At 33.3% G+C, this 49171-nt stretch carries 49 protein-coding genes and 2 tRNA genes (1 of these 51 running past the window's edge); 12 read left to right on the top strand and 39 right to left on the bottom strand.

Annotated features, from left to right (window positions below; all coding sequences use genetic code 11):
* Nucleotides 1–79 precede the first annotated feature (79 nt).
* A tRNA-Ala gene (locus tag AAYQ05_RS03425) sits at nucleotides 80–153 on the top strand.
* Nucleotides 154–220: 67 nt separating this feature from the next.
* On the top strand, nucleotides 221–469 hold the full coding sequence (locus AAYQ05_RS03420; protein ID WP_343541144.1) for a GIY-YIG nuclease family protein: 249 nt from the start codon (nucleotides 221–223) through the stop codon (nucleotides 467–469).
* 222 nt (nucleotides 470–691) lie between these two features.
* Here the strand turns inward: AAYQ05_RS03420 and AAYQ05_RS03415 are convergent, their stop codons facing one another.
* The 5 genes from AAYQ05_RS03415 to AAYQ05_RS03395 all read right to left on the bottom strand — a co-directional run bounded on the left by AAYQ05_RS03415 (nucleotide 692) and on the right by AAYQ05_RS03395 (nucleotide 5590).
* On the bottom strand, nucleotides 692–853 hold the full coding sequence (locus tag AAYQ05_RS03415; RefSeq protein WP_343541142.1) for a hypothetical protein: 162 nt from the start codon (nucleotides 851–853) through the stop codon (nucleotides 692–694).
* 48 nt (nucleotides 854–901) lie between these two features.
* Nucleotides 902–1918 (bottom strand): type I restriction enzyme HsdR N-terminal domain-containing protein, encoded by a 1017-nt coding sequence (locus tag AAYQ05_RS03410; RefSeq protein ID WP_343541140.1) that lies wholly within the window; start codon nucleotides 1916–1918, stop codon nucleotides 902–904.
* 822 nt (nucleotides 1919–2740) lie between these two features.
* On the bottom strand, nucleotides 2741–3712 hold the full coding sequence (locus AAYQ05_RS03405) for a lipid A deacylase LpxR family protein (RefSeq protein WP_343541139.1): 972 nt from the start codon (nucleotides 3710–3712) through the stop codon (nucleotides 2741–2743).
* Entirely contained in the window at nucleotides 3687–4478 is a 792-nt protein-coding gene (gene mtgA / locus AAYQ05_RS03400) for a monofunctional biosynthetic peptidoglycan transglycosylase (protein WP_343541137.1), read from the bottom strand. Before mtgA ends, AAYQ05_RS03405 begins: the two co-directional genes overlap by 26 nt.
* Nucleotides 4478–5590, bottom strand: a complete 1113-nt coding sequence (locus AAYQ05_RS03395; RefSeq protein ID WP_343541136.1) for an NAD(P)/FAD-dependent oxidoreductase — start codon at nucleotides 5588–5590, stop codon at nucleotides 4478–4480. Before AAYQ05_RS03395 ends, mtgA begins: the two co-directional genes overlap by 1 nt.
* A gap of 195 nt (nucleotides 5591–5785) precedes the next feature.
* Between AAYQ05_RS03395 and AAYQ05_RS03390 the strand changes: the two genes are divergently transcribed.
* Nucleotides 5786–7687 (top strand): S9 family peptidase, encoded by a 1902-nt coding sequence (locus AAYQ05_RS03390; RefSeq protein ID WP_343541135.1) that lies wholly within the window; start codon nucleotides 5786–5788, stop codon nucleotides 7685–7687.
* Between the two features lie 174 nt (nucleotides 7688–7861).
* Nucleotides 7862–10303 carry a hybrid sensor histidine kinase/response regulator gene (locus AAYQ05_RS03385; protein WP_343541134.1) on the top strand — a complete coding sequence of 814 codons (2442 nt, stop codon included), beginning with the start codon at nucleotides 7862–7864 and terminating at the stop codon, nucleotides 10301–10303.
* 27 nt (nucleotides 10304–10330) lie between these two features.
* Here the strand turns inward: AAYQ05_RS03385 and AAYQ05_RS03380 are convergent, their stop codons facing one another.
* The 12 genes from AAYQ05_RS03380 to pdxA all read right to left on the bottom strand — a co-directional run bounded on the left by AAYQ05_RS03380 (nucleotide 10331) and on the right by pdxA (nucleotide 18808).
* Entirely contained in the window at nucleotides 10331–11689 is a 1359-nt protein-coding gene (locus AAYQ05_RS03380) for a sigma-54-dependent transcriptional regulator (protein WP_343541132.1), read from the bottom strand.
* A 137-nt stretch (nucleotides 11690–11826) separates the two neighbouring features.
* A complete protein-coding gene (locus AAYQ05_RS03375) occupies nucleotides 11827–12123 on the bottom strand; it encodes a PepSY-like domain-containing protein (protein ID WP_343541131.1) in 297 nt (98 codons plus the stop codon).
* A gap of 14 nt (nucleotides 12124–12137) precedes the next feature.
* Nucleotides 12138–12431, bottom strand: a complete 294-nt coding sequence (locus tag AAYQ05_RS03370) for a PepSY-like domain-containing protein (protein ID WP_343541130.1) — start codon at nucleotides 12429–12431, stop codon at nucleotides 12138–12140.
* A 17-nt stretch (nucleotides 12432–12448) separates the two neighbouring features.
* The gene (locus AAYQ05_RS03365; RefSeq protein ID WP_129746601.1) at nucleotides 12449–12739 is read right to left on the bottom strand and encodes a hypothetical protein; all 291 of its coding nucleotides are present in this window, start codon (nucleotides 12737–12739) and stop codon (nucleotides 12449–12451) included.
* Nucleotides 12740–12765: 26 nt separating this feature from the next.
* Nucleotides 12766–13062, bottom strand: coding sequence for a hypothetical protein (locus AAYQ05_RS03360; protein WP_111365738.1), 297 nt, complete (start codon nucleotides 13060–13062; stop codon nucleotides 12766–12768).
* A gap of 75 nt (nucleotides 13063–13137) precedes the next feature.
* A complete protein-coding gene (locus AAYQ05_RS03355) occupies nucleotides 13138–13434 on the bottom strand; it encodes a hypothetical protein (RefSeq protein WP_281634093.1) in 297 nt (98 codons plus the stop codon).
* Between the two features lie 357 nt (nucleotides 13435–13791).
* Nucleotides 13792–15138, bottom strand: a complete 1347-nt coding sequence (gene accC, locus AAYQ05_RS03350) for an acetyl-CoA carboxylase biotin carboxylase subunit (RefSeq protein ID WP_343541126.1) — start codon at nucleotides 15136–15138, stop codon at nucleotides 13792–13794.
* Nucleotides 15139–15223: 85 nt separating this feature from the next.
* Nucleotides 15224–15709 (bottom strand): acetyl-CoA carboxylase biotin carboxyl carrier protein, encoded by a 486-nt coding sequence (gene accB / locus AAYQ05_RS03345; RefSeq protein WP_095928350.1) that lies wholly within the window; start codon nucleotides 15707–15709, stop codon nucleotides 15224–15226.
* Nucleotides 15710–15732: 23 nt separating this feature from the next.
* On the bottom strand, nucleotides 15733–16731 hold the full coding sequence (locus AAYQ05_RS03340; protein WP_177211833.1) for a beta-ketoacyl-ACP synthase III: 999 nt from the start codon (nucleotides 16729–16731) through the stop codon (nucleotides 15733–15735).
* 175 nt (nucleotides 16732–16906) lie between these two features.
* Nucleotides 16907–17101 (bottom strand): 50S ribosomal protein L32, encoded by a 195-nt coding sequence (rpmF, locus tag AAYQ05_RS03335; RefSeq protein WP_008465217.1) that lies wholly within the window; start codon nucleotides 17099–17101, stop codon nucleotides 16907–16909.
* A gap of 9 nt (nucleotides 17102–17110) precedes the next feature.
* A complete protein-coding gene (locus AAYQ05_RS03330) occupies nucleotides 17111–17653 on the bottom strand; it encodes a YceD family protein (RefSeq protein WP_177211832.1) in 543 nt (180 codons plus the stop codon).
* Between the two features lie 105 nt (nucleotides 17654–17758).
* Nucleotides 17759–18808 carry a 4-hydroxythreonine-4-phosphate dehydrogenase PdxA gene (gene pdxA, locus AAYQ05_RS03325; protein ID WP_343541122.1) on the bottom strand — a complete coding sequence of 350 codons (1050 nt, stop codon included), beginning with the start codon at nucleotides 18806–18808 and terminating at the stop codon, nucleotides 17759–17761.
* 57 nt (nucleotides 18809–18865) lie between these two features.
* Between pdxA and AAYQ05_RS03320 the strand changes: the two genes are divergently transcribed.
* Nucleotides 18866–19456, top strand: coding sequence for a riboflavin synthase (locus AAYQ05_RS03320; protein ID WP_343541120.1), 591 nt, complete (start codon nucleotides 18866–18868; stop codon nucleotides 19454–19456).
* A 33-nt stretch (nucleotides 19457–19489) separates the two neighbouring features.
* Here the strand turns inward: AAYQ05_RS03320 and AAYQ05_RS03315 are convergent, their stop codons facing one another.
* Complete coding sequence (locus tag AAYQ05_RS03315) at nucleotides 19490–19741, bottom strand: Fjoh_0651 family PID-CTERM protein (RefSeq protein WP_343541118.1); 252 nt, start codon at nucleotides 19739–19741, stop codon at nucleotides 19490–19492.
* A 470-nt stretch (nucleotides 19742–20211) separates the two neighbouring features.
* Between AAYQ05_RS03315 and dcm the strand changes: the two genes are divergently transcribed.
* Nucleotides 20212–21198 (top strand): DNA (cytosine-5-)-methyltransferase, encoded by a 987-nt coding sequence (gene dcm, locus AAYQ05_RS03310; RefSeq protein WP_281634098.1) that lies wholly within the window; start codon nucleotides 20212–20214, stop codon nucleotides 21196–21198.
* On the opposite strand, the gene AAYQ05_RS03305 is transcribed toward dcm, so the two are convergent.
* The 5 genes from AAYQ05_RS03305 to AAYQ05_RS03285 all read right to left on the bottom strand — a co-directional run bounded on the left by AAYQ05_RS03305 (nucleotide 21195) and on the right by AAYQ05_RS03285 (nucleotide 25693).
* Nucleotides 21195–21614, bottom strand: a complete 420-nt coding sequence (locus tag AAYQ05_RS03305) for a very short patch repair endonuclease (protein WP_343541116.1) — start codon at nucleotides 21612–21614, stop codon at nucleotides 21195–21197. The genes dcm and AAYQ05_RS03305 overlap by 4 nt on opposite strands.
* Nucleotides 21615–21772: 158 nt before the next feature.
* Nucleotides 21773–21846: transfer RNA gene (locus AAYQ05_RS03300), tRNA-Ile, on the bottom strand.
* A 146-nt stretch (nucleotides 21847–21992) separates the two neighbouring features.
* The gene (gene mce, locus AAYQ05_RS03295; protein ID WP_343541115.1) at nucleotides 21993–22397 is read right to left on the bottom strand and encodes a methylmalonyl-CoA epimerase; all 405 of its coding nucleotides are present in this window, start codon (nucleotides 22395–22397) and stop codon (nucleotides 21993–21995) included.
* Nucleotides 22398–22407: 10 nt separating this feature from the next.
* On the bottom strand, nucleotides 22408–24768 hold the full coding sequence (locus AAYQ05_RS03290; protein ID WP_343541114.1) for a hypothetical protein: 2361 nt from the start codon (nucleotides 24766–24768) through the stop codon (nucleotides 22408–22410).
* Complete coding sequence (locus tag AAYQ05_RS03285) at nucleotides 24728–25693, bottom strand: hypothetical protein (protein WP_343541113.1); 966 nt, start codon at nucleotides 25691–25693, stop codon at nucleotides 24728–24730. Before AAYQ05_RS03285 ends, AAYQ05_RS03290 begins: the two co-directional genes overlap by 41 nt.
* Nucleotides 25694–25905: 212 nt before the next feature.
* Here AAYQ05_RS03285 and AAYQ05_RS03280 point away from each other — a divergent pair, with 212 nt between their 5' ends.
* Entirely contained in the window at nucleotides 25906–27594 is a 1689-nt protein-coding gene (locus tag AAYQ05_RS03280; RefSeq protein WP_343541112.1) for an Ig-like domain-containing domain, read from the top strand.
* Here the strand turns inward: AAYQ05_RS03280 and AAYQ05_RS03275 are convergent.
* The 5 genes from AAYQ05_RS03275 to AAYQ05_RS03255 all read right to left on the bottom strand — a co-directional run bounded on the left by AAYQ05_RS03275 (nucleotide 27591) and on the right by AAYQ05_RS03255 (nucleotide 32965).
* A complete protein-coding gene (locus AAYQ05_RS03275; RefSeq protein ID WP_343541110.1) occupies nucleotides 27591–28358 on the bottom strand; it encodes a nitrilase family protein in 768 nt (255 codons plus the stop codon). The two genes, AAYQ05_RS03280 and AAYQ05_RS03275, sit on opposite strands and share 4 nt — an antisense overlap.
* Nucleotides 28359–28396: 38 nt before the next feature.
* A complete protein-coding gene (locus tag AAYQ05_RS03270) occupies nucleotides 28397–29173 on the bottom strand; it encodes a DeoR/GlpR family DNA-binding transcription regulator (RefSeq protein WP_281634105.1) in 777 nt (258 codons plus the stop codon).
* A 272-nt stretch (nucleotides 29174–29445) separates the two neighbouring features.
* Entirely contained in the window at nucleotides 29446–30192 is a 747-nt protein-coding gene (locus tag AAYQ05_RS03265) for a succinate dehydrogenase/fumarate reductase iron-sulfur subunit (protein WP_177211807.1), read from the bottom strand.
* A gap of 95 nt (nucleotides 30193–30287) precedes the next feature.
* Nucleotides 30288–32288, bottom strand: coding sequence for a fumarate reductase/succinate dehydrogenase flavoprotein subunit (locus tag AAYQ05_RS03260; protein WP_177211806.1), 2001 nt, complete (start codon nucleotides 32286–32288; stop codon nucleotides 30288–30290).
* Between the two features lie 11 nt (nucleotides 32289–32299).
* Nucleotides 32300–32965, bottom strand: a complete 666-nt coding sequence (locus AAYQ05_RS03255; protein WP_111425173.1) for a succinate dehydrogenase cytochrome b subunit — start codon at nucleotides 32963–32965, stop codon at nucleotides 32300–32302.
* Nucleotides 32966–33320: 355 nt separating this feature from the next.
* Here AAYQ05_RS03255 and AAYQ05_RS03250 point away from each other — a divergent pair, with 355 nt between their 5' ends.
* On the top strand, nucleotides 33321–34682 hold the full coding sequence (locus AAYQ05_RS03250; protein WP_343541107.1) for a hydroxymethylglutaryl-CoA synthase family protein: 1362 nt from the start codon (nucleotides 33321–33323) through the stop codon (nucleotides 34680–34682).
* Between the two features lie 252 nt (nucleotides 34683–34934).
* On the opposite strand, the gene AAYQ05_RS03245 is transcribed toward AAYQ05_RS03250, so the two are convergent.
* From AAYQ05_RS03245 to AAYQ05_RS03220, 6 genes are read right to left on the bottom strand one after another with little or no spacing between them, the layout of a single operon-like run.
* On the bottom strand, nucleotides 34935–35120 hold the full coding sequence (locus AAYQ05_RS03245; protein WP_343541105.1) for a hypothetical protein: 186 nt from the start codon (nucleotides 35118–35120) through the stop codon (nucleotides 34935–34937).
* Nucleotides 35121–35179: 59 nt separating this feature from the next.
* The gene (locus tag AAYQ05_RS03240; protein ID WP_343541104.1) at nucleotides 35180–35551 is read right to left on the bottom strand and encodes a hypothetical protein; all 372 of its coding nucleotides are present in this window, start codon (nucleotides 35549–35551) and stop codon (nucleotides 35180–35182) included.
* Between the two features lie 38 nt (nucleotides 35552–35589).
* Nucleotides 35590–36150, bottom strand: a complete 561-nt coding sequence (locus AAYQ05_RS03235; protein ID WP_343541103.1) for a hypothetical protein — start codon at nucleotides 36148–36150, stop codon at nucleotides 35590–35592.
* A gap of 14 nt (nucleotides 36151–36164) precedes the next feature.
* Nucleotides 36165–36617, bottom strand: coding sequence for a GNAT family N-acetyltransferase (locus AAYQ05_RS03230; protein ID WP_343541101.1), 453 nt, complete (start codon nucleotides 36615–36617; stop codon nucleotides 36165–36167).
* 15 nt (nucleotides 36618–36632) lie between these two features.
* A complete protein-coding gene (locus AAYQ05_RS03225) occupies nucleotides 36633–37208 on the bottom strand; it encodes a hypothetical protein (RefSeq protein ID WP_343541100.1) in 576 nt (191 codons plus the stop codon).
* Entirely contained in the window at nucleotides 37205–38536 is a 1332-nt protein-coding gene (locus AAYQ05_RS03220) for a polymer-forming cytoskeletal protein (RefSeq protein ID WP_343541098.1), read from the bottom strand. Before AAYQ05_RS03220 ends, AAYQ05_RS03225 begins: the two co-directional genes overlap by 4 nt.
* A gap of 175 nt (nucleotides 38537–38711) precedes the next feature.
* On the opposite strand from AAYQ05_RS03220, the gene AAYQ05_RS03215 reads away from it, so the two are divergent.
* Nucleotides 38712–39119, top strand: coding sequence for a helix-turn-helix domain-containing protein (locus AAYQ05_RS03215; protein WP_343541097.1), 408 nt, complete (start codon nucleotides 38712–38714; stop codon nucleotides 39117–39119).
* Nucleotides 39120–39232: 113 nt separating this feature from the next.
* Here AAYQ05_RS03215 and AAYQ05_RS03210 read toward each other — a convergent pair whose 3' ends face one another.
* Nucleotides 39233–39784, bottom strand: a complete 552-nt coding sequence (locus AAYQ05_RS03210) for a hypothetical protein (protein ID WP_343541096.1) — start codon at nucleotides 39782–39784, stop codon at nucleotides 39233–39235.
* A 422-nt stretch (nucleotides 39785–40206) separates the two neighbouring features.
* On the opposite strand from AAYQ05_RS03210, the gene AAYQ05_RS03205 reads away from it, so the two are divergent.
* A complete protein-coding gene (locus AAYQ05_RS03205; RefSeq protein ID WP_343541094.1) occupies nucleotides 40207–41499 on the top strand; it encodes an aminopeptidase P family protein in 1293 nt (430 codons plus the stop codon).
* Complete coding sequence (locus AAYQ05_RS03200; RefSeq protein ID WP_343541093.1) at nucleotides 41492–42406, top strand: alpha/beta fold hydrolase; 915 nt, start codon at nucleotides 41492–41494, stop codon at nucleotides 42404–42406. Before AAYQ05_RS03205 ends, AAYQ05_RS03200 begins: the two co-directional genes overlap by 8 nt.
* A 297-nt stretch (nucleotides 42407–42703) precedes the next feature.
* Here the strand turns inward: AAYQ05_RS03200 and AAYQ05_RS03195 are convergent, their stop codons facing one another.
* Together AAYQ05_RS03195 and AAYQ05_RS03190 are read right to left on the bottom strand one after the other, a co-directional pair.
* Nucleotides 42704–43222, bottom strand: coding sequence for a ferritin (locus AAYQ05_RS03195; RefSeq protein ID WP_281634116.1), 519 nt, complete (start codon nucleotides 43220–43222; stop codon nucleotides 42704–42706).
* Between the two features lie 89 nt (nucleotides 43223–43311).
* The gene (locus AAYQ05_RS03190) at nucleotides 43312–43668 is read right to left on the bottom strand and encodes a hypothetical protein (protein ID WP_343541090.1); all 357 of its coding nucleotides are present in this window, start codon (nucleotides 43666–43668) and stop codon (nucleotides 43312–43314) included.
* A gap of 179 nt (nucleotides 43669–43847) precedes the next feature.
* Between AAYQ05_RS03190 and AAYQ05_RS03185 the strand changes: the two genes are divergently transcribed.
* A complete protein-coding gene (locus AAYQ05_RS03185; RefSeq protein ID WP_026728296.1) occupies nucleotides 43848–44651 on the top strand; it encodes a TIGR00266 family protein in 804 nt (267 codons plus the stop codon).
* Nucleotides 44652–44744: 93 nt separating this feature from the next.
* Here the strand turns inward: AAYQ05_RS03185 and AAYQ05_RS03180 are convergent, their stop codons facing one another.
* Nucleotides 44745–46601, bottom strand: a complete 1857-nt coding sequence (locus tag AAYQ05_RS03180) for a RagB/SusD family nutrient uptake outer membrane protein (protein WP_343541089.1) — start codon at nucleotides 46599–46601, stop codon at nucleotides 44745–44747.
* A 4-nt stretch (nucleotides 46602–46605) separates the two neighbouring features.
* Nucleotides 46606–49171 carry the 3' portion of a TonB-dependent receptor gene (locus tag AAYQ05_RS03175; RefSeq protein ID WP_343541088.1) on the bottom strand. Its footprint extends 761 nt past the window's final position, so the window shows 2566 of its 3327 coding nt (coding positions 762–3327); its start codon lies beyond the right edge, outside the window — the gene reads right to left on this strand; its stop codon occupies nucleotides 46606–46608.

The following is a 49171-nucleotide window of genomic DNA, read 5'->3' as shown; positions in this document are numbered from 1 at the left end:
GGGGGATTAGCTCATTTGGCTAGAGCGTCCCGATGAAAAATCGGGAAGATGATAGTTCGAATTCTATTTCTCAACAAACGGGGGATTAGCTCATTTGGCTAGAGCGCTACGCTGGCAGCGTAGAGGCGATCGGTTCGAATCCGATATTCTCCACTAATAATTTAAAAATACCCAAGCAGATACTGATTCTGCTTGGGTATTTTTTTTTTAAACACATTTTATGTTTTATATCTACATTATATATTCAAAAACCTTAGACAAATACTATGTTGGTTCTTGCCAAAATATTGAACAGCGTTTACAAGATCATTTAAATAGCAGAAGTAAATTCACAAAAGTTGCGAAAGATTGGGAATTAAAATACTCTGAGACATTCTTTACAAGAAGCGAAGCATATAAAAGAGAATTGCAAATAAAAAAAATGAAAAGTAGAAAATATATAGAAAGCCTAATAGAAACAAAAGGCTAGAGTATCCCGATGCATTGGGAAGGTGACCGGTTCGAATCCGGTATTCTCCACAGAAAAACAAAAACCCTTGTAAATCTAGTTTTACAAGGGCTTTGTTTTTTTATAATTTCATTAATCTTTGTCGAGTTACTAGTGTGATTTCTCGTTCGAAATGACAAAAAAACTATTTCTCATTAGCCGCATCATGCGTCAACATCTGCTTTCTCAGCTTTTTTAAAATCGTTATTTAACAATTTTTCCAATTTCTTTTTTTCTCGCTGATTTTTTCTGATTGTTAGCACAACAAGAATAATTACCAATATTGCTACAATCGCTATTATGTTCCAATTGATATCCATAATTTGAAATTTTACTTAAAGGTAAATAATCAAAAATATCTTTCATGTTATCAAACAGTTAAGTGTCTGTTTTTTAAATAAAACTCGATGTTTTTTATTCTAATAATAAAAGTGTTCTATTTATCAATTCGTTTTTATACTTCAAAACATCATCAACATTACTCAATACATACTCATTATTTTCAATTATGATCTTCAATTTTGCATCAGTAAAAACTAATTTACAAATTACCTTTTTAAGATTATCATCAACACTAATATTAAAAAAGCTTTTAAAATCTTTAAAGAAAATTCTCTGACTTGGAATCTTTTTATTCTGTATTAATAAAGTTCTAATAGTATGATAAGCTTGAATTTCTGTTTCAGTTGTTATGATTCCACCTGTATTTGAATTAGATTCAGAAAGCACTTTTTTATCATATAAAGATTTTAATAATGCCGAATTAATCATATTAATCATTTTACCTTGTGTCTCATCATTAAATTTAACTTTGAAATTCATATTTCGATGAATAATTTTCAATAAATCTTTTGACGGTGCAACAAATTCTTTTAATAATGCCACTTCAAAATCTTCTGCAAAAACACAATCTTGCGCCGTTTTAATAATCTCATTAATAACTACATATCTTTTATCAAACTTAATCAAGGTTTCTAAATCTCTGTCTGAATAATTAATCAGATTGAATACAAAAAAAGGTTTTGTATCAATAACATTTGGCAATAATATATCTGAATAAAATCTATACTCTATTCCGTTAGTTAATATCGCAATCCTAGAACTTTTAGTATTATTAAAATATCCATTAAGCTGTCCAGCTTCTTTATCGCTAAGTTTGCTATTATACTTTTTTGCTTCAATTAAAATAGTCTCTTTCTTATTGAGTAAAATAGCATAATCAATTTTTTGACTTACCCTTTCTCCAAAATCAGCATTAAATTCTGGTATTAAATCATTCGAAATATAATTTAGAAGATGAAAGAAAGGTTCAATTAAAAATTTACGTGTTTGTGCTTCATTAGTACACAATTCAATTGCTTCATTAATTTTAAAATTCTCTAAGCTTTTTTTTAATTGATTAATGGATTGTTTAGGAATATTTGTAGTCATATTTAGATTGGTTTGTTAGTTAGAAAATTTTTATGATCAGAACTAAATATTAAAATAAATCAATTATCAAGTTTTTTAAAATCATCAATTTACAACAAAAATTAGCGAAGACAAGATCGTAATTTAATTAATCCAATACTTACGGGAAACCGTAATAAAAAACCACCAAATCACAATATGCAAAAATAGCATTTTGAAAATACGAGATTGTAGGTGTTTATACCTGTTTTCATAATAATCCTATTATCAAAAAAATTTACATTACTGAAAGAAGTTGATTTTCAAGAAGATAATTTAGAACATTCTAAATTACCGAAATAGAGAAACCATTTTGACAATTAGAGAGTTATAAAACTTCTTCTCTGATATATTTTATATAATACTTCAAAAAATACAAAGGAAAAAACGCTCCCGAAATTGGTATATAAATACCCAAAAAAGCATCGTCAAAATTCGCAGTCTGTTTTTGTACAATCATTAATAAAACAGAGGCAAGAATAGGAAATATATAGTAATTTCTTTTTTCGTTTTCTTTATCAAAATAAATAAATATCGACGAAAAGAATAGAAGGACATAAAAAAACAGATTAGCCATAAAAATCAGAATTAGTCCCCTATCCATATGTCTGTAATAAAAATAGGTCAAGAATAGCAGTAAAATAAATCCCACAACAAAGTTTGAAATCAAAAACGATCCCCATTTACAACTCATAAAAGCATAAAAGACAAAAAAGACGAACAAGAAAAAGTAATTCCACATAATTTTTAAATTTTATTCTAAAAAGAAATCTTTGCGTCTTTGCGCCTTTGTGGCAAAAAAGCTTATTTAAGCAAAAAACCCATTCTTATCGATCCATAAAAATATCCTGAATTAGTATCAATTCCTGGATCATTCAATTCTCTTCCGCGGTAAAGGAAAGAATAAGATATGTTGAAGTTGTTATGTCGGTATTTTAAACCTGCTTCGGCATTGAAACGAAGCGGTTCTAAATCGAAAGTAATCGGACTTGTATCGTTAAACATGCTTCCTTCAATTGTGGCATCGTAAAACTGATAGTTGACACTTGGAGCCGCGTAGAAATAAAATTCTCTAATGTCTGGTTGAGCTTGTACACTTACAGAAGCATTATACATATTAGAATCGTAAATTGGAAGGAGTTTTTTAAATCCAAATCTTGCCATAAATCCTGTTGAAACTCCAGAAAAAATAGTTCCAAGATTTCCTTCTGACTGCCAATAAAGATCTACAAAATCATTATGTTTTGAAGGAAACATTTTTTTAGAGTAAATAGCATGCGCCTGAACACCGAAAGCATTATGCAACTGGTTTTCCCAACCGTAAACTTTCTTATAGCCTATAATTTCATGAAAACCAACCTGAGTTTCTTCTCCCAAAGCATTTGGCCCCATAAAACCCAATTGAAAATCAGTTTTTAAAACCGATTCGCTTTGATAAAAAAAACTTTTTCCCGCCTCTGCAAAAAGATAAGCTGTAAAAGGACGGTCATTTACTGTAACTGCTTCTTTGTTTAAAAATCGAGGATTGTAAATATATTGCCCAATACGAAACTCTGTAATTTTTTTATTGATTTTTGGATTATCGTTTTTTGATAAAAACCTGTAAAAAAGTTCCAGACCATTGGTGTAATACATATCATATTTAGACGATGTGTACAAATCATTATCTGATATAAAACCAATTTCTGTTGTTTTTCCTTGTCCAAAAGTTAACGTTACAGTCAAAATCAGAAAAGCAAAAAGCAGTTTTTTACTTTTTCTTTTCTTCTTTTCCATCATAATTGATTTTCCCAACGTAACGCATCTCACGTACAATTCGTTCTTTTCTTCTGTTAATATAACTTGAAGAGCCTGTCGCTTTAAATTTTCTCGGATTTGGTAATATTGCCGCAATTCCCGCCGCTTGCATTGGAGTTAAACTTGAAGCATCTCGACGATACCAATGTTCGGTTGCGGCATAAGCACCGTAAACTCCATCTCCCATTTCGATACTGTTCAAATACACTTCCATAATGCGTTCTTTGCCCCAGATAATTTCAATTAAAACGGTAAAATACGCTTCAAGCCCTTTACGGAAATAACTTTTTCCCTGCCATAAAAAGACATTTTTGGCTGTTTGCTGTGAGATTGTACTTCCGCCTCGAATTCTACGTCCGCGTTCGTTACTTTTATAAGCTTTTTGAAGTGCTTTAAAATCGAAACCATTATGCGTCAGGAAAGTTCCGTCTTCACTCGCAATAACGGCTTTTTGTAGATTCATTGAAATTTTATCAATCGGTTCCCAATCGTGGTCAAAATAAACTTCTTTTCCAGCCATTTTATTTTCGATGGCACGAATAAGCATTAATGGCGTAAACGGTACAGGAACATATTTAAAAAATATAACCGAACCAATAGAAATTCCAAAAAACCATAGAGCGGCTTTGATAAAAAACCATTTTATTTTTTCTCCAAAAGAACGATTCGATTTTTTTGAAGACGAAGTCTTCGGTTTTGGTTTGTTTGTAGTTGATTTTGGTGCCGGTTTTTTGGTTGTTGCCATTATATTAAATCTGCTAATTCTGTTCCTATTAAACTGCCTATCGCCACTCCCATTCCGCCTAAACGCACTCCGCAGAACACATTTTCAGAAAGTTGAGTTACGACAGGATTCTTACTATTTCCGATTCCCATAATGCCGCTCCATCGGTGCGCAATTTGAAAATCCTGATTTGGTAAAATTACATTTTTCAGTAAATCTTCCAATCTATTTTGAATAATTTTCGTCTGTCCAAATTCGGTTGTTGTTTCTCCTTCAAAATCAAGATTTCTTCCGCCACCTAATAAAATTCGATCGCCAATATTTCTGAAATAATAGTAACCGCGGTCTAAATGAAACGTTCCTTTAATATCTAAATTGTGAATTGGTTCTGTAATTAAAACCTGAGCTCTAGCAGGTTTCACTGCCCCATTTGTCAAAGAACCCGCAAAGCCATTGGTCGCGAAAAGGAGTTTTTGGGTTTTAAAACTAAAATCGCTTAAAACTACTTCAATATGATTTCCAGCATCTAGATATGACGTTACAGTTTGCTGATTTAAGATTAAAATATCTGCCGAAATTGCTTGTTTCAACAATTCCTGCATCATATTTCCAGTATCAATCTGTGCTTCAAACGGATTAAAAATTAAATAATCCTGAATATTTTGAAATCCAAATCGGTCTACTTCTTTAGAAAAAACATCAGCTTTAAAAAGCGGTTTCAAAACTTCATTGATAAACGGGAGTTTAGAAATACATTCGTTAAATCCAGATTCGTCTTGTTTAAGAAACAATTCATATCCGCCATGCGGTTTAAAATCAATTGCCGTATCTCCTAATCTTTTTCGAAGCAATTGCAATCCTTTCCAACGTTTTTCGATAAGTGACACAACATCTTCTTCTGAATGTGTTTTTAGGTCGTCCATAATTTCAGACAGACTCCCGAAACAGGCAAAACCAGCATTTTTTGTACTGGCTCCTTGCGGAAGCATTCCACGCTCGAGAACCAGAATTTTTGCATCAGGAAATCTTTCGCGTAAGCTTAATGCAGTATGCAGGCCAACAATTCCGCTGCCCACAATCGTATAATCTACATTCGTAAACCAGTTTTTAAGTTCCCAATAGCTTAGTTCCATCTTTTAGAGTTTTTATAAAAATAATGATTTTTTTGAACCCTATAAGTAATTAAAGTTCATTTAAAATCTTTGTCAGGTTGAGCTGAGTCGAAGCCTTTTTAACCTAAACTTTAACAAAATTTGGGATTTGAATTTTAACTAATTGGTGTTTAAATGTTGTATTTTTAGCACCACAAAAAATAGAATAATTTGATTATGAAAAAACTAGTATTAACAACCTTAATAATGATGAGTTTAAATGCTATCGGACAGAATGTTATGTCTCCAGAATTGTTATGGAAATTAGGAAGAGTGACACCTCTTGGCATTTCTAAAGATGCGAAAAATGTCGTTTTTAAAGTTTCAACGCCTTCTGTAGCCGACAATAAGTCGACTTCTAAAATCTACACGATTCCTGTAACTGGAGGAACTGCAACCGAAATTAAAGATACAAAAGACATTTTGGCTGATAAAAACATTTCGCCTGACGGAAAATTTGTAGTTTATAATGACGAAGTAAAATTGGAAAGTGTTTTAGGAAAAGATTTTTACCCAAGTCTAACAAAATCTGATGCTCAAATTTATGATGGATTAGATTACCGTCATTGGGATACTTGGAACGAAGGAAAATTTAATCACGTTTTTTATAAAGAAAACAAAGACGGAGCAAAAGGAATTGACATTTTAAAAGGGGAAACTTTCGATTCTCCACAAAAACCTTTTGGAGGTGACGAAGATTATATCTGGTCGCCAGATAGCAAAAGCATTTTTTACGTTTGCAAGAAAAAAGCGGGAACTGCTTATGCTATTTCTACCAACACAGATATTTACGAGTACAATTTAGAAACTCAAAAAACAACTAATAAAACCGAAGGTAATTTAGGTTACGATACAGCGCCACAATTTTCTCCAACAGGGAATTTAACTTGGCTGCAAATGAAACGTGACGGTTACGAGTCGGACAAAAATGATATTATTGTTGAGTTTAAAGGAATGAAACAAAACTTAACAGCAAACTGGGACGGAACTGTAGATAATTTTATCTGGAGTAAAGACGGAAGAACTGTATTTTTTGTGGCTCCAATTGACGGAACAAAACAACTTTTCTCTGTTAATTTTCCAGGTTTAACTAAAATCGCAATCAATGTTCGTCAATTGACAAATGGAGATTTTGATGTCAATGATTTAATTGGTTTCTCTGGAGATGATATTATCGTTACAAGAACAGACATGAATCATGCTGGTGAAATCTATTCTTTCAATTTGAAGAAAAATACTTGGAAACAATTGTCAAACATCAATACAGAAACGTACAAAACTTTAGCTTTAAGCAAAACAGAAAAACGTTACGTTACTACAACTGACGGCAAAAAAATGTTGGTTTGGGTAATTCTTCCTCCAAATTTTGATGCTTCTAAAAAGTATCCAACTTTATTATTCTGCCAAGGCGGACCTCAAAGTGCATTGACGCAATCATACTCTTTCCGTTGGAATTTCTCTTTAATGGCTGCAAAAGGGTATGTAGTTGTAGCTCCAAACCGTCGTGGAATGCCAGGACATGGTGTTGAGTGGAATGAACAAATCAGTAAAGATTGGGGCGGACAAGTTATGGACGATTACCTTTCTGCAATTGATGATGTGGCAAAAGAAAGTTATGTTGATAAAAGCCGTTTAGGTTGCGTTGGCGCTAGTTACGGAGGATATTCTGTATTTTACTTAGCTGGAATTCACAAAAACCGTTTCAAAACTTTTATCGCTCATGATGGTGTTTTCAATACCGTTTCTATGTTAGGAACTACTGAAGAGGTTTTCTTTAACAACTGGGATTTTGGCGGACCTTACTGGGAAAAAGATAATGCGGTAGCTCAAAAAGCGTATACTACTTTCAACCCTGCAACTTTGGTTCAGAACTGGAATAAGCCAATTTTGATTTTCCAAGGAGGAAAAGATTTCCGTGTTCCAATCGGACAAGGACAAGAAGCTTTCCAAGCAGCTCAATTAAGAGGAATCAAAAGTAGATTTGTGTATTTCCCAGACGAAAATCACTGGGTTTTAAAACCACAAAATGCTCAGGTTTGGCAAGGTGAATTTTTCAAATGGTTAGATGAAACTTTGTAACCTATAAAAACAATATTTTACAGCCGTAGATTTACATAATCTACGGCTGTTTTTGTTTACACACCTTACAATTATGTAACATATTGAGTAGATTTACTTTTCTTAAAACAGATTTTTTTAGATAAATTGCAATGTTTTAATAATTCCGAATTCCCCAAATCTTTCAGTAAACATATGGAGACCAAAAAAAGTTACACCGCAATCAAAGTATTATTCAGCTATGTTGCATTATTGGCTTTGGTTGTAACGGTGGGATGGTTTCTGTATTCTGAAAATGTTGTTTACAACAAACTGGAAGATAAGATTGCTTTAGAAAAAACCAAAATTCTTAGAGTTAGTAAATTATATTCGAATGTTTATAAAACTGAAAGTTTAGCCAGACAAACGATTCAGAATAATTCGGAGAAAGATTTCAAGAACTATTTAATCGAAACCGATTCACTTCGCAAACGAATTGATACTTTAAAACAAATTGTTACCACAGAGTATCAAAAAACACTTTTGGATAGTGTTACTTATTTCTTGGCCGAAAAGACCGAAAACATTAAGCAATTAAGAGAAATAAAGAACAAAGCAGATGACGAAACTTCTGTAAATAGTGCGATCGATGAAATCACAAAAATGGAGTTTAACCTCAGAAAATTGGAACTTCAGGATTTTACCAAGAACCCAAATCAATTAGGAAGTTATCAGCGAAGTGTTTTACAGCGTTATGTCGATTATTTAAATTCGAACATTCCAGATGATAGCACCAATACGCTAAGCAAAAAAGCTTCAGATTCTATTTTAGCCAATTCTAAAAAGCTTTTGAGTTCTGTAAAACTAAAAGCCGAAAAGAAAAAAGAATCTTTGAATTTTGAAGAAAACAAACTCCTTCAAAATGAAATCGCAATTTCTGATCAGCTTAGAAAAATACTTCGAATTATTGAGCGAGAGATCATTATCAATTCGATAAAAAACAATTCATTAAAAGAAAAATCATTAAAAAGAGTCAACGAAATTGTAACGGCTTCGGCTGTTATCGGTTTATTATTGACCGTATTTTTCTCTATTCTAATTGTCAGCGATTATTCAAAATCTCAATTATATAAGAAACAGCTGGAAATCGCGAACTTCAAAACCAAAAATCTGCTCAAAAGCCGTGAACAATTAATTTCAACAGTAAGTCATGATTTGAAAACACCTTTGAGCACTATTGTGGGTTATTCTGAACTTTTAGGCAATTCAGATGTTAATACCAAACAATCTTATTTCGTTAAAAACATTAAAAATTCGTCTGAGTATATTACGCAACTTGTTCAAGATTTATTAGATTTCTCTCAGATCGAAGCGGGTAAAATCTCTATAGAAAAAGTTCCGTTTTCATTACCCGAAATTATTGAAGATGTTGCCCGAAACATTCAGACCGTTTACAAACAAAAAGACATTGATCTTATTATAAATGTAGACGATCAGTTTCAGAAACGAATTGTTGGAGATCCTTTTCGCTTAAAGCAAATCCTGACTAACATTATTGGAAACGCTTATAAATTTACCGAAGAAGGTCATATTCGAATTGCCGCTTACGCGAATGACGACCAATTTTTTACAATTTCGATTCAAGATACTGGAATTGGGATTGAAAAAGCCAATCAGAAATTGGTTTTTGAAGAGTTTGCGCAGGCAAATGAAGGCATCGAAAAGAAATACGGCGGAACCGGCTTGGGATTATCAATTTGCCAAAAAATTATTTCTATTTTGGGTGGAAGTTTAAGTTTGGAAAGTATTTTTGGAAAAGGAAGCACCTTTATTATTCAGCTGCCGCTATTATTTGATAGCAGCCAAGAGAATATTGCTTTAAATGAAATCAGAAATAAACCGTCAAAAAACACCAAAAAACAAACTTTTATTGTTGTTGATGACGACATCAATCTGTTGAATTTAACGAGCGGCGTTTTAAAACAAGAACAGCATCAGGTATTTTCGTTTACTAATCCTGCGAAAGCTTTAGAAACCATAAAAAGCACACCTTTCGATTTTATTATTACCGATATTCAGATGCCGGAAATTGATGGGTTTCAATTTTTAGAGAAACTTCGTGAATTTCCAGAAACTGTCTTTAAAAATCAGCCTGTAATTGCACTTACTGGAAGAACAGACCTTGATCTTTCTGTATATAAAAATGCTGGTTTTACTACGGTTATAAAGAAACCTTATTCTCCTAAAATTTTACTGGAAACTATTCAGCATATTTTAGATCATGAAGAAGTTCCTGTGGCTGAAAATTCGGAAAACACAAATAAAAACACTTCTCAAATCTATTCTTTAGAAACTTTGAAAGACTTTTTGGGACAAGATGAGTCGGCCTTAAAAGAAGTTTTAAAATCTTTTATAGATACTACTATAGAAAATATCGAGCTTTTAAAAACTGCGGTTCAAGAGCAAAATCATGATGAAATAAAATCTATTGCGCACCGAATTGCTCCAATGTTCAAACAAATCCAATCGAACGAAATTGGCGAACTTTTAAAGGATCTGGAAAAAGAAGATTTAAACACAATTGATCTAAAAGCTACATTTTCGGATTTAGAAGGAAAAATAAAAATTCTTTTTACAGAATTGAAACAAGAAATTTAAAATGCTGCTTTTTAGAAAAGTACTTTTTTATTCAATATTATATTGCTTCAATTTATTGTAAAGTGTTTTTCTGGTAATTTTAAGCAGTTTTGCCGCTTCAGATTTATTATTCTGTGTTTTTGATAACGCATGAATAATGGTTTCTCTTTCATTTTCAGACAATGAAAAAACTTCGTTTGAAGCAGGCTGTTTTTGAATCTGGAAAAATTCTGCCGGCAGTACATCACTTTCTATAAAATCACCACGAGTTAAAAGAGTAGCACGTTTTACGCAATTTTGCAATTCTCGTAAATTTCCTGGCCAGTTGTAATTTTGAAAAATGGAAACTACTTCTGGAGAAAATCCTATGACATCTTTATCTAACTGCTGATTCGCTTTTTCTAGGAAATAATCGGCAAAAACCATTAAATCTTCACCGCGATCTTTCAAAGAAGGAGACTGAATCGAAAACTCATTGATTCTATGGTATAAATCTTCTCTAAAATCGCCGTTTTTTACTGCCTCACGCAAATCTTCGTTGGTAGCTGTAATAATGCGTATATCGACGTTTATTTCTTTATTGCTTCCAACAGGTTTAATTTTTCTTTCTTGAAGCGCTCTTAACAATTGTATTTGATTTTCGTAAGAAAGATTTCCAATTTCGTCCAAAAATAAAGTTCCGCCATTAGCCGCTTCAAAATATCCTTTTTTATCGTTGATTGCTCCAGTAAAAGATCCTTTTAAGTGACCAAAAAATTCACTCGCCGCCAATTCTTTAGGAATTGCTCCGCAATCTACTGCAATAAAATTATTGTCTTTTCTTCTACTCTGCTGATGAATGCTTTTGGCTATAATTTCTTTTCCCGTACCACTTTCGCCAATAATTAAAACAGACATATCAGTTGGACTTACCAATTGAATATGATCTAAAAGTTTTTTTGAAGCAACAGAAATTCCTTTTACAAATTCGTTCTCAGCTGTTGCTGTCTTTTTAACTGTTTTTTTCTTTTTTTCTGGAGTTTCCGATTGTTCTTCGACTTCGGCTTTTGGAGCCTGCAGCGCATTGGTGATAACCAGAAGAACCTCGTCTGGATTGAAGGGTTTAGAGATATAATCTGCCGCTCCATTTTTAATGGCTTTAACAGCAGTATTTACATCAGAGTATCCAGTCATTAAAATAACCGGAATATGTGGGTGAGAATTTTTAAATTCAGACATAAGTCCGATACCATCAGAATCAGGTAGGCGAAGATCTGTCAAAATCAAATCAAAAGATTCGTTTTTAACTGCTTCACGTGCTTCTGCTGCAGAGAAAGCTATCGTTACATCGTACGCTTTTTTGATTAGAAATTTTTCTAATAATTTACAAAACGCAATATCATCTTCTATTACTAATATCTTCGGCATCTGCTTTTAGGGACTTTTTGCTAAAATAATATTATTAAACTTGTTATTTCATAAAATTATGTAAAATATGTAAAAAAAAAGAGATTGCACGACGCAATCTCTTTTTCACCAAAAACATAAATCTAAATTCACCTAATTTATATCTTCAACCAGTTACCATTGACATCTGAGTATACAGTAGCCTTTTGGTCTCCAACTGATATTTCGAGTTTATACTCTTTTTTTTCGTTTACAAATGCTTTGTCCAGTTTTGCTCCCGGATAAGCAGTCTGCAAGGCTGTTTTTACAGCTGCAGGCACAGCATCTGCAGTAACTTCTGTGTACTCTGTTTGAATAGCTACAGTTGCATTAGTGTTTTGTGAAACAGGCAATACATTTGCATGAATTGACATGGCTCCTAAAGCAACTACTGCCGATAAGATTAACTTTTTCATAATGCTGATTTTAATTATTTCTTGATGATGTTACCAGAAGCATCTGTAAAAATAGTATACTTCTTGTCGCCACTTGAAATTTCAAGTTTATACTCGTTTTTATCGTTTTTATAAGCTTTTTCTAGCTTAGTGTTTGGAAACGATTTTTCAACTGTAGACTTCACAGCTGCCGGTATTTGGTCTGCTGCTACTTCAGTAAATGCATCTTGAAAAATTGCTGATTGAGTAATTGAGATTGCTGGAAGAACTGCAGCATTTACTGAAAGACTTCCTAAAACAATCGCTGCTGATAAAACTAACTTTTTCATAATATTGTGGTTTTAAATTATTTTTTAAGAATGTTACCAGAAGCATCTGTATAAACGATCGATTTTTCGCCTCGAACGGTTATCTCAATTTTGTACTCCTTTTTATCATTTACCCATGCTTTTTCAAGCACTACACCAGGATAAGCTTCATCTAAGCCTTTCTTCACAGCTGCGGGAACTCCGTCTACTTCTTTATATCCATCCTGATCATTAACTGTCTGTACCATTGGGTTAGTTACAGCAGTGGTTTCTGCATGCATCGACAAACTGCCTAAGACAATTGCTGCCGATAAGATTAACTTTTTCATAGTTATAGTTTAAGGGTTAGACTTAATTATTTTTTAATCCAAGTTCCGTCTGCGTTAGCAAAAAGATTACCTGTTTTATCTCCAACAGTTACTTCAAGCTTGTATTCAGATTTTGTGTTTTTAAATGCTTTAGAAAGCACAGCATCTGGATATGCTTTTTTCAAAGCATCTGTTACAGCTGTTGGAAGCTCTTCCAATTTAATTTCTGTATAATCATCTTGGATAGAGATTGTTTTTACGATTGTATTTGAAATTGGAGAAGTTGAAGCAAATGATGTTAAACCTCCCAAAACGATTGCGGCTGATAAAAATAAATTTTTCATGATAGTTCTTTTTTAATATAGTTAATTTGATCTTCGTATTCTTGATCCGAATTTTCACAAAATCTAAGATTTAGATTATTGTTTGATCCAAGTTCCGTCTGCATTTGCGAAAAGATTTCCAACTTTGTCGCCAACCGTTACATCAAGTTTATACTGAGCTTTTTCGTTTTTATATGCTTTAGTAATCACTGCTTCTGGATATGCTTTTTTCAAAGATTCTGTAATAGCAGCAGGTAATTCTTCTAATTTGATTTCAGTGTATTCGTCTTCGATAGAAATCGTTTTTACAATAGTATTTGTTACTTGTGTAGTTGAAGCGAATGAAGTTAAACTTCCTAAAACAATTGCGGCTGATAAAAATAAATTTTTCATAACGTATATATTTTAATTAATAGTTGTTTACGCTTTAAGTAATGAAATTATTATGCCGTAAAAGAAAAGAGCTATGCCAAAGACCATAAAATCCTGTTTTTAAAGACTTTACATCAAATATACCAAAAAAAGAAATACCGTGAAAGGTGTGTAAAAGAGAAAATAAGTGTGTAATAAGTAAACACTTAAAGTGTAACCTTTAGAAAAATTTCAATAAATCAAATTCCAAATCACAAAGCTTACAGTGAAGTTTTAAGCTCCTACTTTAAAGTTTAGATTTCCAATATTGGAATTTAAATATTGCAACTAACAAAGGTTTATAAAAGAAAAAGGCTTCCAAATTTGGAAGCCTTTTAATTATTCTGGACTATTCATTTTAAATGTATCCATAAATGCAGTTGTATAATCTCCTGCAATATATTTTGGATCATCCATTAATTGTCTGTGGAAAGGGATTGTAGTTTTCACACCTTCGATTACGAACTCATCCAAAGCTCTACGCATTTTGCTGATAGCTTCTTCACGAGATTGTGCAGTTGTAATTAACTTAGCAATCATAGAGTCGTAGTTTGGCGGAATACTATATCCAGAGTAAACGTGAGTATCTAAACGAACTCCGTGTCCTCCTGGCATATGAAGCGTAGTAATTTTTCCTGGTGAAGGGCGAAAATCGTTATAAGGATCTTCAGCATTAATACGAACTTCAATAGCATGTAATTGTGGAAGATAGTTTTTTCCAGAAATTGGAATTCCAGCCGCAACCATAATCTGCTCACGGATCAAATCATAATCAATAACTTGTTCTGTAATTGGATGCTCCACCTGAATACGAGTATTCATTTCCATGAAGTAGAAGTTTCTGTGTTTGTCAACCAAAAATTCTACAGTTCCAGCTCCTTCATATTTAATGAATTCAGCAGCTTTTACAGCAGCCTCTCCCATTTTTGCACGAAGTTCGTCTGTCATGAAAGGTGAAGGTGTTTCTTCCGTCAGTTTTTGGTGACGACGTTGAACAGAACAATCTCTTTCAGAAAGGTGACATGCTTTTCCGTAAGAATCTCCAACAACTTGAATTTCGATATGACGTGGCTCTTCAATAAGTTTCTCCATGTACATTCCGTCATTTCCAAATGCTGCAGCAGCTTCTTGACGCGCACTTTCCCAAGCTTTTTGAAGCTCTTCTTCTTTCCAGATAGCACGCATACCTTTCCCACCACCACCAGCAGTAGCTTTCATCATAACTGGATAACCAATTTCTTTAGCTATTTTTTGCGCATGTTCGTAAGATTCTAATAATCCATCTGAACCTGGTACACAAGGCACTCCTGCTGCTTTCATTGTAGCTTTTGCAGAAGCTTTATCTCCCATACGGTCGATCATTTCTGGAGCAGCACCGATAAACTTAATTCCGTGCTCTTGACAGATTTTAGAGAATTTAGCATTCTCAGAAAGAAATCCATAACCTGGATGAATTGCATCTGCATTTGTAATTTCTGCAGCTGCAATAATATTTGACATTTTCAAATACGATAAGTTACTCGGAGGAGGACCTATACAAACCGCTTCGTCGGCAAATTTAACATGCAAACTTTCTGCATCGGCTGTAGAGTAAACTGCAACAGTTTTGATTCCCATTTCCTTACATGTACGAATTACACGTAGTGCAATTTCTCCTCTATTCGCAATTAATATTTTTTTAAACATCTTATTTAAATTAAAAATTACAAATTCCAATCTTCAAATTCCAACTCATTGGATTTTGTGATTTGTCTATTGGAATTTTTAAAAATTATGATGGATCTACTAAGAATAAAGGTTGATCAAATTCTACTGGAGACATATCGTCTACAAGAATTTTTACAATTTTACCAGAAACTTCAGATTCGATTTCGTTGAATAATTTCATTGCTTCAATTACGCAAAGAACATCACCTTTAGATACAGTGCTTCCAACTTCAGTGAAAACTGGTTTATCTGGAGATGGTTTTCTATAGAATGTTCCAATGATTGGAGATTTTATAGTAATATATTTAGAATCGTTAGCAGCTGGTGCTTCTGGAGTTACACTTACAACTGTTGGAGCTGTAACTTGTGGAACTGCCGCTTGAGGTAAAGCTGCCTGAGCAGGTAATTGCTGTACGTAAGTTGCTTCAGTTACATTTGTTTCTAAAGTTGTTCTGATCGTGATTTTTACATCATCCATTTCTAACTTCACTTCTGCAACGCCCGAATTTGCAACAAATTTGATTAGGTTTTGAATTTCTTTTAAATCCATAATGATTCGTTTTTAGTTTTAATTTATTTTTTATCGTAAGCCCATTTCAAATAGATAGATCCCCAAGTGAATCCACCACCAAAAGCGGCAAAGATAATATTATCTCCTTTTTTAAGCTTATCTTCAAAATCAGCTAATACTAATGGTAAAGTTCCAGAAGTAGTATTACCATATCTTTCGATATTTACCAGCACTTTAGACTCGTCTAATTCTAGTCTTCCTGCAGTAGCATCGATAATACGTTTGTTAGCTTGGTGTGGCACTAACCAGTCAACATCTTGATTTGTCAAATTATTTCTTTGTAAAATCAATTCGCTGGCATCTGCCATATTGGTTACAGCATATTTGAAAACAGTTTTACCGTCTTGCATAATATTGTGCTGTCTGTTTTTAATAGTTTCTTCTGAAGGCGGAATCAAAGAACCTCCTGCTGGAATTTTAAGAAAATCACGTCCTACACCATCACTTCTTAAATACTCATCCTGCAATCCTAAACCTTCATAATTTGGTTCGAAAAGAACTGCACCAGCTCCATCTCCAAAAATAATACAAGTTGCTCTATCAGTATAATCTACAATAGATGACATTTTATCGGCACCAATTAAAAGTACTTTTTTGTAACGCCCTGACTGAACATACGCTGCAGCCGTTGACATTCCGTATAAGAAACTTGAACACGCAGCCTGCAAATCGTATGAAAATGCATTTGTCGCTCCAATTTCTGTAGCAACATAAACTCCCGTAGAAGCCACCATCATATCTGGCGTTGCAGTTGCCATTATAATCATATCAATCTCAAGCGGATCAATATTTGCTTTTGCAATCAAATCCTTTGCTGCTTGTATCGCAAGATACGATGTACCTTTATCAGCATCTTTAAGAATTCTTCTTTCTTTAATTCCTGTTCGAGCGGTTATCCACTCATCATTGGTATCAACCATTGTTTCTAATACTTGGTTCGAAAGAACGAAGTCAGGAACATAAGCTCCAACAGCGGTAATTGCGGCTGTGATTGTATTCATTATATTCTATTATTTTCCTTTCAAATTATTGATAATTTGAAAAATTTTTAAAAGACTTGAAAATTACAAAAAAAAACGTAACGAATTTGTCTATATTTTCCTAAAAATCGAAAATTATAACCAACAAAAAAAACTCTCACTATGTGAGAGTTCTAGTATAATTTACAAAAACGTATTAAGCAACCGCTTCAGATTTATCGATAACAACTTGCCCTCTGTAGTACATTTTACCTTCATGCCAGTAAGCTCTGTGGTATAAATGCGCCTCACCTGTAATAGGACATGTAGCGATTTGAGCTACAGTAGCTTTGTAATGTGTTCTTCTCTTATCTCTTCTTGTTTTCGAGGTCTTTCTCTTAGGATGTGCCATTTTACTATATTATTTATCCGTTAATAGTTTCTTTAATTTTTCCCAACGCGGGTCAATATCTTCTTCTTTGTTACTCTCTTCCTTTTGTTCTTTTACACTTAATTCATTCAGTTTCGTCAAAGCTTCTGTTTGTAGACTTCCATCTTTAACACCTGGATGAATTCTCTTCTGCGGAACAGAAAGCGCGATCATTTCATAAATATATTGTGCAATATCTACTTCGTGTTCACCATGTGGTAAAATCAACAACTCTTCATTATCATCATTAAATTCTTCTCCAAAGCGAACAATTAATTTCATTTTTCCTTTTATAGGTAAATCAAAATCTTCGCCTGTCAGATCACAAGGTACGTTTACCGTTCCTTTGTGTTTGAATTCTAACTCTAACATATTACTTTTCTTATCGAAAAGTAAATTGACTTTAATATCTGAACTTTGAAACTCGTCGTACTCAAAGTTCTTAAAGAACGTGTTATTTATTTGATACTCAAAATGGTGTTTTCCTAGTTTTAATCCTATGAAAGGAATTAAAAATTCTTTTGTTTTGCTCATTTCAACATCAATTTGATCAATCCGATTCTAAAACTAGATATCCGAATTGGGGTGCAAAGATATAAAATTATTATAAAACTAATAATCTTATTCACCTTTTTTTGTTTATAACTGTTTTTCTTTTATTTTAAGAGGTTTTTGGCTAATCTCCTCATACTGATTACGCGAGCGAAAAATATCAATTGCAAGATAGACTGCTTCTTTAAATGAATTGTAATCTGCCATGTCTTTTCCTGCTATATCATAAGCTGTGCCATGGTCTGGAGAAGTTCTAACCTTATTTAAACCTGCTGTATAATTAACTCCTTTTCCAAAAGACAAGGTCTTAAACGGAATTAATCCCTGATCATGATACATTGCTACAATCGCATCATATTTTTCATAATGACCGCTACCAAAGAAGCCATCTGCTGGAAATGGACCAAAAGCCATTGTACCAGAATCAAATATTTTCTTTAAAACTGGTTTTAAAACCAAATCATCTTCTTTTCCAATCACGCCACCATCACCAGCATGCGGATTCAATCCTAAAACTGCAATTTTTGGCTTCACTATGCTAAAATCCTGAACTAAAGATTTTCTAATAGTTTCAATTTTTTTAGTAATTAATTCTTCTGTTAAATGAGAAGCGACTTCATTTAACGGCACATGATCTGTAATTAAACCTACTCGTAAATTATCTTGAACCATCATCATAAGCGCATCGCCTTCTAATTCTTGATTCAAATAATCGGTGTGGCCTGGAAATTTAAAATCTTCAGACTGTATATTATATTTATTAATAGGAGCTGTAACCAGAACATCTATTTCGCCATCTTTCAAAGCTTTTGTTGCCGCCGCAAAAGATTTTATTGCGTACTCGCCTATTTTAGGATCATTTACTCCAAAATTTATATCAACCCCTTCTCTCCAAAGATTCAGAACATTCACTTTACCAGGAATAATTTGATCTAATTTATCAACTCCATGAAATTGAATTGTCGATGTAAAACTTTTTCTAACAAAAGATAGAATTTTAGCATTTGCAAAAATAACCGGCGTACACAATTCCAACATACGAGAATCTTCGAATGTTTTCAGTATAACTTCGCTTCCAATACCGTTTAAATCTCCAACTGAAATTCCAACAATTATATTTTCTGCTTTTTTATTCATGAGCTCAGTTTATTTATTACTAATTTTGATGTGCAAATTTAGTAAAATAAAACCACAATGTTCACAGGAATTATAGAAACACTCGGCAAGGTTCACGAAATCAGAAAAGATCAAAACAATCTTCACATAACAGTTGACTCATCCATAACACACGAATTAAAAATAGACCAAAGTGTTTCGCACAACGGAATATGTCTAACAGTTGTAGCGATTAAAGACTCTCTTTATACCGTAACTGCAATTGACGAAACAATTTTAAAAACCAATATAGGCGATTGGAAAACTGGCGATATTGTAAATCTTGAAAGAGGAATGAAACTTGGCGACCGCTTAGATGGCCATATTGTACAAGGACACGTAGACCAAACTGGAACCTGCATAAAAATCGAAGAAGCAAACGGAAGTTGGAATTATACTTTTGAATACGATAAGAATCAAAACAATATCACAATCGAAAAAGGTTCAATAACAGTAAATGGAGTTAGTCTTACAGTTATTAATTCTAAGACGAATGAATTTAGCGTTTCAATTATTCCGTATACTTACGAACACACTAATTTTAAAGATTTCAAAGTTGGAACAAAAATCAACCTTGAGTTTGATGTAGTAGGAAAATATATTTCTAGACTGTATTCGATAAACAAATAACATTCTAGATTTTCCATAAAAAAAGCTTCAATGTTAAATTGAAGCTTTTTTTGTTTGATTTTTATATATTGCTATTGCTCCTAAAGCTACACCGCTGGCAAGGAGAAAACTGATATTTTGATTTATTGGGAAATCCGGCGGCTGTGCTCCACAAGGAGGTTCATCACAACCAGGATCCTCTTCCATTTCACCTGAACCCGGATCAGGCAAATCCTGTGCCGTAGCTACCGAAACATTTAACAACAACAAGGCAATTACTAAAAATGGGGCTTTTAGATTTTTCATAAATTCAAGCTATTGCAAAGAGCAAGTCTAGATAATTATTGGTAAATATTCTTCAATAGAAATTTCTCACAAATGCTTTTCTATCTCCAAAATCTAAGACAAAAGTATAAGTTTTTTGCAGAAAAGCAACTTTTAAAACAAAAAAGGGAAAAACAAATTTTAACAATTTTTTCTCAAAACTCTCCCAACCCTTTTCTGGAAACATTCTAGAAAACAAAATGCCTTTTTTGCCACTATTTACAAGACAAACAAGCTTATAAGAATTTCCTGATTTAGAAAAAAAATTCATTTTCATCTTAATCTGCAAAAAATTCTATATTGAAAATTTACATCAAAAATAGAGCTTGAATTCAATTCTAATTATATTCAAGAGAATGTTCTTGAATTAATATATTTGTAAAATTTAATTTCATTAATTAAGAAAATTCAAAACCTCAAATCCAGATCCATTTCAACCTCAAAAGAATCAAATGAAAAACAAATATACAGTCGGAAGTTTATATGCAGGTGTAGGCGGAATTTGTTTAGGATTTGAAAATGCCGGATTTAAACTAGAATGGGCTAATGAATTTGACAAAAAAGCTTGCATCACTTATAGGAACAATTTTGAACACACTCTTATTGAAGGCGATGTAATGCAACTCGATGTAAAAGAGCTCAACAAAATTGACATTCTTACAGCAGGATTTCCGTGCCAACCTTTTTCTCTTGCTGGCCATAGAAAAGGCTTTAATGATAGCAGAGGAAATCATTTCTTTAAAATATTAGATTTTATTGATGAAATGAGACCAAAAGTGGTATTTCTTGAAAATGTCAAAAACCTAAAAGGACATGATAAAGGAAATACCATGAAAGTGATTCAGCGCGAAATCAAAAAACGCAATTATACTTTTGACAGCGCAATCCTGAACACAAAAAATTTTGGAAACATTCCGCACAATCGGGAACGTATTTTTATGGTTGCGTTTGACAAAGATTTCGTGAAAAAAGGTTTTAAATTCAATTTTCCAGAAAAAGAAGAATTAACCCAAAAGGTAACCGATTTAATCATAAAAGAAAAAGTCGATAAGAAATTCTACTACACTGAAGATAAATATATGTACAACATGCTAAAAGAAGCTGTTGTAAGAGAAGATAGAATTTATCAGTTCAGGAGACAATATGTGCGCGAAAACAAAAAAGAAGTGTGTCCTACCTTAACTGCCAATATGGGCACTGGCGGGCATAATGTTCCGATCATTACAACAGAATTCGGTTTTAGAAAATTAACTCCAAGAGAATGTTTCCGTTTTCAAGGTTTTCCAGACAGTTATAAATTGCCAAAAATCTCCAATTCTAGCCTCTACAAGCAGGCAGGAAATTCGGTAAGCATGCCTGTTATTGAAAGACTTGCTTCAGAAATATTCAAATGCATTGAAAAAATAGAAGCCAAACAACTAAAAGCAGCAAGAGTTTAAATACTCAAAAGCATTATTGTCCCTTCAATTCTCGCGAGACAAACTTCTAGGTTTTTCTCAATATCCTTACTCCAAAACCTAAGAACGGTCCAATTTCTATCAATTAAAAAAGAGTTGACTTCTTTGTCCCGCTGTATATTTCTTTCAATTTTCGGAATCCAGTATTCTCGATTCGATTTAATTCTCAATTGCTGCGTTTCCCAATCTTTACCATGAAAAAATTCGCTGTCAACAAAAATGGCAATTTTATATTTGGCAAAAGTAAAATCGGGTCTTCCAAATATCTTTTTGTTGTTTTTTCGATACCTGTAGCCCAATTTCCATAAAGCTTTAGCAAGCCTTACTTCGCCTTTTGTTGCAGTGCTTTTTATTGCCTGCATAGTTTTACTCCGCTGTTCGGGAGTTAATCTATCCATCTGAAGATTAAATTTGTTTTGGATGGATAAAGTTAAGGGATTTTAGAAAAAGAAAAGTTTAATTTTTGATGCGGAAAATTTCAATTTTCACATTTACAAAGCGTTAAAAAACAAAAAAGCCTTTACATTTCTGTAAAGGCTTTGTGTTTCTAAAAGAGTGGTCCCACCTGGGCTCGAACCAGGGACCACCTGATTATGAGTCAGGTGCTCTAACCAGCTGAGCTATAGGACCGGTTTAGAGGATGCAATATTACTACTATTTTTCATTCACTCCAAATATTTTAAGACATCATTTTAATTTAATTTTAAAACTTTCGTTGAATTTTAAAAACGAAATTGATTTTCAACGTCTTATTCAAAAATTAAAATAACATTTTTTTATTTAATTTCTTGGCAAAGCTCCACCAAAACCCCATTTGTGTTCTTTGGATGCAGAAAAACGACCAATTTATTATCGGCTCCCTTCTTCGGAACTTCATTAATTAAGACAAAACCTTCACTTTTTAAACGTACAATTTCAGCTTCGATATCATCAACATCAAAAGCAATGTGATGAATACCTTCTCCTTTTTTTTCTAAAAACTTTGCAATCGGACTTTCTGGATTTGTTGCCACCAAAAGTTCAATTTTATTATTTCCGGTCTGAAAGAAAGAAGTTAATACCCCTTCGCTTTCTACAGCTTCCATTTTATAAGACGGAACACCAAGCATTTTTTCGAACAAAATATTGGCATCATCCATATTTTTTACTGCAATTCCGATATGTTCTATTTTGTTTACCATTGTTTCAAATTTATTGGTTCGTGTATGTTCTAAAATAACCACATTCTGCAATAACATCCTGATAATATTTTGTGTCAGAATAGTCTTTTCTTAAAGCTTTGAATGAATTCCAAGCAATAAAATTAACTTTATCATCTTGAATTTCCCAATAGCTGTTTATGTTATTGTATTTTTTATTGTAATAGTCATTTCTTTCACATTTCGAAATCAAATACAAACATTTTGCTTTTTGTTCTTTGTTTGATGCAGCTTCAAAAGCTTTTTGGTAATACATTTTAGAAACTGAATTGTTTGTAATCATTTCTTTCATCGAATCTCTAAATGAATATGGACTCGATCCGTAACCCACAATACTCATTTCGTAAAAAGTTCTTCCGTTTCCAAAATGAGAAATATTATAAAAAGCATTTCCTAACAAAAGACTGTTTGTGTAAACATCTTCTTTTTGAGCCAATTTATCCTGCATTTCTTTTATAGTAGTTAAGAAATCCATGAAAGTATATTTTCTCTTTTGATACGCTGCATGTTCGCAATCGTGACAATCTTTAATATTTCCGTTAAACGGATTTCCTAAGAATTTATAATATTGAACTGAATCTGTTTGCTTCATGAATTCAATCGCTTCTGGAATTTTGTTTTTGAAAGTTGCCTGAACCGCCTGAAAGTTATTAATGTCTTTCAATTTTAAACTATAAATTCCTGCACCAATTTTCTCAATTTCAGATTTATTAGACTTTTCTAAAAAGCCTTTTATTGCAAGCAGATTTTTTTCATTGTCATAATAAGCATTTCCGTCGTTCCAATAACTATAGCGTGATTCTCCATAAATCTCGGCCATAACCTGATCTCCTTTTTCTTTATAAAGATTTGACAAATAACTTCTGCTCCATGAAGAAGCATTCTGGTAACGAAATGTGTCTCCTTTATAATTTTTAGGAAGTTCAGTGTACAACCAATTCAAATCAGCTAGAATGGTTTTCTCATTTTTATCTGTTAGCTTATCGATCTTGCTTAAATTATTTACAAAGCGCAATAAGCGAAGTTGCATTCCTGCCAATTCTGTTTTCGGAAGTGTTTTTTCAGCTTTGCTGTAATTTTTATCCGCATTTGCATAATCTCCTTTTAGCGTCTGAAGATATCCAATTGCAATATCCCATAAATATGGCTTTTCTGTATTTCCTGCAGCAGAAATTTTCGCTATCAAATCAACAGCGCTATTGTCTACTTTTGCTTTATTTTCTGCTTTATTTTCGGCAACAGTCTGCGGTTTTGGTTTCTGATTTTCTCCTTGCCCGTCTACCTGAAACGAATTATTTATTTTTTGTTCTAGCGAATTAACCAATCTTGTTCCTAAATAATTCAGATGTTCGCTTTTTGGATCTAATTCGTAAATTTTTTCAATCGCCTGTTTTTCGTCTTTATAATATCCGTGAATCGCCCAAAGCGCCGCTTTTTCTTTGTTATTTTTTGCCATTGCCAAAGCTTTAGTCCAATCTGACTCATTTTTTGGCTTAAAGCTATAAGCTGTAACCACTCTTAATTCTGGACATTTATCAAAAACTTGCGCATACAAATAGTTAGAAGTCGCATATTTTTTCTGTTTATAATTAATTCCAGCAACATACGCCAAAGCACGATAATACAGAGTGTTCTTTGCAACAGAACTTTCGGTTTTATTAAAAAAGTCAATTGCTTTTTGCTTGTCATTGCTATAAAAACGTGCTTTCATCGTCAGGAACCAATATCTGTTTTTCAAAAACGGATCAGACAAAGTATTGTACACATTTTCTATGGACTGAATCATTTTGGCATCATTGAAAGTTTTTGCCACGACAGGATCATAACTCCAATAATCATCACCAATTGAAACCGTTTCTATTTTTTGAGCCAAATACAGAAATTCTACAAAGTTTTTTACTTTCTCATCTTTCAGATTCAGCTTTTTCCCCCATTTTTGAGTGCTTTTATTTTCTTTTTTCGTTTTATAATAAACATGCAAACCTTCAATTTCTTCTTTATTTTTGATGATATTTTTGTCATCAGAATAATATCTAGGTTTTTCATCACCAATCAAAAAATAATTGACTGTTGTTGTATCGACTTTTCCTTTTAAATAATCTGCCCAATCTGATTTTATATTTTTATTAAAACGAGAATTGTGTTGGGTATCAAAACCAATTCCGTAAAATATTCCTCCCGATAGAAACAAAGGCGAATACGATTTGTCAGCAAAAGTTTCTGGAGTGAAATTTGAATTATAAGAACCATAAGAATCCCAATCTCCATCTGCGCAAGCGTATGCAATTCCGAATGCAGAAAGCAAAACGGCACTAGAAACAAGAAATAACTTGCTTAAAAATATTCTTTTCATAATTGTTTAAATTGAATTCGTCTAAATCGTAAAATATAATTTCGTTTGGCTTTTCGACAAGATGATCTTGCAAATCTTCTGCCATTTCTTTTAAATCCTCTGGTTTTATTTCTTCTATTTTCAAAAGATCATTTTCTTCATAAAAAACACCATTTTTATAATTGGAATGTTTTACCCTAAAAAAAATCGGACTTGTTTTTTCAAAGTTGGAATCTTTTTCTAATGATGCACTGCTCATTTTAGAACTCAGTCCAATCACTTTATTATTTCTAATATGAATTCCCCAAGAATAAATTGGAAAAGCAAAATCGAGATGCAGCGGATATCTTTTTAAACTTTTAAGATATCGCTCTGCCACTTTCTGATCGTAAATAGAATTTAGAGAATCGGGTGCAATCGATCCCATATTATAATACATCAAAACTCCAGAATCGACATTTGGGATTTTTGTCTTTTTAAAGTATTTCACCTGATGCAATCGAATAGTAGCTGAAAGTTTCTTTTTCGAAAGTTTTTTAAAAACCTCAATAAATTTTAAATAATTGTCTTTGCTTTTTAAAGTCCAATCGCAGTCAATTTGAATTTCCTGACACGTAATTTCGTTTTTAGAATTAATCTGTTCTATAAAATCAAAAGTTTTCTGAGCTAGATTCTCCACATCAAGATTGGGTTGCAGCATCACTTTGTTTTGAATGAAAACTACAGGAACAATTGTATAGTTTTTTGGGTCTTCTTCAAATCGAATAGGACTTATGGGAATGGGTAAATTTGATTCAGGATGAAGTCCAATATCAAAATACCTTACATACAGCTTTTGAACACCATTCTCATTCAAAACTTCTTTTTCTGTTTTTGAAAATTTGAACAACGTTTTCCAGTAATAAAAAGAGATTACAGGTTTTTCATTTTTAGTGCATGATAACATTAAAAAGAGAAACAAAACTGGAAAAATTCGCTTGAACAAAACTTAGAAAATTATATTTTACCCCAAAAGTAAGAAATTATATCATTTTAAAATGTTTGAAACACCAAAATTTTAGAAGATCCGCAAAAGTGCCAAATCCTAATAAATGGCTAAAAAATTTCGATTAAAGCAAATATAATCGTTATTTTGTGCAATCAAATTGAAAAACCGTTATGTTGAAAAACACTCTAAAATATATTGCATTTATAGTTTTAATATCAATGATAAGCTGCGCAAAAAGAGGCAGTATTACCGGCGGTTTAAAAGATACGTTACCTCCTGTTTTAACATCTAGCTTTCCAAAAAATTTCAGCACCAATTTTAAAGGAAGTACAATCACTTTAAATTTTGACGAATATGTCAAACTTAAAAACACCAATAAGCAGCTGATTATTTCTCCGCCTTTAAAAAATGAGCCATTAATTACGCCTATGAGTGTCAGCAAATTTATCAAGATTGAACTTCGAGATACTTTGTTGCCAAACACAACTTACAGTTTAAATTTTGGGCAAGCTATTCAGGATAACAATGAAGGAAATGCCCTAAATCAGTTCAAATATATTTTTTCAACAGGATCGCATATTGATTCGCTGAAATTGAATGGAAGAATTAAAGATTCTTACGGAAAATATGTTGACAATTTTGTTTCTGTAATGCTATACGAAGTAAATGATAAATTCAAAGATTCTACCATTTACAAAGATTTTCCACGCTATATTACCAATACTTTAGATAGTATGCGAACTTTTCAGTTTGAAAATTTAAAGGAAGGGAAATATCTTTTGGTTGCTTTAAAAGACAAAGGATCTAACAATAAATTTAACCCAAAAGACGATAAAATTGGTTTTCTGAAAAATTACATCACAGTTCCTTCAGATACTGTTTACGAATTAGAATTATTTAAAGAAACGCTTCCGCTAAAAGCATTCAAACCTATTCAGGCTTCTGGAAACCGCTTGTATCTTCCGTATGAAGGAAAACAGGATTTTAAGAAATCACAACCAAAAATTACCTTAAAAAATGGCAATGAAGTTCTGGAAACTATAGTAACCCAATTCCCTAAAAAGGATTCGTTGCAAGTTTGGTACAAACCTGTAAAAGCAGATTCGCTATCAATGGAAGTTGAGAAAGGAGATTACAAAAAGAGATTCTCTTTTAAAATTAAAGCCTTAAAAAAAGACACTTTAAATATTAAAGCAGTGCAAAATGGTCAGCTTAATTTTAGAGACCGTTTTACATTGGAAACTGAAACTCCATTGGTAAAATTTGATAAATCTAAAATCAAATTGGTTAACAAAGATTCTGTTGCAGTTCCTTACACGACAGAATACGATGAATTTGACCAAAAGCTTTATTTTGATTTCAAAAAAGAACCTCTTGATAAATACAGTTTTACGTTCTTGCCAGGCGCTTTGACCGATTTTTACGAAAAAACAAACGATACTTTATCGTACAAACTCAGCACTAAAGAATATGCCGATTACGGAAACATCATTTTAAATCTGAAAAATGTAAAACGTTTCCCTATAATTGTCGAATTGACCAATAAAAAAGGAGATGTTGTTTTAGCCGAAGGATATTCTGAAGGCGCAACTACTTTAGAATTCAATTTGTTGCAGCCTGATATGTTTACGGTTCGTATTATTTATGATGACAATAAAAATAAAGTGTACGACACTGGAAACTTCTTAGAAAAGAGATATGCCGAAGAAGTTTTTTACAATCAGGAGGAATTTGATGTCCGTGCCAATTGGGACAGGAACGAAACCATCGACTTAAGCATTCCGTTTAATCCAGAAGTCGAGAAAAAACAAGACGATAAAAAGAAAAAAGAAGCAGAAAAGAAACGGAAAGCGTTCTAAAGCTTGATTTCGAACTGATCTTTATCGCTTAGAAAATCTAATTTTTTACGCGTTTCATACATGGTGTTTTTGTCTAATTCTACGACAAAGACACCATTTTTTTCTTGCGGTTCTAAAATATAATTTCCCAAGAAATCTATCGCTTGCGAATGGCCAATATGTTCAAAATGATGAGCATCTTTCCCTATTCTATTTACCCCAATTACGTACGAAAGATTTTCAATAGCACGCGCTTTTAGCAAAGCATCCCAAGCATTGGTACGCACTTTGGGCCAATTGGCGACATACAAAATCAGATCGTAATTTTCCGTATTGCGCACAAAAACCGGAAATCTCAAATCGTAACAAACCTGTAGGCATATTTTCCAATCCAGATAGTCTACAATAACTTTTTGATTTCCGCGTGTATACACTTTGTCCTCACCTGCCAGAGAAAAGGAATGACGTTTATCGTAATATTGTATTTCGCCCGACGGAAAAACAAAAATCATACGATTATAATATTTTCCATTTTCCGCAATAACTACACTTCCTGTAATTGCTGTATTTTTTTGCTTTGCCTTAAACTTCATCCATCCAATCGTTTCTCCTTGCATCGTTTCGGCAACTTCAGAAGCATTCATTGTAAATCCGGTTGAAAACATTTCTGGAAGCACAATCAAATTTACTTCCGAATCGATTTCATTAATTTTTGAATCGAAATTTTCTCGGTTTTTACTGGCATCTTGCCAAAAAAGATCGGTTTGGATTAAAGCAATTTTCATCTTGTTTTATGGATAAATAGAAAAAACAGGTTTTGAAATTAAATCACAGTCAAGTCAGGAAAATTCTCTTTGTATAATTTTAGTTTTGCATGAGTTGGCTCTTCTTCAGTTATAACATAATTTATCTCAGACAAACTAGCTATTTTCATTTTAAGAACTGTATTTAGCTTTTCTGTAATGGTTAAAACCGCTGTTTTTTTAGAAGCCTGAATCATTGCTTTCTTAACCTGAACAGTTTCCCAATCAGAATCAGAATAACCACCATCTATGTCTAAAGCATTTGTTCCAAGAACCAGAAGATCTGCTTTTATATTAGCCAATTGATGAAAAGCCTCTCCGCTCACACACATCTGACTATACGAAGAAATGCTTCCGCCAATCATTATGGTTTTAATATTTGGTTTATCTAAAAGCTGCACAGCCGTTAACGCAGTAATAGTAAAAACAGTCAAATTAAGATCGTTTGGAATTAATCGGATAAATTCGCGAATGGTTGTTCCGCCATCCACAATTAAAACCATTCCGTCATGGAGAAGATCTACTGCTTTTTGTGCAATAACTTGTTTTGCTTCTACTGCATAAGTTTGGTTCGATGACGAATAGTGATATCCTTTGGTCATCGCACCACCTTTTACTTTGATTAAAAGTGAATCGGCATCAAGCTCGTTAATATCTCGTCGAACAGTATCTTCAGAAACACCAAGTTTAGCCGAAAGAGTTTCAAAACTTACACGAGTGTGCAGGTTAATCTCTTTTAAAATATGATTTTTACGTTCTTCCTTACTGTAATTTAAAACTTCATTTTCCGTGCTCATGCCTATTATTTTTTTTCTAATTACAAAAATAAACATTTCAGGAAACAATTCATCGAAACAAAAAATCAAATTAGCGCATTAGATCACTTTAAAACAAAACAGAACCCGTTTGCATCAAAAACTTAAAATCACCTGTTTTAAGCTCTTTTTTAAGATAAATTGAAGCCTTTTACAGATTTGAACGGATTTACAAATAAATTACGCTGTTTCAGAAAACAAAAAACGCTTCCGTCGTAACGGAAGCGTTTTTCTAAAATATACTAAATTGTGTATTATCCTTTTAAGCTTGCTGCTAAATACTCACGGTTCATACGTGCGATATTTTCAAGCGAAATTCCTTTTGGACATTCGATTTCGCAAGCTCCTGTATTAGTACAGTTACCGAAACCTTCTAAATCCATTTGGTGAACCATGTGTAAAACACGATCCGTTGCTTCAACTTTACCTTGTGGCAATAATGCATATTGAGAAACTTTTGCAGAAACGAATAACATTGCTGAAGAGTTTTTACAAGTTGCAACACAAGCTCCACAACCAATACAAGCAGCAGCATCAAATGATTTATCTGCATCGTCTTTTGGAACTGGAATAGTATTCGCGTCGATTGTATTTCCTGAAGTATTTACAGAGATAAACCCTCCTGCGTGTTGAATTCTGTCAAAAGAACTTCTGTCAACCACTAAATCTTTAATTACTGGGAAAGCTTTTGCTCTAAATGGCTCGATAAAAATCGTATCACCATCTTTAAACATACGCATGTGCAACTGACAAGTTGTAACTCCTCTGTCTGGTCCGTGTGCTTCTCCATTGATGAATAAAGAACACATTCCGCAGATTCCCTCACGACAATCGTGGTCAAATGCAACTGGTTCTTCTCCTTTGTTGATTAAACCTTCGTTAAGAACGTCTAACATTTCAAGGAAAGACATGTCCGGCTCGATTCCATCGATAGGATATTCTACAATCCCTCCTTTATCTTGAGCGTTTTTTTGACGCCATATTTTTAATGTAAGTTTCATACCTTTTTCGTTTGAAAGTCATAAAGTCGAAAGTCGAAAGTCGCTTGGCACATTTTGCCTTTTGACTTTAAGACTTTGGGCTTTCGACCAAATTCTTATTTATAACTTCTTTGAACTAATTTAATGTTTTCGTAATTAAGAGGTTCTTTATGTAATACCGCGTCACTTGGTTTTCCTTTGTATTCCCAAGCTGCAACGTATGCAAAGTTTTCGTCATCACGAAGTGCTTCTCCTTCTTCTGTTTGGTATTCTTCACGGAAGTGACCTCCACAAGATTCGTTACGGTGTAAAGCATCTTTCGCGAACAATTCTCCTAATTCTAAGAAATCGGCAACACGAGTTGCTTTTTCTAATTCTTGATTAAATTCGTAAGCACCTCCAGGAACTTTTACATCTTTATAAAACTCTTCACGTAAAGCAGCAATTTCTTCGATAGCTTCAGTTAATCCTTTAGCATTACGAGCCATACCTACTTTATTCCACATAATTTTTCCAAGTTTTTTATGGAAATAATCTACAGAATGTTTACCGTTATTATTGATAAACTTATTGATTTGATCTACAACTGCTTTTTCAGCTTCAACGAATTCTGGCAAGTCTGTAGAAATTTCTCCCATTTTAATATCTGGAGCTAAATAATCTCCGATAGTGTATGGCAATACGAAATATCCATCAGCCAAACCTTGCATTAAAGCAGAAGCTCCAAGTCTGTTTGCTCCGTGGTCAGAGAAGTTAGATTCTCCAATTGAGAAACATCCAGGAATTGTAGTCATTAAGTTATAATCAACCCAAGTTCCACCCATTGTGTAGTGAACCGCTGGGTAAATCATCATTGGTGTAGTATAAGGATCTTCGTCAACGATTTTGTAATACATCTGGAATAAGTTTCCGTACTTACTTTTCACGATAGCAGCTCCTAATTTAGTTACCAAAGCAGCATCTTTATCATCTAAACCTTTTACATAAGCATCTTCAGTTCCGTAACGTTTGATTGCTGCTGCGAAATCCAAGTAAACTGCTTCTCCAGTTTTGTTAACTCCAAAACCAGCATCACATCTTTCTTTAGCTGCACGAGACGCAACATCACGAGGCACTAAGTTACCAAACGCAGGATATCTTCTTTCTAAGAAATAATCTCTTTGGTCTTCAGATAAATCAGTTGCTTTTTTCTTTCCTTCACGGATTGCTTTTGCATCTTCAAGGTTTTTAGGTACCCAAATACGACCGTCATTACGTAAAGATTCAGACATCAAAGTCAATTTAGACTGGTGATCTCCTGAAACTGGAATACATGTTGGGTGAATTTGCGTGTAGCAAGGATTTGCGAAAAACGCTCCTTTTTTATGAATTTTCCAAGCTGCTGTTGCGTTACTTCCCATAGCATTTGTTGAAAGGAAAAATACGTTTCCGTATCCTCCAGAACCAATTACTACTGCGTGAGCAGAATGTCTTTCTATTTTTCCTGTAATCAAGTCACGAGCGATAATACCTCTCGCTTTTCCGTTCACGATTACAATGTCAAGCATTTCGTGACGGTTGTACATTTTAATTTTTCCACGACCAATCTGACGGTTCATTGCAGAATAAGCTCCTAACAATAATTGCTGTCCAGTTTGTCCTTGTGCGTAAAATGTACGAGAAACCAAAGTTCCTCCAAAAGAACGGTTATCAAGAAGTCCGCCATATTCACGAGCCAACGGCACCCCTTGAGCCACACATTGGTCAATAATATTACCTGAAACCTCAGCTAAACGATAAACGTTTGCCTCACGAGCACGGTAATCTCCACCTTTTACAGTATCGTAAAACAATCTGTAAATAGAGTCACCGTCACCTTTATAGTTTTTTGCTGCGTTGATACCTCCTTGCGCCGCAATAGAGTGCGCACGACGTGGAGAATCTTGGAAACAGAATGCTTTTACGTTATATCCTAACTCAGCCAAAGTAGCCGCAGCCGAACCTCCAGCCAAACCTGTACCAACTACGATAATATCTAAATTACGTTTGTTAGCAGGGTTTACTAAATTAATATGATCTTTATAATTTGTCCATTTGTCCGCTATAGGACCATTTGGAATTTTTGAATCTAATGCCATTATAATTGATATTAATTATTGAAATGATGAAATAAAGCGATAATTACAAAAAGCGCTGGAACTACAACTGCGAACCAGTAACCTACTTTTGATAAAAATCTTGAGTATTTGTTGTGCATCCCTACAGATTGAAGAGAAGATGCAAACCCGTGCCATAAATGGAATCCTAAAAGGATAAAAGACACACAGTACAATGCTGTACGGATTGGGTCGTGAAATTTGTGAACCAACTCACCATAATACCTTGTAGCATCTGGCGCTGTACCCGCAATATACTTGTAGGTAACTTCAGGAAACCAGAAATCATAAAAGTGCAATCCTAAGAAAGCTAAAATAACCAATCCAGAAATAATCATATTTCTAGAACTCCAAGAAGCATTCGCAGCTCCGTTGTATTTAGCGTAAGCGATTGGTCGTGCTGCGCTGTTTTGAGCAGTAAGAATAAATCCCATTACGAAGTGGAAAATTACTCCAATTGCCAAAATTGGCTGCATTACGTACTGAATCAGCGGATTGTATCCCATAAAGTGAGAAGCTTCATTGAAAACGTCTTCACTAATAATAGAAATAAAATTTAAGGAAACATGCAGCGCTAAAAACGTGATTAAGAATATTCCCGAAAGAGCCATAGCTACTTTCTTTAAGATGGAAGCATTCAATAGTGCAGATTGTGCCATAAGTGTTAAGTAGTTTGTTTTAAAAAATTACACAAAAATAATTCAATTACAAAAGAACTACAACCATTTCGCTCTTATTTATAATGATTTTAAAATAGCTCAATTCTACGTATTTTTACGTACAATAATAAAGCTACTAAAAAATAATTCACTATGTAAATTTCAAAATACTGCTTTTTAAGCCATAGCTGGGAAATTTAATTCTAAGTAGATTACCAAAAATTTATCATATTGTTATTTTATTCAAACTTTTGATTTATTTTCTTCAAAAGTGCTCTTCGGCAGAAATTTTATCTAAGTAAAAAATTGTCATTCCGCAACATAGTTTTACCTTTAGCGGCTCAAAAAATTAAGAATGAAAACAGGAATTGATGCTATATCCTTCGATGTAGCAAACATACATTTACCCATAAAAACTTTGGCGATCGCCAGAAATATTGAACCAGAAAAATTAGAAAAAGGTCTTGGATTACTAAAAATGACTTTTCCAGACGTTCATCAGGACGCGGTTGTTTTTGGAGCAAATGCTTTAACCAAGCTTATCATTGATAATAAAATTGATTTAAAAGAAATAAGCCGAATCTATGTTGGTACCGAAAGCGGTGTTGACAGCTCAAAACCTATCGCTTCTTATTTAATTAGTTTAATGGAGCAAAAATTTGGAGAAGATTCTCTAGCTGAATGTGATGTTGTAGATTTCACTTTTGCCTGTATTGGTGGAGTTGATGCCATGCAAAACTGTCTAGATTTTGTAAAACTGAATCCGACTAAAAAAGCAATTGTAGTTACTTCTGATTTTGCAAAATACGATTTAAACTCTGGCGGAGAGTACACGCAAGGAGCCGGAGCTGTTGCCATGTTAATTGCTGCAAACCCAAAAATTATTGCTTTTGATGACAATTGGGCAACAAGTACAAAAGGTGTTTTTGATTTCTTTAAACCATACAGAACGATTTCTAAAGAAGAAATTACTAAAAACGCAAACAACGATTCTTGGTTTGATAATTTAGAAGCTGAAATAGAAATCCATAAAGATCAGCCTGTTTTTGACGGACAATATTCGAATCAATGTTACATGGATCGTACGCGCAATGCATATTTTTCATTCAAAAAATTAAAAAACACTACCGAAACTTTATATAACACTTGGCACAGTATTGTAATGCACTTGCCATATTCTTTTCAAGGAAGAAGAATGTTATCTGAAATATACGCTTTAGACAGTGCCAAAAAAATTATTACCGATGACATTGCTCCCGCAGATTATCAGACAAAAATTAAGGAAGTGGCAAAATCTGATGATTACAGAAGTTTTGTAACCGAGAAATTACAGCCAGCTGAATTGGCTTCTTCTTTAATTGGAAATCTTTATACGGGTTCTATTTTCATGGGATTATTATCTACTCTTGCTCATTTTTATGATACGAATAAAGAAGTAGCTGGAACTAAATTTGGTTTCTTAGCTTATGGAAGCGGATCAAAATCGAAAGTTTTTGAAGGAACGATTCAGCCAGAATGGAAATCGGCTTTAGAAAACGTGAAACTTTTTGAAAATTTAGCCGAAAGCGTAGAAATTGATTTCAGCACTTACGAAAGTCTTCATAAAAAAGAACAAAAACAAAGCGTAAGAACTCCTAAAAACGAATGGGTTTTAGATAGAATCGAAAAAGAAATCCCAGTTTTGATTGGGGCGAGATATTATAAATGGATTGATTAAATTTCATCCCGATAGCTATCGGGACCAAATTCCAATAAAAAAACCGAAGCAAACGCTTCGGTTTTTTGTTTTATACCCACATAGTTTGTCATTTCGACGGAGGAGAAATCTCCACAAGTAACTCTACAAAGATTGGAAACATACTATACCGAGCTTCTCGCGGAGATTTCTCCTCCGTCGAAATGACAAGATTGCGCAAAAACCTTTGTCAAAGTTTTAAACTTTGACAAAGGTTACGGCGTAAACAAATGATTAATCCTTCTTATCCTGTTGTTCTGTCTGCACAAAACTTCCATTAACGGAACGATCTTCGGCATTCATTCCATTTGCCATTCCAAGCATAAAGGCCGTTATTATAATTATAAATTTTCTTTTTACCCAATGAAGAAGTGGTCGCTTAGATTGCTCCAAGCGAGAATTTTTATTTTGTTTATACATTTTAAAAATGATAAATGATTAGACATTATTGTATCATCTGTGCTTAGAAATAAATTTTCTTAAGCGCTGTATAAACTTTTATCGAAGTATTTTGAAGTGATTATTTCATTTATAAAAACAGATTGATTTATAAATGAAGTTAGATTTTGATGAAGCAGATTTTGAATTTTTAGCAGGTTCTTAATTTGAAAAGTAAAAACAGTTTCGGTTTTGAGAAAATTCAAAACATTTGAAAATCTTATTTCATTCCAAGAAACGGCTTGTCCCAATTTATATAAACGAGGACTTTTAAGCTCTATTTCTTTTCTTAAAATTACAAACGAAGATTGGTAATATTCTGCCGATTTAGGTTGAGAATATAAAGTACCATCGCCCACAATCACGACAAAAGTCAGAAAGAGCGCGATTAAGTATTTTATATGCTTTTTCAATCTTTTAAGTTTTAGATTATAGAACGAAAATACGATTTTTATTCGTTCGGCACTTTTTTGGTTTCATTTTTATAGAGCAACAATCCTAATCCAAAAACAAAAACGAGACAGCTTAAAAACATCCAAACTCCATTTTTCAAAACAAAAAAGGAAAATCCCACAGCAACCGACCCCGCAATTACCATTAAAGATTTTACAGTTTCTGTTTTTATAAAAGCAAATGCATGCAAAGCCAAACCAAGAAAAAGCAAAGACGGACCAACAGCCACAAATGGATAAAAAATCAATGGCGAATTGCCGATGTGCTGGCTTAACTGTTCTTTTGCAATTTCATTATTTCCGTAGCTTGACATCATAAAATCGATTGTACAAAGGCCGATATGGGCAATAACACCTAAAGTTGTCAGTACAGAAGCAACAGCACTTATTTTGCTTTTAGGGAATGCATCATTAAATGACAATAAAAAACAAGCTCCAATTAAATTGAACCAATGCGCAAAATCTACTGAATCGCTTAAACTTGGCAAAAGTTTAGAAAAAAATAAATAACTGACTAGAAAAAAGACTACCCCAATCAAGCAACATTGTTTTGTATTCATAGTTTTCTCAACTTTTATTGTTTATAAATCGTAAACTTATTATGACTCAAAGTAAAACCCAAATTCTCATAAATCGCTACATTCTCAACTCGCTTTTTATTTGTGGTCACTTCGATACTTTTCAAATTATTTTTCTCAGAAAAATCCAAAATCTCATTTATTAATAATCGTCCAACGCCTTGACCACGATATTTTTGATGAATAAAAAACTCCTGAATCTCACCAACAAATCCGCAATGATGCAAAAGATTTTGAGTATGAAAACTAATAAATCCTACGCCTACGCCTACGCCTTCATTTTCGTTTTCGGCAATGAGATACAGATTTTTTGGATTTAAGATGTTTTCACTGAATATCGTTTTGAAAACTTCAAAATCTAAAACTTCATTTTCGAGTTCACAGATTGCTTTGTAGACGAAATCTAGATCTTTAGGTTCTATTTTTCTTATTTTCTGGTTTGATTTCATAATTTCTATATCAATTTAGACTGATAGCCATTCTAAAGTTATAAACTTATCACAATTGTCTCTCATATCTTCAGCCCAATCAACCAGTATTGCTGCACCTCCATTTTTAATTTCATTTCTAACTATATCATAATTTTCTTTTGCATCATCAGGTCCTAATCCTGCTAATTCAAAAACGATATATTTTGTTTTAGACAATGTTGTGTATAATGAAAGTAGTCTTTTGGAATTCCAGTGAAGTTCGTTTATTTTCGTCTTTTTATTAATCCATGGAATTTCATAAATTTTTTGGATAAATTCACTTTCTAGATTTGCTCTTTTCTTTAAATATTCACCAACTTTTATTGGAAAAAACAATCTTCTAAATTTTGATTCTCTAAAATAATCTACGTAAGTCAGCGACTTTGTGACAATCACATTTTCATTTTTTATTTTTCCAGTAAAAGCATTAACTAATTCCGTTTTAATATCTTGAAAATGAGCTCCACCATACAAATACAAGACAACCAGCTCTCCTTCTCTTAACTCAAAAGGCGGTATAAAATACTCCTTGGTTCTTATTCCTTTACTTTCTATTAATAGCTCTTTCATTTCTCAAGACGTTCAAATTTCTGTTTATATTTTTGAAGATACTTATTCCATTCCTCATGATTTTTATAAACAGAAAAAGCAAAATCAACTGTTTCTTTGCTGAAATGATTTCCAAAAATATTCTCCAAATATTCTATCCCAGCATCAATTACTTGTTTTAAAACCTGCAATTTATCAATTCCATTTGCTTCGCAGGCTTTATCGAGCCATAATCCTTTTCCAATTTTCACATATTCTACAAGAAGGTTTTCTGTTATAAATTGAGGAGGAACATCATTTATATCTGGTTCATGTCTTCCGTTTTTAAAAACTAACAGAATTAGTTCTTCCGAATAATAATCTTCTGGAATTAATCCCAGCATTGTACCATTTTCAGCTGCTTTAAAACAAAGTTCTTTGGTGATAAATTCATCAGGAATTACCTTAATCGCAAAACCATCTTTATTCACTAATTTCTCGCAGAGCTCAGAAGTTATTAAATCCTGATTGATAAATGGCAAAGCATAAAATGTAATATTTAATGCTAAATTGCAAAGCTCTTCGGTTTTAAACTGCTCTGGAACAAGTTTAAGATCTCTATAATTTGCCAAAACACGATCGCGCCAATATTCATAAGTTTTAGCTGGCGGATTATTTTGTTTTAAAACCAATTCGCCTCTTGCCAAATCTCGTTCTAATTCTTCAAAAGTTTCAATTAATGGATTGTCTAATAACTTCCGTAATTTATTTGAAATAATTTCTCCGCAAGTTTTGTCGTCAAATTCACATTCATTTTTTGGATCAATTTTGTCTCTATCGTTATAATAAAACAGATCATTTTTTCTTTCTGAAAATGCTGTGTTGTGATCTGTTACGATAAAAACTGGAGAATTTATTGAACCCAAACAATTGAAACTTCCATGATTATAATACGTCATCACAACTTCTTTTGCCGTAACATTTCCTTTAATTTCAACATTCGCACCACCAAGCAAAAGACTTTGGCAGTTTACATTTCCATTTATAAAAATATACTGTCCATAATCGCCTTCGGCATTGATAATTGAGCCGCTTACACAAAGATTTCCGCTTATAAAAATGCCTTCAATCCTTATTTCTTCGATCTTTTTAGCCGGGAGATTTAGCAAATTAGCAAGCCATTTTTTCTCTTTATCTTCATAAAGATCTAAATAAAAATTTCCTTCAAAATTGACATCTTCTTCTGCTGTCAGAAAAAAATCCTCGTCTTGCCAATCATCAAAATAATCGAACTTTTCATCTTCACTTAAAAAAGGATATTTGGTTTTGATTTCGGATATTGTTGTTAATTTAAAATTAGAAGTCTGCATTTTATTGATATTAATCGAAGTTGATTTGTGAATATCAAGATTACACAATTCTAAATTCAAAATCAAACAATAGTCAGAAAAATTGTATTTTTACTCCACAAAAAAGAACTTGCAACTGCAAACTTGTTTTCTGCATAAACCAAAAATGTAAAAGAATTTTAAATATCTTTGAATCATGAGCACAGCAATAAAACCAAAACATATCGGTAGAAACATTAGCCGAATTAGAGAACTGAGAGATATGAAGCAGGAAGCGCTTGCGATTGCACTTGGTGTTAGTCAGCAATCTATTTCTAATCTCGAAGGAAGTGAAAACGTTGATGACGAAAAACTAAGCAGAGTTGCAGAAGCTTTGGGAGTCACACCTGAAGCAATAAAAAACTTTTCTGAAGATGCTGTTTTTAATATTATTGGGAATACTTATCATGATGATTCTTCTTCTATAAAAAACTACAATTGTACTTTTAATCCGCTTGACAAACTTTTGGAAGTTATTGAAAAAAATGAAAAACTTTATGAAAGGTTGGTTGAAACTGAAAAAGAGAAAGTCGCTCTTTTGGAAAAGTTGCTTGATAAGAAATAGAAATTTATTTTTATAAAAGAAAAAAACCGAAGTTTTTAATTTAAAGCTTCGGTTTTTTTATCAATTTAACTTGTAAAGCAAATCCTAAACATTTATATTATGAAATCTATTTTTTAAAGTTCATTCAACCAAACAATCCATTTTTCTTGAAGAATAAGTAAATCTTTCGGAGTTGATTTCATCGAAACTGAACCAAAATTTTCTCCCGTTACAGCTGTTAGCAATCTGTTTGCTCTTCCAGCAATTGTGAATAAATCATCATTTACTATCAATCCATGCCCATAGCTTTTTAAATCTCCACTTTCGATTCTTTCAAATATCATCAAATCGGCACTGTTCACAAGACCAACTTCTTTTTTGTTTGTTATTCGATTTATTAATTGTGGAATTATCTTTTCGTAATTAAAAGCTATCCAATATTCAGCATCAAACAAATACCCATATTCCTGATTATTATCGATTTTATCTAAAATAAATTCCATTGAATGATTTTTCATCTTTTCTTTATTGCTTTCATCAAGCCAATTGAATTGTTTTTTTTGTTCATCTATTGCATTTTGAAACTTCTGAGAAATCTTTGGATCTTTTGGAAATTTCAAGTTTAAAGCATTAGTCTGCGCAAATGAAATATTGGAGATAAATATTAAAATAAGGAGATTTTTCATTCCGTTGTTAGGTTTAGAATATTATTAGCCAATATACAAAATCGTTTAAAAGATAATTAAATGTAAATCTGCATAAAACAAAAATCGCCAATCTTTGCAGAGTTACGAGTGTGTTCTCTCCTTCGTCGAGATGACAAGATTGGGTAAATACTTTGCGCAGATCCTTCGACTTCGCTCAGGAAGACAAAACAAAACTTATACTTTGCGTTCTTTGCTCAAAAAACTTGCGACTTCGCATCTTTGCGAGCAAAAATTTCCTCCGTACTTTACGTAAACCTTAGTGTTCTTTAGGATTAAAAAACTTCGTGCCTTAGCGCCTTCGTGGCAAAAACAATAAATAAGAAAACTTTAATAAATCTGCTATACGCCACTAAATCAAAAATCATTAATTTTGAAATTCGAAGTTCAAAAACGAAATAATTATGAAATATCATCAAATAAACAGCGCTCTTTTTGTAAAAAACCGCAGAAAGTTCATGGCTGAAATGAAACCTAACTCTGTTGCAGTATTTAACTCAAATGACATTTACCCAGTTAGTGCCGACAGTACTTTGCCGTTTGCGCAGCATAGAGATATTTTTTACCTGAGCGGTGTAGATCAGGAAGAAAGTGTTTTACTTTTATTTCCAGATGCGCCTTATGAGCATCAGAGAGAAATGCTTTTCTTGAGAGAAACCAACGAACATATTGCAGTTTGGGAAGGTGAAAAATTGACTAAAGAACGTGCTTTTCAGGTTTCTGGAATTAGAACAGTTTATTGGTTACAAGATTTTCATAAGATTTTGAACGAAATGATGACGTATGCCGATACGATGTACATTAACACCAACGAACATTACCGCGCTACAGTTGAAACAGAAACTCGCGAAGCTCGTTTTGTAAAATGGTGGAAAGAGCGTTACCCAGCTCACAATGTTGCAAAAAGTAACCCAATTTTACAAAGATTGCGTTCTGTAAAAGAAAGCGAAGAAATCGATTTGATTCAGCATGCTTGTGATATTACAGAAAAGGGCTTCCGCAGATTATTATCATTCGTAAAACCAAATGTTACGGAATATGAAATTGAAGCTGAATTGGCTCATGAATTCATCCGTAACCGCTCTAAAGGTTTTGCTTATACACCAATTATTGCTTCTGGAAACAATGCGAATGTTTTACATTATATCGAAAACAACCAGCAATGTAAAGAAGGTGATTTGATTTTGCTTGATGTTGCTGCAGAATATGCTAATTATTCTAGCGATATGTCAAGAACAATTCCAGTTTCTGGACGTTTTACAGATCGCCAGAAAGCAGTTTATAACGCTGTTTTGAAAGTAAAAACCGAAGCAACAAAAATGCTTACGCCAGGAACACTTTGGAAACAATATCATGTTGAAGTTGGTAAAATTATGACTTCTGAATTACTTGGTTTAGGTTTATTAGATAAAGCCGATGTTCAGAACGAAAATCCAGAATGGCCTGCTTATAAAAAATATTTCATGCACGGAACTTCTCACCACATGGGACTTGACACGCACGATTACGGACTGCTTCACGAACCAATGAAAGCGAATATGGTTTTCACGGTTGAGCCAGGAATTTATATTCCAGCAGAAAAATTCGGAATTCGTTTAGAGGATAATGTTGTGGTTCAGGAAAAAGGAGAACCTTTTAACTTAATGAGAAATATTCCTCTTGAAGCAGACGAAATAGAAACGTTGATGAATGAATAATTTCATGATGAAAAAGATTTTTCTTTTTGGTTTATTATTAATTGCAACAAATATTTTTGCTCAAACTGAAGGTTTTGCCGTAAATAATGACGGAAGTAAAACCTATTACAAAACATTCGGAAAAGGCGAACCGCTTTTAATTATAAACGGCGGACCTGGAATGAACAGCAATGGTTTTGAAGATATGGCGAAAGTTCTGGGTGAAAGCCAACAAACGATTCTTTACGACCAAAGAGGAACTGGAAAATCGAAACTTTCAAAATTAGACGCTACGACTATTTCGATGAAATTAATGGCCGATGATATCGAATCTTTGAGAAAACACCTTAAAATTAAAAAATGGAATATTCTCGGGCATTCTTTTGGTGGAATGTTAGGATCGTATTATGCAACAATTTATCCGAATAGTATCAATAAACTGGTTTTATCTTCATCTGGCGGTGTTGATTTGTCTTTATTGAAAGGTCCAAATTTGATTGAATCGAATCTTTCTCAAATCGAAAAAGATTCCATGAATTACTGGAACGATAAAATCGAAAAAGGCGATACGTCTCACAAAGCAAGAGTTGGACGTGGTCGCGCAATGGCTCCTGCTTATGTTTACGATCAGAAATTTATTCCGATAATTGCTGAAAGATTGACGCAGGGAAATTCTACAATCAATGGTTTGTTATGGTCAGATATGCAGAAAATGAATTTTGACTGTAAAGCTAAATTGAAGAATTTCAAAAATCCTGTTCTGATTATTCAGGGAAAAGAAGATATTATCAGCAATGAAATTGGAGAATTGGCGCACCAGACTTTTCCAAATTCAAAACTGATTTTATTGGAACATTCTAAACATTACGGATGGCTTGATGCGAGAGAAAAGTATTTCTCGGATATTAATTCATTTTTAAAATCATAAAAATTAAAAAAAGCTGTCTCAAAAGGACAGCTTTTTTGTTGCTGGATGGAGTATTCATAAAATTATTCCATCAGCAAACCCCAGCGGGGTAAAATATTTATAGAATTTCAGTAACGAAAAATAAAAAAAGCTTCGGAGGAGCGACATATATTAAAACTGCAGAAAAAGAATGTCGCTCCTCTGGAGCTTTATGTTGTAAAAAACATTTTTGTCTATAAATATTTCGCTTCTCCGAAGCTTACAAAAAAAGCTGCCTCTTTTGAGACAGCTCTTTTTTAAATTATATAAATCGTTTATTTATCCGATTTTTGAAATCTGAACATCCAATTGGAATTTTCCGTCAGCTTCATTTCCGTTGATTAGATCAAAAAGCTCTAAAGCTCTTCTTGCGTTTTTCTCTTCTTCTCTTTGTTCAGCTACATACCACATCATAAAATCTTCTGTAGCATAATCATTTTCAGCTCTACATTTTGCAATCACTTTATTGATTGCCTGAGTAACTGCAATTTCGTTTTGCAAAGCAATTTCGAATACTTCTCTAAAAGAAGCAAATTCTTGCTGCACTTCTGGAACAGATGGAGTAACTGCGATCCCTCCCATATCTGTAATGAATTTGAAAATTTTTAGAAAATGCTCTCTTTCTTCTTCAGCTTGCTTGTACAAATAAGACGCTGTATTAGCATATCCGTTTCTATCTAACCATGCTGCCATAGCTAAATATTTGTTAGAAGCATCACTTTCTAATTTTGCCTGTAAATTCAATATATTTTCTACACCTTCAGTTAATGAAGTACGTGTTCTTAGTAAATCTTTCATAACCTTTAATTTTTATACGTGTAAAATTACAAAAATTAAAGGAGGCAACTGTAACTGCTTGAAAATTTGGATTTAATCTAAGTAAGAATCTAAATAAGCTCAACATTTGCGACGCTGCAAAGCATAGAATGTAATGTAAGAGTAAATTTTGTTCCGTTTAATAAATCTCTTAACTGCACTATTTCGCAGATAGTAAGATTTCTAGAGAAATTTCTTTTGGTAGTTTCAATCAGCTGAGCATCTGACTGGTCAGACAAGTCATAAAGCATGTTAAGAATATCAACGCTATTAACCTTTCTTTGAAAAATCAAAAAATCCTGAATTTTATAACTTGACACTGTATCAACAAAATTGATAATTATACTATTGGTCAAATCACATTGATAACTGTATCCTTTTTCGGTTTCAAATAATACTTTGCTTGTCAAATCACTAACTAATGCCATTCTGATAAAATATAATAACGGTGCAAAAATATAGAATTTAAAGTAATTAAACACGTAATTAAGACTAATTTAAAATAACAAAAACTGTTAATGTTCTTAAAAACAGCTGTAGTGTGCAAAAAACTGTAACATTTTAAAGGAACAAGAGTCTAATTTTAAAAACAAATAACTAAGAAATCATGCAAGCACACGAAATAGATTATCAGATTTTTGGGGAAGAAATGCAATATGTCGAAATAGAACTAGACCCGCAGGAAATTGTAATTGCCGAAGCTGGCAGTTTTATGATGATGGAAAACAATATCCAGATGGAAACCATATTTGGCGATGGTTCTCAGCAACAAGGTTCTGGTTTATTTGGCAAACTTTTAAATGCAGGAAAAAGAGTTCTTACTGGCGAAAGCTTATTTATGACAGCTTTTTTAAACCAAGGCAATACTAAAAGCAAAGTTTCATTTGCATCGCCTTATCCTGGAAAAATTCTTCCAATTGATTTAACAGAATTTCAAGGCAAATTTATCTGTCAAAAAAGTTCTTTTTTATGCGCTGCCAAAGGCGTTTCTGTTGGGATAGAATTTTCTCAGAAATTAGGACGTGGCTTATTTGGCGGTGAAGGTTTTATCATGCAGAAAATCGAAGGAGACGGAATGGCATTTGTACATTCTGGCGGAACAATGGCTAAAAAAGTTTTGGGTCATGGCGAAGTTCTAAAAGTAGATACAGGTTGTATTATTGGTTTTACCAAAGATGTAGATTATGATATTGAATTTATTGGCGGCATCAAGAATTCTATTTTTGGTGGCGAAGGATTATTTTATGCCACATTAAAAGGTCCGGGAACTGTTTACATTCAGTCGCTTCCATTCTCTAGACTGGCTGACCGTATTATTGCATCGGCACCAAGATCCGGCGGAAACAGTCGTGAAGAAGGTAGCCTTCTTGGCGGATTAGGAAATCTTTTGGATGGTGATAATAGATTTTAATTTAGAATGGCTTTCAGAAACGGAAGCCATTATTTATTATAAAAAAGAAGGGCAGCTCTTTCGAACTGCCCCAAACACCTAACCAAAAGTGCTCTAATAACCGTTATTCCCAAATTCTTTAGAATTTGAAATTGCATCCAAAAATGATCTCGGAATTGGTCTAACTGTATGTTTACCGTCAACAAAATTTGTTCCCGCAATTGGGTTTGTCTGATCTAAATAGGTTTTAGTCAATTTTCCTGTACGTTTTAAATCAATCCATCTTGTATGTTCGCCAGATAATTCTCTTGCTCTTTCTTTCAAAATAAAATCGATATTCATCTGCCCGCTTGATACTAACATTTCATTTTCTCTAGAGGTTAAAGCAGCTCTTTTTCTCAAAGCATTTACGTATGTTAAAGCTTTTGTTTGATCACTGTTTAAGATAGCTGCTTCTGCGGCAATCAAATACACTTCTCCCAAACGAATAATAGGAATATCACCTAGCCAATACTGATTGCTTTGACAATATAACGCTGCAGAGAATTTTCGCATAGCAGGAAACATATTAATAAGATTCGGGTCATTTGGATACATTGCCGGATCTTTATATTTATTGGTTCCAGGCTCAAAAATATCGCTAGGATCAACAACAAGCATTGGCATTTTGCTCTTAACAACAGGATCAATATTCCAATTTGGAGTAAAAACAGCCAAACCTTCATCATTATTCATATTAATTTGTTCTTCAATTTTTTGAGAATAAAAATTAACTGATGGTACTGCCTGAGCCAAGGTATTTTTAATTGTATAACCTACCACAGAAGGATCTTTTTTATAGGTAGTCGCCATTGTCTGTGTAATTGGCTTATTGGCTGCCGCGTAAAATTTATAGGTGAATGTTTCTGCAAAACGAGTATCTGCTGGCGATTCTACTGGAGAAAAAACCTCTGTCAATAAATATTTACTAGGTTTTAGCATACGGCTATTGGCTCTTCCGTATAAAATACTAGTTGCTCCAGCTCCCCACTCGGCTCCTCTAGTTGCTAAATCTGGCAAATAATACTGTCTTGTTCTTCCTCTGTTGAAACCTTCTGGATTTAAACCTCCAGGATCAATTCCTTGTGTAAATAAAAATTCTGTGTTTTTCTTATTATTATTGCCATCCCACAATTTGCTAAATCCTGATTTAGTATTATCACTTAAATATAGAGCTGCATTGTATTTTGCTGCGTTATTGATTAATTCTTCTGCAGTTTGCAAAGCTAGTTTAGCATAATCTGAAACCTCTCCTAATCTTGTTCTCTGCAGATACACTTTTGCCAATAAACCATAAGCCGCCTTTTTAGCCGCACGTCCTTGTAGAGTTTGCTGCAATGGAAGATTGGCACAGGCAAATTTTAAATCCTCAATAATTAAATCGTAAAACTCTTTTTCAGAACTGCGAACTGGTGCATTATCTGCTCCTTCAATAATAGACGATTGTGTTCTTAAAACTACACCACCAAATTGTTCTACCAGTATGAAATTACTAAAAGCCCTTAAAAAATAAGCTTCGGCTAATTTGGCATTCAGTTCTTCTGTAGAAGAATATCCTTTAACATTTTTTGAATAATAAATAGCCGTATTGCAAAGATTTATTGTCGTATATGCTGTACCCCAAATTACTTTAATGTTTCCGTCATCTGGATTTAACTGACTTGTATATTGCGCGTAACCAATTCCGCTAGTGCTTACATTTTCCCAAGAATCTGTTCCAGCTTCTGTAGGGGCAATATAATCTACTTTTCCGTGAAGGAAATACAAGTTCTCATAACAGCTGTTGATTAATCCTTCAAATCCTGGTCTTTCACTGTAGGATTTATCTAGAGAAACCGTGGTAAGGTTTTTTTCGTCTAAACTGCATGATTGCAAACCAACCATAAAAGACATGAAGACAATTACCGATTTTAAGTTTATATATTTTTTCATGATACTATAATGATAAATTGAGACCGAAAATAACTTGTTTAAACAATGGGAATGAATCTGATCCTCCGCTTTCTGGATCTACATCTTTCAATAAATGGCTACGACTAAAAACAAAAGGATTATAAGATGTTATATAGAGTCTCATATTTTTCAGACCTGTTTTTTTAAGAAAATCTTCGGGCATAGAATATCCAAGTGTAATATTTTTGATTTTGATATAAGAAGCATCTACAAGCTCTAATGCCGATTGAAATTGTGTATTAAAACTACCGCCTGGTCTAGGAAAATCGTTTGTCGGATTATCTTTTGTCCAGTAGCTATAGGTTTCTGGCTGCGCTTCTTTATTCCAGTATCCAAGTACCTGAGCGCGCATCATACCACCTTGTCTTCCGTTTACAAATACGGTAAAATCAAAATTCTTATACTTGAATGTATTTTGGAAACCAAAGAAATAATCTGGAACATTATTTCCAACAATCATTCTATCTTTTGTAGAATAAACATGCACTCCATTATCTGATACTCCATTAGCATCAACTTGTGGAACTGTCTGCAGTTTTATATCTCCAGGCTTAGCACCATACAAAGCAGCTTCCGTCTCTTGTCCTAATTGCCAGATTCCTATTTTTTTATAATCATAAAATACTCCTCCTGATGCTGGCGTTTGTCCGATAAAAAGTCCCTCAGAAATTAGTTCATTCACTGTTAGATTCCCCAAATCAATATTGGTCAATTTTTCTTGAGCATGTGTATATGTGAATGTCGTATTCCATTTGAAATTTTCAGTATCAATATTTTTAGTATTTATAGAAAGTTCAAAACCTCTATTTTGAGAAGTTGCAATATTAGAAGTTTTCTTATATGGCGTTTTAGCATCGTAACCCCCTGAACTGGTTGGCAGACGGCGATCCCATAAAATACCATCTGTATGCGTCCAATAATATTCGGCTACCAAATCAATTCTATTTTGCAAAACAGAAACATCTAAACCTAAGTTTGTATTTGTAGAACGCTCCCAAGTTAAATCTGGATTTGAAATATGCTCAGTAGGCACATACATAGGCAAAGCTGTTCCGCCGCCCAGAGAAAGATTGCTTGTTTTGGTTGCTGTTCGTGTTAAACTAGAATAAGGATCAATATTTGCCGATCCAGAAACACCATAACCTAATCTCAGTTTTAAGTTATTCAGCCATGAACTCGTTCCCTGCATAAAACTTTCATCACTAATACGCCAAGCTAAAGATGCAGATGGGAAAGATGCCCATTTGTTACCTTCTGCCAAAGGAGAAACTCCGTCCCAGCGATTGGTTAACTGAAACAAATATTTTCCTTTAAAACTATAATTAAAACGCCCAGCAAATGACATTCTGTTAAACTGGCTGTAAGCATTCATTCTTGTAGTTAGATTCTTTACAGCGCCCATATTATAGAACTGAAAGTCATCGTAATCAATGCCATTACCGCCTAAATAGGCTCCTTCAGATCTGTTATCTGCCCAAGAAGTAATTCCTGTCAAACCAAAATCATGATCTTTACCAAGTTTAAAATTATAGTTCAGGATATTTTCCCAAATGTAGCTATAGGCTAACTGATTATTATAAGTGGCTTCACTAGCAGTTCTACCTTCTGCTAATAAATTGTATGAATTTTTGTTTTGAAAAGTTCCCGCTCTGCTTGCTGAAAATCGAGTTCCTAAATTAGATCTTAACTTGAAATTTTTAGCAAATTCAAACTCCAAATAAGGATTAAACTGTACATTATAACTTAACGATTCATTAGCAAATGCTCCTGGATAATTATTAGCCAGAATACTAATGTTGTTAGGATCTCCTTCTATCGGATAAAGATTTACAACACCATTTTCATCAAAAGGTACTCCTAAAGGATAAACGCTATACGCCTTATTAATTCTACTGTTGGTTGTGCTGTTTTTACGATAATTTAAAATCAGCTGAAAACCCGTTTTAAATTTATCGCTGAATTTAAGATCAACTCCTCCTCTAGAATTAAAACTGTTTACCTTATCGTTTTGATAGATTCCTTCTTCGCCTACATATCCTAAAGAAAAATAACCCTGTACTTTTTCAGATCCACCTCTCATAAAAAGATTATGGTTTTGCTGTGTTCCTACCTGCAACGTTTTATCAATCCAATTTACATACTGTCCTTTTTCGATGGCAGCAACGGCAGATGCATTCAAACCTAAATCGGTTAGACTTGTAGCCTCATAACCATTGTCTAAATAAAATCGGTCGCGTTTGTAATTTAGCCATTTGTCTCCCGTAAGAGGAGCAGGAAAAGAAGAGAAACCATTTAATCCGAAATAAGTATTGAAGTCAATTTGCCTTTTTTTTGCTTTTGCCTTTTTAGTAGTAACAATAATAACACCGTTGGCTCCCGAAGAACCATAAATTGCAGTTGATGAAGCATCTTTTAAAACATCAATACTTTCAATATCATTTGGATTCAAATTATCGATGCTTGAAGGAATTCCATCAATAATATATAACGGATCCTGGCTAGCTGTCAAAGATCTGTTTCCTCTTAACAAAACTTTTGGCGAAGTTCCA

It is taken from the genome of Flavobacterium movens (genome assembly GCF_039581425.1).
Lineage (GTDB): Bacteria > Bacteroidota > Bacteroidia > Flavobacteriales > Flavobacteriaceae > Flavobacterium > Flavobacterium luteolum.
This window is presented reverse-complemented; position numbering and strand designations above follow the sequence as displayed.

Bases quoted from the DNA above. Each gene is read 5' to 3' on its own strand.
- AAYQ05_RS03235 (WP_343541103.1), bottom strand. From the start codon at position 36,150: ATGAATACAAAACAATGTTGCTTGATTGGGGTAGTCTTTTTTCTAGTC.
- AAYQ05_RS03220 (WP_343541098.1), bottom strand. From the start codon at position 38,536: ATGCAGACTTCTAATTTTAAATTAACAACAATATCCGAAATCAAAACC.
- AAYQ05_RS03365 (WP_129746601.1), bottom strand. From the start codon at position 12,739: ATGAAAAAGTTAATCTTATCGGCAGCAATTGTCTTAGGCAGTTTGTCG.
- accB (WP_095928350.1), bottom strand. From the start codon at position 15,709: ATGGATTTAAAAGAAATTCAAAACCTAATCAAATTTGTTGCAAATTCG.
- AAYQ05_RS03395 (WP_343541136.1), bottom strand. From the start codon at position 5,590: ATGGAACTAAGCTATTGGGAACTTAAAAACTGGTTTACGAATGTAGAT.
- AAYQ05_RS03215 (WP_343541097.1), top strand. From the start codon at position 38,712: ATGAGCACAGCAATAAAACCAAAACATATCGGTAGAAACATTAGCCGA.
- AAYQ05_RS03205 (WP_343541094.1), top strand. From the start codon at position 40,207: ATGAAATATCATCAAATAAACAGCGCTCTTTTTGTAAAAAACCGCAGA.
- AAYQ05_RS03340 (WP_177211833.1), bottom strand. From the start codon at position 16,731: ATGAATACAATCACAGCCGCAATTACCGCTGTTGGAGCTTATGTTCCT.
- AAYQ05_RS03195 (WP_281634116.1), bottom strand. From the start codon at position 43,222: ATGAAAGATTTACTAAGAACACGTACTTCATTAACTGAAGGTGTAGAA.
- AAYQ05_RS03320 (WP_343541120.1), top strand. From the start codon at position 18,866: ATGTTCACAGGAATTATAGAAACACTCGGCAAGGTTCACGAAATCAGA.
- AAYQ05_RS03265 (WP_177211807.1), bottom strand. From the start codon at position 30,192: ATGAAACTTACATTAAAAATATGGCGTCAAAAAAACGCTCAAGATAAA.
- AAYQ05_RS03260 (WP_177211806.1), bottom strand. From the start codon at position 32,288: ATGGCATTAGATTCAAAAATTCCAAATGGTCCTATAGCGGACAAATGG.
- AAYQ05_RS03405 (WP_343541139.1), bottom strand. From the start codon at position 3,712: ATGGAAAAGAAGAAAAGAAAAAGTAAAAAACTGCTTTTTGCTTTTCTG.
- mtgA (WP_343541137.1), bottom strand. From the start codon at position 4,478: ATGGCAACAACCAAAAAACCGGCACCAAAATCAACTACAAACAAACCA.
- AAYQ05_RS03355 (WP_281634093.1), bottom strand. From the start codon at position 13,434: ATGAAAAATTTATTTTTATCAGCCGCAATTGTTTTAGGAAGTTTAACT.
- AAYQ05_RS03360 (WP_111365738.1), bottom strand. From the start codon at position 13,062: ATGAAAAATTTATTTTTATCAGCCGCAATCGTTTTGGGAGGTTTAACA.
- AAYQ05_RS03180 (WP_343541089.1), bottom strand. From the start codon at position 46,601: ATGAAAAAATATATAAACTTAAAATCGGTAATTGTCTTCATGTCTTTT.
- dcm (WP_281634098.1), top strand. From the start codon at position 20,212: ATGAAAAACAAATATACAGTCGGAAGTTTATATGCAGGTGTAGGCGGA.
- AAYQ05_RS03225 (WP_343541100.1), bottom strand. From the start codon at position 37,208: ATGAAAGAGCTATTAATAGAAAGTAAAGGAATAAGAACCAAGGAGTAT.
- AAYQ05_RS03250 (WP_343541107.1), top strand. From the start codon at position 33,321: ATGAAAACAGGAATTGATGCTATATCCTTCGATGTAGCAAACATACAT.
- AAYQ05_RS03285 (WP_343541113.1), bottom strand. From the start codon at position 25,693: ATGTTATCATGCACTAAAAATGAAAAACCTGTAATCTCTTTTTATTAC.
- AAYQ05_RS03380 (WP_343541132.1), bottom strand. From the start codon at position 11,689: ATGCCGAAGATATTAGTAATAGAAGATGATATTGCGTTTTGTAAATTA.
- AAYQ05_RS03315 (WP_343541118.1), bottom strand. From the start codon at position 19,741: ATGAAAAATCTAAAAGCCCCATTTTTAGTAATTGCCTTGTTGTTGTTA.
- AAYQ05_RS03385 (WP_343541134.1), top strand. From the start codon at position 7,862: ATGGAGACCAAAAAAAGTTACACCGCAATCAAAGTATTATTCAGCTAT.
- rpmF (WP_008465217.1), bottom strand. From the start codon at position 17,101: ATGGCACATCCTAAGAGAAAGACCTCGAAAACAAGAAGAGATAAGAGA.
- AAYQ05_RS03275 (WP_343541110.1), bottom strand. From the start codon at position 28,358: ATGAAAATTGCTTTAATCCAAACCGATCTTTTTTGGCAAGATGCCAGT.
- AAYQ05_RS03255 (WP_111425173.1), bottom strand. From the start codon at position 32,965: ATGGCACAATCTGCACTATTGAATGCTTCCATCTTAAAGAAAGTAGCT.
- AAYQ05_RS03230 (WP_343541101.1), bottom strand. From the start codon at position 36,617: ATGAAATCAAACCAGAAAATAAGAAAAATAGAACCTAAAGATCTAGAT.
- AAYQ05_RS03415 (WP_343541142.1), bottom strand. From the start codon at position 853: ATGAAAGATATTTTTGATTATTTACCTTTAAGTAAAATTTCAAATTAT.
- AAYQ05_RS03305 (WP_343541116.1), bottom strand. From the start codon at position 21,614: ATGGATAGATTAACTCCCGAACAGCGGAGTAAAACTATGCAGGCAATA.
- AAYQ05_RS03185 (WP_026728296.1), top strand. From the start codon at position 43,848: ATGCAAGCACACGAAATAGATTATCAGATTTTTGGGGAAGAAATGCAA.
- mce (WP_343541115.1), bottom strand. From the start codon at position 22,397: ATGGTAAACAAAATAGAACATATCGGAATTGCAGTAAAAAATATGGAT.
- accC (WP_343541126.1), bottom strand. From the start codon at position 15,138: ATGTTTAAAAAAATATTAATTGCGAATAGAGGAGAAATTGCACTACGT.
- AAYQ05_RS03410 (WP_343541140.1), bottom strand. From the start codon at position 1,918: ATGACTACAAATATTCCTAAACAATCCATTAATCAATTAAAAAAAAGC.
- AAYQ05_RS03190 (WP_343541090.1), bottom strand. From the start codon at position 43,668: ATGGCATTAGTTAGTGATTTGACAAGCAAAGTATTATTTGAAACCGAA.
- AAYQ05_RS03390 (WP_343541135.1), top strand. From the start codon at position 5,786: ATGAAAAAACTAGTATTAACAACCTTAATAATGATGAGTTTAAATGCT.
- AAYQ05_RS03375 (WP_343541131.1), bottom strand. From the start codon at position 12,123: ATGAAAAAGTTAATCTTATCGGCAGTAGTTGCTTTAGGAGCCATGTCA.
- AAYQ05_RS03290 (WP_343541114.1), bottom strand. From the start codon at position 24,768: ATGAAAAGAATATTTTTAAGCAAGTTATTTCTTGTTTCTAGTGCCGTT.
- AAYQ05_RS03245 (WP_343541105.1), bottom strand. From the start codon at position 35,120: ATGTATAAACAAAATAAAAATTCTCGCTTGGAGCAATCTAAGCGACCA.
- AAYQ05_RS03210 (WP_343541096.1), bottom strand. From the start codon at position 39,784: ATGAAAAATCTCCTTATTTTAATATTTATCTCCAATATTTCATTTGCG.
- AAYQ05_RS03270 (WP_281634105.1), bottom strand. From the start codon at position 29,173: ATGAGCACGGAAAATGAAGTTTTAAATTACAGTAAGGAAGAACGTAAA.
- AAYQ05_RS03200 (WP_343541093.1), top strand. From the start codon at position 41,492: ATGAATAATTTCATGATGAAAAAGATTTTTCTTTTTGGTTTATTATTA.
- pdxA (WP_343541122.1), bottom strand. From the start codon at position 18,808: ATGAATAAAAAAGCAGAAAATATAATTGTTGGAATTTCAGTTGGAGAT.
- AAYQ05_RS03330 (WP_177211832.1), bottom strand. From the start codon at position 17,653: ATGAGCAAAACAAAAGAATTTTTAATTCCTTTCATAGGATTAAAACTA.
- AAYQ05_RS03280 (WP_343541112.1), top strand. From the start codon at position 25,906: ATGTTGAAAAACACTCTAAAATATATTGCATTTATAGTTTTAATATCA.
- AAYQ05_RS03370 (WP_343541130.1), bottom strand. From the start codon at position 12,431: ATGAAAAAGTTAGTTTTATCAGCAGCGATTGTTTTAGGAAGTCTTTCA.
- AAYQ05_RS03420 (WP_343541144.1), top strand. From the start codon at position 221: ATGTTTTATATCTACATTATATATTCAAAAACCTTAGACAAATACTAT.